Raw genomic sequence first — 56,790 nt, 5'->3', positions numbered from 1 at the left:
CGGGCAGGAGGGAGAGCACGTCGCGGTCGCCCGGGAAGTAGGCGGCGGCCAGGCCCAGGGAGGCCGCGACGGACACCGCCTCCGCCGTGCTCATCACCGTGGAGGGGCGCTCGACCTCCCAGCCCTCCACGGAGCGGCCCTCGCGCAGGTCCCGGAAGGCGGTGACGAGGGCTTCGAGGACCGCGTCGTCCACCTGGTAGGCGGCGCCCACGCGTTCGAGGGCCGCCCGCGACTGGCGCCGGACGAGCGCGGTCTCGGCGTCCACGTCCCCGATGGGGCCCACGGTCTCGAAGTTGAAGCGCCGCTTCAGCGCGGCGGACATCTCCGAGACGCCCTTGTCCCGCAGGTTGGCGGTGGCGATGAGGGTGAACCCGGGGGCCGCGTGCACCTGGGCGCCCTCACCGCCCGCGAGTTCGGGGATCGCGATCCGCCGCTCGGAGAGGAGTGACACGAGGGCGTCCTGGACCTCCGGCAGGCAGCGGGTGACCTCCTCGACGCGGGCGACTGCCCCACGGGTCATGGCGGCGAGTACCGGGGAGGGCACCAGGGCCTGCTCGGTGGGGCCCTGGGCGAGCAGCAGCGCGTAGTTCCAGCCGTACTTGAGCTGGTCCTCGGTGGTGCCCGCGGTGCCCTGGACGGTGAGCGCGCTGGTCCCGCAGACGGCGACGGACAGCAGCTCGGAGAGCATGGACTTGGCGGTGCCCGGTTCACCGACGAGCAGGAGTCCGCGTTCTCCGGCAAGGGTGACCACGCACCGTTCGACCAGGGCGCGCTCGCCGACGAACTTCTGCTCGATCACCAGGCGGCGCGGGACCCCGGCCCCGGACCGGGTGGCCTTCGGCAGGCCCAGTGCCTCGCCCGCGCTGCCCATCACGAAGGTGACGACGGCGCGCGGGGTGAGCAGCCAGCCGGGTGGGCGGGGCCCGGGGTCGTGTAGGGCGAGGAAGGCCAGCTCGGTGGCGTACCGGTCCTCGGGCGGAGTGACCTGGCGGTGCTCCCGGCCGGGCGCGGCCGCCTGGTCGGGGACGCCGTTGTTCGTGGTGCTGTCGGTGGTGGTCGTGGTGTCGTTCGTCATCGGCGGCGGCCCTTCCGGGTTGCGCGGGTGTCCAGCTCTTCGAAGGCGGGGGCGTCGCCGCCGCGGACCCGTGCCCAGGCGGCTGCGAACAGCGCGGGCACGGGGAGGTGGGGCAGGGTCCGGGTGGAACCTGTCACGGGGTACAGACCTTCCTTCCAGGTCTCCAACGGCACTCCGGGAGCGCCGCGTTCGAGCCAGCCGCAGGGGAGGAACAGGGTGCGGCCGGCCCGGGAGCGCTTCGCCTCGACGACGAGGTCGGTGGCGGCGAGTTCGGCCCGCGCCTTCTTGACCCGTGCCGGAGTCCACCCGGTCCAGCGGACGCAGTTGCGGTCCGTCGGGTCGGGCAGGGCGAGCAGCATCAGGTAGAGGGCGGCGCTGTCCGCGCCGAGACCGAGGGCGTCGACCACTTCGGCCACCAGGCCGGGTACCGCACGCGTCGGGTCCTGGGCCGGGTGGTGCGGGGAGCCGTCGGGGGCACCGGACGAGGCCAACGCCTCGGTCTCGTCGCCCAGCAGGGCGCGCAGGGCGCGCACATCGCCCGCGCCGTGACCGCCGACGGTGCCCTCGACGAGACCGAAGGCCGGGTCGTCCGGGCCCGCCAGGCCGGCCGGGCGGATCAGCACCTTCTCGCTGTCGCCGTGGCCGGGGGCGAGGAGCAGCGCCGTGCCCGCCCTGACCAGCCCGTCGGCTCCGGCGCCGCCGGACTCCGGGAGCCCGTGGGCGGCGCGGACCGCGGGGCCGATCGAGTGGCCCGAATCGGTCCAGTGCAGACCGAGGTCCAGCACCAGGTCCGGTTCGGCGAGACGGCCGCGCAGGGCCGCGAGCCCGACGGGCAGGTGCGCCCGCAGCGGGTGCCCGTACGGCAGCGTGTAGGCGAGGGTGCGCAGGGCGGTCAGGGCCACCGGGACAGCGCCGCGTGCGCCCACCAGGCGCAGGCCCGCACGGCCGGTGCCGTCCTGGACATCGGTGCCGTGGGCGAGCCAGGTCCGGTGGCCCGCGTTGAGGATCAGGTCGACGGCGTCCGAGGTGGTGCCCGACAGGTCGAGGTCCAGTTCCTCGGGGACGCGGACGAGGGAGGCCAGGCGTTCCTGCCAGACCTCTGCGGCGGTCCGGACGTCCGGGCCCGTGGACCACAGCTCGGCCGGGTCCGCGGGCAGCAGCGCCTGGAGCAGGGCGTGCCGGTCGTCGCGGGGCAGTGCGTCCAGCCTGGACCGCGCCGCCTCGAAGGTACGTGCCTTCGCCCCGAGCAGCGTGAGCGCCTCGGCGCCGGGCTCCTGGACGGCTGCCGACAGCAGGGCGACGGACTGGAGGGGGCCGATTCCGGTGGCCGTGTGGAACGCCTCTGCGGCCTCCGGACGCCAGGGTGCCGGGCCCTTCTCCCGTACCAGGGTGGTGAGCCGGGTGAGCCGGTCGCGGGCGATGCCCTGCCGGTGGACGTGCTCGCGGTCGAGGGTGAAGCCGGGGACGGGGCCGAAGGCGCCGGTCGGGTCGTGGTCGAGGGCGAGCCAGCGTGCCGCGTCGTTGCGGGAGTTCCGGCCTCGGTCGGCAACGATCACCACGGTGCGGTCGCCCTTGCGCAGCACCTGGCCGAGGCGGTGCACGACCTCGGGGCGTACGTGCCCGGATGCCGGTGTCCCTCCGGCGAACGGCTCGACGAGTTCCATCTGCCGGACCGTGCCCGCCGGGTCGGCAAGCGGGCCCGCGGCGAGGGTCTCCAGCAGCACGAGGAGCCCGGTGCGGTGCTCGGGGGAGGTGGCCTCCGAGGCTGCCCGGTAGGCCAGTTCGGGCAGCTTGTCGAGGAGGGAGGTCCAGCCCAGGGAGTCGCCGGGCACGGTGAACTCGTCACGCTGCCAGCCGTCCGCGGGGGTGAACGGGACCTTGGACGGCGTGGGCGGGCCGAACGCCGGTTCGCCGCCGAGGACATGGTTGACGGCGAGGATCTGCCGGATCACGGTCCACCGGCTCCCCGCTCCCCACCAGCTGCCGTGCATCCGCGCGGAGCCCCATGCGGAGGCTTCCCGCAGGGTCGTGTCGTCTCCGTGCTCGGGCTCGTGATCGAAGAACATGCCCTGGGTGCGCGCGGTGTTCCGGGGAGTGGAGGGCTGCGCGGGCTCGGGCGGTTCGACGTACAGGGCGGCTGCGACAGCCCGGTCCACCGCGTTCATGATGATCCCGGTGACGCCTGCGAGGAGCCTCGCGTCGGACACCTCGGGCAGCTCCCGGGCGACGGCCTCCTCGCTCAGCTCCCGCGACGAGGGCCCGGTGTACTCCTCGACGGCCCGGAGCGCCTCCAGGTGCCGGGTGACCGCGGCGGCGACCTCGTTGAACAGGTCCTCGGCCCGGGAGTCCGTCAGGTTCCGCAGTGCGGTGGAGCCCCGCTCGTCCCTCGGGCGCAGGGCGTGCCAGTAGCCGGCGGGAGGCACGTAGGGCGTGCCCGCCGCGTCGTCCCCGCCGGAGGAGTCGGGGGTGACGGACCACAGGCTGCCACCGGTGCCGTCCGTGTCCGCCGGGTGCGCTTCGACGGAGCGGTGGCGCAGGGCCATGACCGGCCGTGACCCGCCGGGCAGGGTGAGGGCGCCGAGCGGCACCGGGGAGCCGCCGTCGGGCAGTGGGTGCGGCAGGGTGACCGTGTGGCCGTCGGGGGTGCCTGCGACGATCCGGTGCCCGTCCGCGGGTGCGGCCGTGCCGGGCTCGGCGACCGTACGGCGGACCCAGCGGCCGAGGACCGTGCCGTCCGTGCCGAACGGGGTGCCCTCCAGACCGGGCTGGAGGGGCAGCACCTGGCAGTGCTCGGTGAGCAGCCGGGTGCCGTCCCGTACGCCGGAGCGGAGGAAGGCGGGGAGGGATGCCCGGCCGTGCGTGCCTCCGGCCGGGTCGTACTCGAGCCACACCTGCTGGGTGCCCTGGTGGCCTTCCCGCCAGTGACCGGTTCCGTCGGAGATGACGGCGCGCTGGGGCGGGAGGGAGGTGTCGCCCGCGTGCAGGGCCTTGCCGCCGGTGGCGCGGCCGCCGCCGGGCAGCGGCAGGCTGACCTCGTCCGAGAGGCCGGAGCCGCCCCATCGGGGGATCTGCTCACCTCCGACGGTGAACACCTCGGCGGGGCGGTGCGACCAGTAACCGCGCTGCTTGCCGTCCTCCCACCACATGACCAGCAACTCGCCGTCGACGTAACGGAAGGCGGGTGTCCGCCAGGGGTCGACGGCGGTGGGAAGCCGCAGGGTGTGCCGCAGCAGCACGTCTTCCGGGCCGACGACGACGGCGCGTTCGAGGGTGTTCAGGATCAGCGCGGGCCAGGCGCCGGTGACACCGACCGTCTCCGGCCTATGGCGCCGCTGAGGCGCGGCGGCGGCCTCAGCGGCCAGTTCGGCGTAGGTCGCGTCGAGCGCGGGCCAGCCGAGTTCGTCGAGGACGCCGGTACGCAAGGTGGAGGCGAGCAGCGGCACGACATCGTGGTGCTCGATGAGTCGCAGGGCTTCCGGGGCGACGTCCGCGACCACGGCGCGGAACGCCGAGAGCCTGGTGAAGGACCTCTGCAGCCCGGGGAGCCCTCGCGCGGCGGTGTACTCCTCGGCGCAGGAGGTCAGCCACTCCCGCAGGATCGCGGACAGCACCGGGTGCGCCGCCAGCTTCGCCATGCCGGCGTCGCCCAGCCGCTGACCACGTCCGCCGCCGAGGCCGCCGACGGTCCGGCTCAGCAGAGCGCGGAAGGCCGGCTGTTCGGCGACTGCGGTGAGATCCCGCGCGCCGGGCGCGGTGTCGGTGAGCCAGGAGCCGAGCGGGACACCGGGGCCCCGTGAGGTGCCCGCGTCCTGGTCGTCCGGCTCGGCGACGGGGACTCCGGAGGCCAGGCAGAGGTCGAGGAGGTCCAGATCGGCGGTGGGCTGCCAGCGGCCCTGGAACAGCTCGACGGGGCGCCCGTCGGCGCGCAGCCGGTCGGCCATCCGGGCGGCCAGGCCAAGCGTCTCGCTGCTGCGGCCCGACGTGGCCCGGTTGTGCCGGCGGTGTGCCTCCCAGCGGGCGAGCCAGTCCGCCGGCGAGACGGACGGGTCGCGGGGGGCGGCGGGATCGGAGCTGTCGGGAAGGGCTGTCAGCAGCTGTTCGGCGCCGGACTCGGCCAACAGCGCGAGCCAGCCGCGTTCGCTGTCGGTGTCCCTGCCGCTCTCGCTGAAGGTCTCCGGGAAGAAGCCGAGGAGCCTGGCGCGTACGGCCGCCTCCCGTTGGGCGAGCGCGACGAGCGCGGAGCGGTAGGCCGTCCAGAACGACGCGGGGGCGCGGACGACTCCCGGGGAGCCGATCAGGTCGGCCACCAGCTCACGTTCGACGGCCTCGCGGTCCAGCCCGGCGGCCTTGACCAGCGCGCGCACGTCCTGCGGCAACGCCGCGTACGGCGGCATGCCGGCCGCGCAGCGCTCGACGAGCAGGCGGCGGAACTGCGCCCAGGCGTCCGCCGGTGCGAGCCGTGCCACCAGGTCCCGCACGTACTGCCGCAGCGCCTTGACGGTCAGCGCGCCGGCGAGGGCGAACTCCAGGAAGACGGCCCGCTGCCGGTCCTCGTCCACGACGAGCCCGTGCACCCGCTCGGCCTCGCGGGCCTTGCCGAAGAAGGAGGCGGCGTAGGTGGTGTTCTCGGCCTGGAGGAAGAGGCGTGCCACCTGCTCGTAGTAGGTGGGGAGGAAGTGGGGCACGGCCCGGCCGAGCCGGGTGCCGAGGGCGTCGAAGCCCTCCTTGGCCGCTCCGGCGCGGGTCCTGGCCTGCCGGCCCAGCCGCTCGATGTCCTTGACCAGGGCAAGGGCGTGGTGCCCGTTGGCCGGGTCGTTGACCAGCGCCCAGGCCGGGAAGCCCAGCGTCTCGCGGCGCACCTGGCCCACGACGGGGGCCTCGGCGGTCCGGGACAGCCCGAGGAACTCCAGGGCCAGGTCCTCGGCTTCGCCGAGGGTGGCGGGCACCAGGCGGATCACGGGGCGGTCGCCGAGGGCGGTGTGCGTGTAGGTGCGGGCGGTCAGCGCGTCGGCGTCGTCCCGGTCGGTGGTACCGGCCGGGAGGATCGAGCCGGCGTCCAGCAGGGCCGACGCACGGGCCTCGGTGGCGGAGGCGCTCTCGCCCCGGGCCTGGGCGGGCAGGAAGGCCGCCCCTGCTGCTGTCGTGTTCTCGTTGGTGTTGGTGTTGGTCGTCGTGGTGCTCATGCCGCCCGCTCCTCGTCCGCCACGTCGCGGCCGGCGTAGAGCGCCGCCGCCATGCGCATGCCCTCGGACCACGCGACGGGGCCGACCTCGGCGGCCGTCAGCGCGCGCCCCGCGGGTTCGGTCCAGCCCAGGGGGCCCGTCTCGGTGCCGTACTCGTCGTATCCGTCGTGCTCGCCGATCCAGATGCGCGCCTCGGCCGTGGCGCCGTCCTCGACGACCGGGCAGACCGCGTATCCGCCACGCGACCGGTAGCCGAGTTGGGTGACGCGGCCGTGCAGGAAGCGCAGTTCCTTGAACACTCCGCCGGCGTAGGTGTCCACCGAGGTCGTGTCGGGGGCGAGGCCCGGTGGGCGGTGCCACACCTCGCGGAACAGCTGTTCCACGTTCTGGCGCACCCCCAGCTCGACCGCGAACTCACGCAGTTCTTCGAGGTCGTCGAGGAGGACGGGGTGGGGCACGCTGACGACGTCGGGGGTGATGCGGACGGTGTCGCCGTCCAGGTCGACGAGGCCGAGACCACGGTCGGGATCGACGTCGCGCAGGAACCCGGCGACCCCGCCGTCCGCGCCGGTGACCACCACGTCCCGCAGGGCCGCCTGCCAGGCCGGGTCAGGCCAGACCTGGGCGAGCACGGCGGTGGGGACGGGCAGCGAACGCACCATCCACTGCTCGACATCGGCCAGGCACCGGCGCTCGTGCCGCTCCAGCCACTCGGTCAACTGCCGGAGCCCGACGACCGCCGGGTCCTCCTTCAACTTGGCCGGAACGGACTTCAGCCGTCGGCCCTTGCCGTTGCGGCAGACCACCTTGCCCGCCTCCAGGGCGACTTCGTAGTCGCCCGCCGGAACCCACCCCATGCGCTTTTCTCCCCGTTGTTCCGGACGGCCGCCGACCCGGCGGCAGCCTGATGGAACCCGTCGACGGCAACGCACCGTGACGAGTGGGAGAGACTCTAGGCGGCACCAGTGACAACGAGTCCTGGCCCCTCCGCTTCGCCGTACGGACCGGCCCCCGGGAAGCACCGCACGGCCGTGCCCGAAGGACCCGGGACCGGGGCGTACCGGCCCGGTGTGGGCAGGCCCCCGCCGGTGCCCGGTTGCAGGCATGACATGAAGCGCACACCGGGGACAAGCGGCGGAAACCGCACCGCGTTCAGGAAACGTTAAGTAAATCATGTTGTCGATTAGCAACGAGAGACAGCAGGAACCATTGACGAGCACCGGAAAAGCAGCCACCTTCATGGCGTCAGGCATCTCCGTTCCTCTGCGAAAGCCGGGACAACCATGAGAAGAACCCGACGTCTCGTCACATCCGCGTTGACCGCAGCAACCGTCTTCACGGCGGCATTCGGCTTACCTGGGGCAGAATCCGCCCAGGCATTTCCCGCGACTCCCAAGCAGACCGTGGTGGACTATCTTCGCTCGATCTCCGGGAACCACATCGTCTCAGGGCAGCACAACAAGGAGCCGGCTTCCGCTCCCGGGCAGTACACCCAACAGGTCAAGGACGTCACCGGGCAGTACCCCGGCCTGTGGGGCGGCGACCTGATGTTCGGCGCAACGGACGTGGCGAACCGCCAACGCGTGGTGGACCAGGCGAAGACCGAGTGGGCGAACGGGTCTCTGGTATCGCTGACCTGGCACGTCTGTCCGCCGACCGGAGGAAGCACCTGCGCCTTCGAGGGCGGCGTGAAGTCGAACGTGTCGAACGCCCAGTTCTCACAGGTCATCACCGACGGCAGCACCCTGAACAACGCGTGGAAGCGGCGTCTCGACGAGGCCGTCCCCTACCTGCAACAGCTGAAGAACGCGGGAGTGCCCGTGCTCTTCCGCCCGTTGCACGAGATGAACGAATCGTGGAACTGGTGGGGGAACCGGCCAGGGGCCAACGGGAGCGCACGGCTCTTCCAGATCACACGTGACTACCTCGCGGGAAGCAAGGGGCTGGACAACCTGATCTGGGTCTGGAACGTGCAGGACAACCCGGCGGGCGGCTGGAGCAATTACTATCCCGGAAACCAGTACGCCGACGTCGTCTCCCTTGACGTCTGGTACAAGAACCACCCGAGTTCCGCCGATTACCAGCAGATGCGGAGCATCGCCGGGACGAAGCCCATGGCAATCGGGGAAATGGGCAAGATGCCGACCGGCGCACTCCTGGATGCCCAACCCCAATGGGCGTGGTTCATGATGTGGTCCGAACATCTGCGGGGGAACAACAGCAACGCCGAGATTCAGTCGGCGTACTTCCATTCCCGCGTGCTGAACCAGGGCGAGCTCGTTCTCCCCTGAGCGCGACCGGTGCCGACTCACGACTCCCGGTCCGGGACCGTGCCGGTGGGGTCCGGCCGTCGCGGACGTCCTGACCCCACCGGTTCCGGCCCTGTCGGTCGGAGCCGTCCCCGCACCCGGGAGGGCCCGGTCACGGGTCGCTCACGGGCGCGGCCCAGGAAGGCGGCGCGGTGCTGCCGCGAGGCAGCAGTACGGGAGGAGCCGCCGGACCTGACGACGGGTTGCGGCGCTGGACCACGTCGAAGAGCCGGCGGGTCACCTCGGCACCGAAGCCGAACACGTCATGGCTCATGGCGGACAGGGTCGGGTGCGTGAGCTGGCACAACTGCGAGTCGTCCCAGGCGATCAGGCTGATGTCCCTCGGTACGCTCAGGCCCATCTCCGCTGCCACCGACAGACCCGCGACCGCCATGATGTCGTTGTCGTAGACGATGGCCGTGGGTCGTCGGGGGGACGTGAGCAGCGAGCGGGTGGCCCGGGCGCCCTGCTCCCCTGAGTAGTCGGTGGTGACGCTGCGGGCCGGTTCCAGCCCGAGCTCCGTCACGATCGAGTGCATCGCGGCGGTTCGGATCATGGTGTGGCCGAGCGCAGCCTGGCCGCCCACGCGTGCGATGCGGGTGTGCCCGAGGGCGGCGAGATAGCGCACCGCCTCGTGGACGGCGGCCTCGTCGTCGGTCCACACCGAGGTGAAGCCGCCGGTCAGGGAGGGGTGACCGACCGCGACGGCCGGCAGCCCGATCGTCGCCAGTTCGGTGACCCGGGGGTCGTCGTGCTGGATGTCGACGAGGATGGAACCGGCGATGCGGCGGGCCTGCCACCACTCGCGGTGGACGGCGATCTCCTGGGCGGTGTCCCGTGCCAGGTGCAGGAGCAACGAGCACCGGTTCTCCTCCAGGACGGACTCGACCCCGGAGACGAACTCCATGTAGAAGGGCTCGAGTCCGAGCTGTCGTGCGGGGCGGGAGATGACCAGGCCGACGGTGTCGGCCGCGCCGGTCACCGACCCGGACAGCTTGATCGCGGTCTGGCTCGGCACCCACCCCAGCTCGGCGACCGCCGCCATGATGCGCGTCCGTGTGGCTTCCGAGACCCCGGGACGGTTGTTGAACGCCAGGGACACCGCGCCCCGGGACACCCCGGCCAGGGCCGCGACGTCGTTGATCGTGACGCGCCCCGGCCGGCGTGCGTGGGCCTCACTCACGTTCGGCACCGCTGTCGACGCAGAACAGTGCCGCTCGGGCCGCCTCCTCGTCTGGCCGCGGCCAGCCGGTGACCCTCCAGGTGGCGCGTTCGCCGGGCAGCAGCGTCACCCTTCCGCCGTCGGCGCGGGCGTCGGCGGCCAGCCGGTCGGCCTGGAGCAGCAGATCACGTACGAGACCGGCTGCGGTCACCGTGACGACCGCCGTGCCGTCCCGGGCGTCCTCGGTCACGGAGACGTCGTAGGAGGCGGCCGGGTAGGCGAACTCACGGTCCGGACAGGCGAAGTGCACCGCGCGCAGGCCGTCGGCGTCAGCCACCAGGAACTCCCGGCGTGGGTCGCCGAAGGCCGTGACCGGGTCGGGGAGCCCTTCCAGCGCCACGCTGCGGCCCTCCGCCTCGAGCGGGACCTCGACACTCGCCAGGACGGTCCCGTCGGCGGCCACCCGGCGGACGGTGGCGTGGGTGTCCCAGGTCGCCGCGGCCTGGTTGCACCCGGCGACCACGAGTTCGCCGTCGCGGTCCTGGATCGTCAGCAGCCGGTCGGCGTAGAGGCGGCGCATCTCGAAGTAGAGGGGCTTGAGGCGGGCGTCACCGTCGATCGCCGCCCAGGAGGTGACCGGCCAGCAGTCGTTGAGCTGCCACAGCACGGTGCCGGCGCATCGGGGCCAGTGCGAGCGCCAGTGCTCGACGCCGGCGGCCACCGCACGCGCCTGGTTCAGCTGGGTCAGATAGTGCCAGGTGTCGAAGTCGGAGGGGGCGGCGAAGTACGGGGCGAGGCCCCGGTTCAGCTTTCCGTTGCCGTCCTCCGCCTTCTGGTGGTGCAGCATCCCGGGCGATTCGGCGGTCAGCGGGCGTTCGGACAGGGCGCGTTCGAGGGTCGCGTACGCCGGCGGGGCCTGCCAGCCGAACTCCGCGACGAAGCGGGGCACCGTGGTGAGGTAGTCGCTGTAGTCGCGCCGGTTCCACACCTCCCAGGAGTGCGCGGTGCCGTGGTCGGGGTCGTTCGGCGTGTGGTCCCACGAGCCCGACCAGGGGCTGCCGGCCCAGTACGGGCGTGTCGGGTCCGTCTGCGCGACCACGCGGGGCAGCAGGCCGAGGTAGTAGCCCTCCCCCCAGGAGTCGCCGGTGAGGGCCTGTTCCCACTCCCAGTCGGCGAAGCCCCACAGGTTCTCGTTGTTGCCGTTCCACAGGACGAGCGACGGGTGGGGCATCAGCCGGGCCACGTTCTCCCGCGCTTCGGCCTCGATCTCCGAACGCAGTGGCTGCTCCTCCGGGTACGCGGCGCAGGCGAAGAGGAAGTCCTGCCAGACCATCAGGCCCAGTTCGTCGCAGACGTCGTAGAAGGCCCGGTCCTCGTAGATCCCTCCGCCCCACACGCGCACCAGGTCGACGCCCGCCTCGGCCGCCTGGGTGAGACGGGCGCGGTAGCGGCCGGCCGTGACCCGGGAGGGGAGGACGTCGTCGGGAATCCAGTTCACCCCCCGGGCGAAGAGCGGGGTGCCGTTGACGACCAGGGTGAAGGCGCTTCCGTGCGCGTCCGCCGAGGTGTCGAGCTCGACCGTGCGGAAACCAAGGCGGCGTTCCCAGCTGTCCAGGGCCTGTCCGCCGCCGTCGCACAGTGCCACCGTGCACCCGTGGAGCGTCTGATCCCCGTAGCCGCGGGGCCACCACAGCGCGGCGTCCGGCACCCGCACGGTCACCGTGGCGGTGTCAGCCCCGGGGTCGACGGCGATCTCCCGGGAGGTGTCACCGACGGTGGCGACCAGCCGCAGGGCGCGGTCCCGTCCGGTGGCGGTCCGGTCGAGTTCGACGACGATCTCGACGACGCCCGTCCCGTCGGGTTCGACGCTGACCTGCGGCCGGACGGCCGCGAGCCGGGCCGTGGACCATTGCTCGATCCGCGCCTCACGCCACACCCCGGCCGTCACGAGCGTGGGGCCCCAGTCCCATCCGAACGAGCAGGCCATCTTCCGGATGTAGTTGAAGGGCTCGGGGTAGGAGTTGGGCCGCTCCCCCAGCGTGGCCCGGACACCCTCGGCCTCGGTGTACGCGGAGGTGAAGGCGATCTCCAGCGGCGCCGGACCGTCCGCCACCAGGTCGGTGACGTCGAACCGGTAGGAGCGGTGCATGTTCCGGGTGCGGCCCAGCAGCCGGCCCCCGACGCGGACGGCGGCGACCGTGTCCAGCCCGTCGAAGACCAGGTCGGCCCGCTCGAAGGTGCCTGTTCGCCGGGGCAGTTCGGCGGCGTACGTCCAGTCGGCGAGCCCCACCCACGCGGCCGCGGTCTCGTTGCGGTCGAGGAAGGGGTCGGCCAGCAGTCCCGCCGCCATCAGGTCGGTGTGGACGCAGCCGGGCACCTGCGCCGGCACGTCCGTCCCGGCCAGCCCCGGCGGTGCCTCGCCCGGGGTGACACGGTCGGTGTTCAGGCGCAGCGTCCAGCCCTGGGACAGCGGCGTACGGACCTTCATGCGGACTCCTCGTGAGATGTGGCGCGGGGGCGCGGGGCGCGGGCGGGTCACTTGGTGGAACCGGCCGCGAATCCGCTGTAGATGAAGCGCTGCAGCGTCAGGAAGACGATCAGGGTGGGCACGATCACCAGGACGGTGCCGGCGGAGATGGTCTCCCAGTGGGCACCGAACGGGCCCTTGAACCGGAACAGGGCGGTGGAGACGGTGCCGAGTTCGGGATCGGGCATGTAGAGGAAGGGCACGTAGAAGTCGTTGTAGATCGCGATGCTCTTGACGATGACCACGGTGGCGACGGCCGGCCGCAGCATCGGAAGAATGATCCGCCAGTAGATCGTCCAGGAGTTGGCGCCGTCGATGCGTGCCGCCTCGTCCAGGGAGACGGGGATGGACCGGATGAACTGCAGGAAGATGTAGATCGAGACGATGTCCGTGCCGGTGTAGAGCAGGATCGGCGCCCAGCGGCTGTTGAAGGCACCCAGGTCGTCGATCACCTGGAAGGTGGCGACCTGGGTGGTGACGCCTGGTACCAGCGTGGCCAGCAGGAAGAGCGCCATCACCGGCTTCTTGAGGCGGAACCTGAAGCGGTCGACGGCGTAGGCGGTCATCGAGCCGATGAGGACGGTCCCGGCGGTGGAGACCACGAGGATCAGCACCGTGTTGCCGAACGCCCTCGGCATCGCGCCCTGTTCGAAGGCCGTCGCGTAGTTCGTGAGGTTGAACCAGTCGCCGGGCATCGACAGCGGCCCGCTGCCGGCCACCTCCGCCTCGGTCTTGAGCGAGGTCAGCAGGATGACGACGAGGGGGACGAGCACCACCGCCGAAGCCAGCAGCAGCGAGAGGTACTTAAGGACCACGGGCGTCCGGAGCGGTGCGCCGCGACCGGCACGGGCCGTGCGTCGGGAGGCGGTCGGGGTGTCGGTGGTCACGAGAGCTCCACTCTCTCCTCCGGGAGCAGCCGGCGATGGATCCAGGTGATCAGCAGGATCAGGACGAGCAGGACGACGGCCGAAGCGGAGGCCAGACCGACCTTGTCGAACTGGAAGGCGAGTTTGACGGTCTGGATGACGAACGTCTCCGTGCCGTTGGCGCCGCCGGTCATGATGTACGGGATCTCGAAGACGGCCAGCGCCCCCGACACGGCCAGGACGAAGCTGAGGCTGATGATCGGCTTGATACCGGGGGCGATGATGTGCCGGAACTGCTGCCAGCGGTTCGCGCCGTCCAGCTGCGCCGCCTCGTACAGGTGCGGGGGTATCGACTGGATCGCGCCCAGGAACAGCACCATGTTCAGGCCCATGAAGCGCCATACCGACACACCCGCGAGCGAGGGGTTGGCCAGGTCCGGGTCCCCCAGCCACAGGTGCTCGCCCCCGGCCCCCACCAGGCGCAGCAGTGTGTCGAGAGTGCCGTCGGGCTGGAAGAAGTACAGGAAGACGAACCCGACGGCCACTCCGTTGATGAGGTAGGGGAAGAAGAGCAGGCCCTTGAACAGGTTGCGGAACCGGGTGTCGAAGCTGAGGACCGTCGCGAAGTACAGGGCGAGCGCGATCTGGACGAACGAGGCAGCCAGGTAGAAGCCGCTGACGAGGAACACCTCGAACCGCGCGGGCCGTCTCACCAGGTCGCTGTAGTTCTCACCGCCCACGAAGGAGCGTGCGGGGCTGGTGCCGTCCCAGTCGGTGAAGCTGTAGCCGATCATGTCGGCGACCGGGACGAGCGTGAACACCAGCAGCAGTGTCAGGGGGGCGGCGAGGAAGAGCCAGGGAGTGAGGGCCGCGGTACGGGGCCGCCTTGCGAGGGGCGGCCTGCCGGGGGCGGACCCCGGCGGCGGTGCGCTTCGCCGGCCGTTGGCGGGCTCCCCGGCACGGGCCTTGTGGGCAACGGTCATCTCATGCTTCCTCGTGGTGGGTTCCCGGTCGGGCGGAGTTCGGGGCGGTGGCACACACGTCCGGCGCGGAGCACTGCGCGGGTGAGTGGGCGAGCGCGGGCTGTCCCGTGATCCCCGGTGGATCAGCGGGCGGCGCCGGATGCGGGGCGCCACTCGGCGGACGGACCTCTCGTCCCGGAACGCGGCCGGGCGTTCGGACGGTGCGGCGAGCAGCCGTGGCCGAGGAGCTGGGGCTGTCGTCGATCACGGAAGGGCCCATGGGGGCAGGCCGGTCCTGACAGGGGGTGTCACCGTGCCGCGGCACGGTCAGCCGCCGAGGGTCTGCCGGGCCTCGGCCCACTTGGCGTTCAGCTCGCCGAAGTAGCTGTCCATGTCCCCGTCGGCCGCGCCCCGGGCGACGTCGACCAGCTTCTGCCGGTAGTCCTGCGCGGTGATGCCGATTTCGGACGCCTTGTCGATCTTGTTGACCTCGGCGATGTTCTCCTGGTCCTGCGGAATCAGCTTGACATCGTTGTCGGAGAACGCCTTGAGGGTGTCCGGGAGCGGAGCGCCCTTCACCGAGGAGATGGACCCCTCACTGGCGGCCTGGCCCGACTCGGTGATGTACCAGTCGAGCCACGCCCGGGCCGCGCCCTTGTTCTCGGAGTGCGCGTTGACCGCGTACTGGTAGTCAGGACTCAGTACGGAGCAGTACGTCCCGTCGCGCCGCACGGGGAACGGCATGAACGCGATGTCGTCGGGGTTCTTGCCCGCGGCTTCCGCCGCGGCCCGCATCTGCGAGATGGCCCAGGAGCCCAGCCACATCGCTCCGACCTTGCCCGCGCCGATCCGCGACTTGGAGTCTTCCCAGTTGGTCGTGGTGGGATCGGGTTCGGCCAGCCCCTTGTCGACGATCGTGTAGAGGAGCTCGTCGATCGCGTGCAGGTCCTCTCCGCCACCCCAGGGTTCCTCGGTCTTCGCCAGGGCGTCGTAGGCTCCGGAGTCGCAGGAGGGCGAGCCGATGGCGTTCGTCCAGTTGGTGAGCGGCCAGCCGTCCTTGTAGTTCGTGTAGTAAGGCACCGCGTCCGTCTTCGACTTGACCGCCTCCAGGTCCGCGACGAACTCCTGCGGCGTGGCGGGCCAGCCCTTGACTCCCGCCTTCGCCCAGACCGACTTGTTGTAGACGAAGCCGTTCGCCACACCGATGTTGGCCAGGCCGTAGACCCTGCCGTCCACGGTGGCGTGGTCGGTGTAGTCGAACTTCGCCGACAGCGCGCCGGAACCGCCGAGCGGGGCGAAGAAGTCGGGATACCGCTCGACGGAGAGGGAGTTGGGGATCAGCAGGACGTCACCGTAGTTCTCGGTGTTCATCCGGATCTTGGTCTCGCCCTCGTAGTCGGTCAGGCCCTCGAACTTGACCTTCACGCCCGGGTAGGTCTTGTTGAACTCGGCCGCGTACTTCTTCAACGTGCCGTCCGCTATCTGGTCCGTCCTGTTGGTCAGAACCGTGATGCCACCCGACACCTTCGCGGGATCGCCCGGTGGAGCCGCGGTCTCACCGCTCGCCGCACCCCCCTGCCCGCTACAGGCTGTGACAGCGACCAGTGTGGCGGCCGCCAGGACCGCATACGCTCTGCTCATTTCCGGCACCCCTCAGTGCATAACGTCCGGCGCCACGCCCAGGGGGATGCCGCATCGACTCCCGCTGTCCCGGCCTGATGAGCGCTCAACGTAGACGTAACGCGGCAGCAATGTCCATAGACCGGTCAACCTTGATTCGACGCCCCCACACCGCCCTGAACAGCGACTTTACTAAACACTGACTAAATCGATCGGGACTTGGACGCACCGGCCGGGGGCCTTCTCCGGAGTTCTCCACGACGTTGTCGGGCGGCGGTCGGACGTGGTGTCCCCCAGCCGGACAGCGCACGTCGTTCCGGCCCGAGGTTGATCACCATGAGTAGTCAGCGATCGGCGTGCCACCTCGGACGACGACGTGCACGACTTGAACGCCGTCCCCGGTATCGGCGGGCGAGGGTTCGGTGGGCGCACCACTCGCAGTTCCCGGTGGCGCGCGGGTACGGCCGCTCGGGTGCGGCTCTCGGCCCGCGCCCTACCGGGGGGCGGTTCCGTAGGTCGGCGATGACGGCGGGCATGGCGTTCGGGAGCACGCACCGTCGCCGGGGCCGGCGTTCCGACGAGAGCGCACGGTTGCCAGGGCCGGCCCTGGCCGGGGCCGCGAGCCCGGGTCAGGGCCGTCGGCACCAGGGGCTCAGCGCGTGCGTCCTCGGCGGGACAGCGTCGAACGCTGCGTCAACCGCCTCAGGAGCGGCGCGGACCGGCCCCGGAACCGACGAACTCGCAATCGACCACCAGGCCGCACTCCGCCTCACCGCCATCCTCGTCCGGGCACGCCGACGACCAAGGAACACGAGCTAGACCCGTTCCAGCGGGCGGTGAGGGGGTGGTGGGGGCTCGACCTGGATGGAGTCGTCGGGGCGGACGGTCCCTCCACAGCGGACCACAGCCATGACGCCACACTTGAACGTGAACTCGCCGGACAAGGGGTCCATGGCGAACACCTCACCGAGCAGCCCCTCGCGGAAGTCGTTGATCTTCGAGCACGGGTTGCGCAGTCCGGTCACCTCAAGCACCGCCTGCTCCCCGAGATGGAGCAGGGCGCCGGTGGGCAGGCCCAACAGGTCCACCCCGCGGGTGGTGATGTTCTCACCGAGCCGGCCCGCAGAGACGTCGAAGCCCTTGAGCGCGAGTTCGTCGAAGAGTTCCTCGTGCATCAGGTGGACCTGGCGCAGGTTGGGCAGGTTCGGCTCGTAGGTCATGCGGAACTGGTGGCGGATCGTCTCACCTGCGTGAACGTCTCCTTCCACCCCGAGCCCCGTGATCAGCCTGATGGAATCGCGATTGGGCTTGCCGAACGAGTACCCCTCGCTACGGCTCACTGCGGTCACCTGACCAGGCATCACGCCCTCCGCCCGTCGTCGTTCCACGGCCGGTCGATCACAGAGGCGGTGAAAGCCGCCTCGTGAGAGAGGCATGCGGTGACCGGACCTCGTCGGGCGCAGGCGTCAGGTCCGGCTCCCCGCCGGGCGGCCCCGTCACCGAACACCGAGGAGACAGCCCTTAGGTGTCGGCCCCGTAGGTCCCGAACTCCGGGCGTCCCGCCGATTCGAACACGTGCACCGACAGGCCACCCGGCGTCGTCCGACGGCTGACGGGCCGCAGGCCGGCCGGTGCCCCGCCGTCCGGGAACAGTCGTCGCCCCTGCCCGACCACCACCGGCGCGATCACGAGCCGCAGGGTGTCGATCAGCCCGGCGGCCAGCAGGGACTGTGCCAGCCGGGCGCTGCCGTGGATCTGGAGCTCCCGGCCTGGCCGCCGCTTCAGTTCGGCGACCTGGGCGGGGACGTCACCGGACAGGACCGTGGTCGGGTTCCACTCGGCCCGGGTCAGGCTGTGCGAGGCCACGTACTTCGGCAGGCCGTTCAGGATGGCGGCGGCGGGGTGGTCGGTCATGGTCGGCCAGTCCCGCGCGAAGTTCTGGTACGTACGGCGGCCGAACAGGAACGCGTCCGCTTCGCCGAGCCAGGAGTCGACCACCCCTTCGAACTCCTGGTCCAGATACGGCACGAACCAGCCACCGCGTTCGAACCCGTCACTGGTGTCCTCGTCGGGGGAACCCGGCCCCTGGGAGACACCGTCGAGCGTCAGGAACTCCTGGACAACAAGCTTCATCGTGCGCCACTCCCTCTACGGCCCGGAAGGCCGGTTCAGCCCATCGGCGGGGAGACACGACCGTCTCCGCTCCTACGACCCCGCGAAGCACGGAAAATCATCGGCCGGAGTGCCGTCGGCCACGTCTGCCCGTGTCCGCACGCGTGGCTCGTCCGCACGATTCCGCACGATACGGCCCCTCCCGCCGCCATGCCCCAGGCGCCGCGCGCCGCCCGCCGGGCGGCGGATCCGGATACCGCGCGGCCTCTACACTGGGACCCTTCGGGCCCGCGGCGCGGCCCGGGCCGGACGGGAGAGTGATGGTGGCAGCAGGGGGCTCCGACGATCCGTCCGCCGAGGTGCTGGCGGACGCGGCTGCGGCGTTCGGGCTGCTGGCCTCGCCACCGCGGCTGCACATCGTGTGGGCCCTGGCGGAGGGTGAGAGCGATGTCAGCGGACTGGCCCAGCGCGTGGGCGGGGCTCTGCCCGCGGTGAGCCAGCATCTGACGAAGCTGAAACTCGCCGGCCTCGTACGCTCCCGGCGGGAGGGACGGCGGCAGGTCTACTTCGTCGACGACGCCGACGTGGTGACGGTGGTGCGGTTGATGATCGGCCAGCTCACCGACCGCGCCGCGCACGCTTCGGTCCCCCGCCTCCGTGACCTGGGTGCCTGAGGCGGCAGCGGCCGGCAGTACCGATCCTGCGGGTCCCGGGGAGCAGTGGCCGCGGCGGGCGGCGGGCACGGCCCTCCTCCCGGACGACGGATCGCAGGCTCGCACCTCCCTCCAGGTACTGCGGCACCTGGACAGCGGGCCCCGCGGGCTCGTCGAGTCGGAGGCGGGCGAGCGGCTCGCCCGGTTCGGCGGGAACACGGTGCCGTCACGGAGCACGGCCTCCTGGCCCCGCCGCCTCCTGGGAAGCCTCCGGGACCCGTTCACCGTGGTGCTGCTCTGTCTGGGCCTGGTGTCGGCCACCGTGACGGCCTGGGGCACCGCGAGCGTGATCCTCTCGCTGGTGGTCGTCAGCTGCGTCCTGCGCGCGGGCGGGGAGCGCCGGGCCGACAGGTCCGTGGCCGCGCTGCGGAAACTGGTCGCGACCACGGCGACCGTGCTGCGGCGCTCGGAACAGGACGCACCACCCCGGTCACGGGAGATCCCGGTCGACGAGCTGGTACCGGGCGATGTGATCCGCCTGGGCCCAGGTGACCTGGTCCCCGCCGACGTACGGCTCCTGCGCGCGAGCGGCCTCACGGTGCACCAGGCTCCGCTGACGGGCGAGTCGGCGCCGGTGGCCAAGTACCCGGTCGACGCGCCGGAGCCACGGGGCGGACTCTTCGACCAGCCGCAGTCGTGCTTCCAGGGCAGCAGCGTGGCCTCGGGAAGCGGTACGGCGGTCGTCGTGTCGACCGGGGCGCGGACCCGCTTCGCCGCCACCCGGAGCGGGCCGGGTCCGCGCGTGGCCAGTGCGTTCGACCGGTCGGTGCACGGGATCTCGTGGGTCCTGATCCGTTTCATGCTGCTGACCCCGCCGCTCGTGCTCATGGCCAACGCGGCGCTGCGCGGCCGCGGCCTCGAGACGCTGCCCTTCGCGGTCGCGGTCGCGGTCGGGCTGACCCCCGAGATGCTGCCGGTCATCGTCACCACCGCCCTGGCCCGTGGCGCGGCGCTCCTGGCCCGTGACCACCGGGTGATCGTGAAGCGGCTACCGGCGCTGCACGATCTCGGCGCCGTCGACGTGCTATGCCTCGACAAGACGGGCACGCTCACCCGGGACAAGCCGGTCCTGCACCACGCGCTGGACGTGCGGGGCCGTCCGGCTCCCGAGGTTCTGCACTGGGCCGGGGTCAACGCCTGGTGGACGCTCCAGCTCGCCGACCTGCCCGCACCGGACGCCCTGGACGAGGCGATCCTGGACGCCGTCGAGGAGGACGGGCTGCTGGCGTACGAGGGCGTGACCGCGCTGCCGTTCGATCCCGTACGGCGCCTCTCCACGGCGGTCGTACGCGGCCCTGGCCGCCTCGGCCTCGGCCTCCACACGATGGTCGTCAAGGGCGCGGCGGAGGACGTACTCGAGCGCTGCGCACTGACCGAGGACGAGCGGGGCCGGCTGCTGGCGCTCGCCGCGCGGGAGGCGCGCGGCGGGCTGCGGCTCCTCGCGGTCGCCACCGCCGAGCGGCACGCACGCACCCGCGACTACACCCCGGCCGACGAACGCGGCCTCGCCCTCGTCGGCTTCGTCGCCCTGCGCGACGCTCTGGCGCCGACCGCGGCGGACGCCCTGGAGGTGTTCGCGGACCGGGGCGTCGCCGTCAAGGTCCTCACGGGTGACCACCCCGGCACGGCGGCCCGCGCCTGTCGGGACCTCGGGCTCGATCCCGGGTCCGTCGTCACCGCCGACACCGTCGACGGCCTCACGGACGGCGAGCTCGCGGAAGTCGCCCTCCGCACCACCGTCTTCGCGCGCTGCGCCCCCGAGCACAAGGCCCGGATCATCTCCGTACTGCGAGCGGACGGCCGCACAACGGGGTTCCTGGGCGACGGCGTCAACGATCTGCCCGCACTCCGGGCGGCCGACGTCGGCATCTGTCCGCGCGACGCCGTGGACGTCGCGCGCGAGAGCGCCGACGTGGTCCTGGCGGACAAGGACCTCACGGCCATCGCCCACGCGATCACGTCCGGCCGGCACAGCAGTGTGAACATCGCCACCTATCTGCGCATCACGCTCTCCTCCAACCTCGGCAACGTGATCGCGATGCTCGCGACCGGCCTGATGCTGCCCTTCCTGCCGATGCTGCCGGTGCAGATCCTGGTACAGAACCTGTGCTTCGACGCCGCACAGCTCGCCTTCGCCTTCGACCGGCTGCACCCGGCCGCCCTCCGCCGGCCGACGGTGCTGCAGCCCCGCCGCTTCCTCCGCTTCATCACGGGCTTCGGGCTGCTGGGAGCCGCCGCCGACCTGGCGACCTTCGGAGTACTCGCGCTCGCCCTGCACGACGCGGGGGGCTCGGCTGAGGCGGCAGAGGCGGCCTTCCACTCCGGCTGGTTCACCGAGAACCTCCTCACCCAGGCGCTCGTGATGCTGCTCCTGCGCACCGGCCGCCGCAGGGCCGAGGGCCGGACCGCCGGCCCGGTCCGCAGGGCCGCCTCCGCCTTGGCCGTCATCGGCGTGCTGCTGCCGGTCTCCCCGCTCGGACCGCTGCTGGGCCTGACCGCGCTGCCGCCCGTGTACTACCCGCTGCTCGCAACCGTGCTCGCGCTGTACACGGCGGCGCTGGCAGTCGCCCGGTCACGTCACGACAGGGCCGGCCCCGAGCGGTAGGGCGCACCGTACGGGCCGGGGGCACCGCGGGACCCCCGCAGACGGGAGCCTCGGTCGTCCGGTCCGCGTACGTGCGGCGACACCGCCGTGGCCGAGGGCGATCCGTGTCCGGGTGCGCCCTGTGCGCGGGCCCGGGACTCGGGCCGTTCGCGCCCCGTTGGGCGGTCGTCGCCACCCGGTGACTGCCTGTGTCCTGTGCGCCCTCGTTCGTCCGGCTCCGGCGGAGGGGGCGACTGACCGGCCCCCGGCTTGTACAGTTGCGCAATCTAGCAACTTTTGAAGTGTGAGCCGTGGAACCGGCGCCGCACCGACAAGAGAAAGGACGGGGTGGCAATGCTCCGCAACGGACTGGAACCCTGGCACCTGCTGATCCTGGCGATCGTGGTCATCACGCTGTTCGGATCGAAGAAACTGCCGGACTCCGCACGGGCGCTCGGGCAGTCCCTCAGGATCCTCAAGAGCGAGACGAAGGCCATGAGGGAGGAGAACGCGACGCCGGAACCCACCCCCACCGACGCCGCACCCCGGGCCGCACACGCCGCCCCCGTGACCCCGCCCCCGGCGGGCGGCGCCGGGGCCCGCTGAAAACGCGCCCCGACGCGTGCGTCAGGGGCTGGCCGCGTCGAAGCCGTAACGCAACGGCTCGCCCCGCATCGGCGGTTCACGGCGATAGAGGTACAGGGCGTCCACCCGCATCCGGGGTGGCGGCGCGTCCAGCTCGCAGGGACAGGTCACCTGGACCACCCCTGGCCGGTCGGCGACCCTGATCCGCAGCCCGTGGGCAGGCCCTCCCTCGAGCACCGCGACCTCCCACACCGTCGTGACGTCTCCACTCATGCGAAACATTTTAATAGTTGCGCATATTCTAAACTATAGTGAGGCCGGTCACGCCGAGCCCGACCAGTCCGGACCCGGCCGCGCCAATAGTTTCAAAGTTGCGCAATCGATGGAACCATCGTGGCCGCTCCGACGTTGAACCGGATGACGACGCAGTCCAGAGCAACGGAGGAACACTCGTGGGAGTCAGCCTGTCCAAGGGCGGAAACGTCTCGCTCAGCAAGGAGGCCCCCGGCCTCACCGCCGTGACGGTCGGACTCGGCTGGGACGTGCGCACCACCACCGGTGCCGATCACGACCTCGACGCCAGCGGCCTGATGTGCACCGAAGCCGGCAAGGTCGTCTCCGACCAGCACTTCGTCTTCTACAACAACCTGACCAGCCCGGACGGTTCGGTTCAGCACACCGGCGACAATCTGACCGGGGAGGGCGAGGGCGACGACGAGTCCATCCATGTGAATCTGGCGTCCGTACCCACCGAGGTCGCGAAGATCGTCTTCCCGGTCTCCATCCATGACGCGTCCGCGCGGGGGCAGAGCTTCGGCCAGGTCCGCAACGCCTTCATCCGGGTGATCAACAGGTCCGACGACGTCGAACTGGCCCGCTACGACCTGAGCGAGGACGCCTCGACCGAGACGGCGATGGTCTTCGGCGAGCTCTACCGCCACGGCAGCGAGTGGAAGTTCCGCGCCGTGGGCCAGGGATACGCCTCCGGCCTGGCCGGCATCGCCGCCGACTTCGGCGTCAACATCTGACGCCGGCGACAGACGACCGTACGACGCGGGGCGGGCCGGGGATGCGATCTACCCGGCCCGCCCCGCGTCCGTGCGGAGCGCGGAACACGGAACGCCTTACGTGCCATGAGCGGTCGGCTCCGCGCGTCCTTCGGGGGCTGGCCGTGGAGCCCGTGCCGCATGTCGTGCGGGGGTGGACGCCGGGGCGCCGGTGAGGCAGCGGCCGCAGGCGCGGTCGAGGGCGTGGTCCAGGGCCTCTTCGGTTCGCGGGTTCCGGCGATCGAGACGTGGACAGTGGACCCAGCGGTTCAGGCTTCCTTGCCGGCGGACTGGTCACTCTTCGGCCCGACGCCTTCGATCCCGGTCGGAGCTCCCTCCGGGCCGAACGCTTCCTGGAAGGTGAAGGCGTGCGGCGCGGAGCCGTGGTCGTGGAGGTGTTCCAGCCTGGAAACCCCGTCCTGCCAGGTGGGTGTCACACCGTCGGAGACCCACCAGAACACGTATGCCGGGCGTCCTGTCCGCTCGAACCAGTCGTAACGCCTGTTCAACGCCTCTCGGTGCAGACCGGTGTAGACGGCGTCGAAGGCGGAGCGCAGGTCGGTCCAGAGTGAGAGGGTCGTGGCCAGGGCGGTGGTTTCCACCGTGAGTCCTTTGCCGTACCAGGTCGGTACGGCGAACTCTCCCCAGGCGCCCCAGTCCGCCTCGAAGAGCATGCCCCGGTCACCGCCTGCCGCTTCGGCACGACCGAGGTACCCGGGGTGCCGGCCGATCTCCCGGTAGACGGCCTCACCGATGTCGTAGAACTCGCGTGTGAGAGGTGCGGGATCGGCGAGAGGTGACTTCAGGACGCCGAATGTGTACAGCGCAAGAGGGGGCATGCGTCTCTCCCTGGTCGGTGCTGCCTGGTGTGGACCGGTTCGGTGGCTGACGCACGGGCGAGGATGCCTGCGGTGCGACCCGCTCATCCCTCATCCCTGCGCCGGTGGCTCAGCCTGAGGGAACTCCCGGTGCGACCGTGGGCGATCGCCGGGGGCCAGGTGAAGCTAGCTGCCTCTGCGGGCCGTGTCGAAGTTGCGTTTTCCTTGCCCACGTGTCCCCCCGCACCGGTCGTCACGGGGCGGGGCGGTGACGGGCGGGTGGCGGGCCGCGGGTGCGCCGGGAGGGCGACTCCCCCGGTTGCCGAACAGATCGCCCTTGTTGCCCTAGGCTGTCCATGTTCCCTGCACCGCAAGAGAGTTCGACGGCTTTCGCGATCTCCTACCTCTGCGGACCTCGCTTCGACGACTCGTCGCGCGGCGCGGAAACCGGCACACACCGTCACTCACCCACCCTTCGGTCTGGAGCCCTGTTGAACACGTCACCGGAGAACTCCGCAACCGGCCTGCCCCACCGCCTGGACCCGGCCGGCGGCTGCCCGCACGCCGCCAATGCCCAGCTGCTGTCCCAGGGCGCCGTGGCGCCGGTGCTCCTGCCGGGCGAGGTGGAGGGCATGGCTGTGCTCGGCCACGACGCGCTCAGGGAGTTCCTCGCGCACCCGGACGTCGCCAAGAACGCGGAGCACTTCACAGCACTGCGGTCCGGGGCGATTCCGGACGGATGGCCGCTCAAGACCTTCGCCACCGTGCAGGGGATGACCACCGCGGACGGCGCGGACCACCGGCGGCTGCGGTCGCTGATGAGCAAGGCGTTCACCGCGCGCCGTGTCGAAGAACTGCGCCCGCGCGTGGAGGCGCTGACGGCGTCGCTCCTGGACGGCCTCGGCCGCGAGGCCGCCGCGAACGACGGTGTCGCGGACCTGCGCGGGCACTTCGCCCTGCCCCTGCCGATGGGAGTCATCTGCGAGCTGCTGGGCGTGGACGCGGAGCACCAGGACCGGTTGCACCACCTGTCCAACCAGATCGTCGCCACGGACATCGGCCCCGCGGAGTCCATGGCCGCCAACCGGGAGATGGTCGAGGTCCTCGGCGCGGTGGCCGCCGCGCGGGCGGAGAATCCGGGGGACGACCTCATCAGTGCGCTGATCGCCGCCCGGGAGGCGGACGGCGACCGGCTCGGACCGCACGAGCTGATCGGCACCCTGATGCTCACGATCATCGCGGGGCACGAGACGACGCTCAACCTGATCACCAACGCCGTAAGGGCCCTGTGCACCCACCGTGAGCAGCTCGCCCTGGTCCTGGCGGGCGAGGCGAGCTGGGCGGACGTGGTCGAGGAGACACTGCGCTGGGACAGCCCCGTCAGCTACTTCCCGTTCCGCTACCCCACCCGCGACCTGACCATCGACGGTACGGTGATCCCCAAGGGGACCCCGGTACTGGCCGGTTACTCCGCGGCGGGCCGCGACACGAAGGCGCACGGCCCCGATGCCGGACGCTTCGACATCACCCGCGACGGTGAGGCCCGGCACCTCTCGCTCGGTCACGGCGCGCACTACTGCATGGGGGCCCCGCTGGCCCGGATGGAAGGCACGACGGCTCTCCAGCAGTTGTTCGCGCGCTTCCCCGACCTCGATCTCGCCGTCCCCGAGCCGCGGTTGCGCCGTCACGCCTCCTTCGTGGGGAACAGCGTGCGGGAGCTGCCGGTACGCCTGTCCGGCTGAGCCCGGCCTCCCGGTTCGCGCAAGTCGTGGACACGGATCCGCTCCCCGTCTGAACGCACTGCCGTGCGCATCCGTATCCACCGGCGACGTCGCGTGTTCCGGACCCGACGTCGCGTACTCCGACGAAGGGAATGCCGGCATGAGCGCATCGCAGGAGCGTCAGGTCCACTTCGGGCGCCGAACCGTGGTGGCGGCGGTGGGCGCGGCGGGGGTGGCCGCCGCTATCACCGCGTGCGGCGGCTCGAAGGACGACAAAGGAGCGGAGGCGGCCGAGCCGGCCGGGAAGGGCGGAGGGGAGACCCTCGCCAGGACGGCGGACATACCCGAGGGCGGAGGAGTGGTCTTCGCCGACCAGGGTGTCGTGGTCACCCAGCCGACGGCCGGCGCGTTCAAGGCGTTCTCCTCGAAGTGCACCCATCAGGGCTGCGCGGTGAAAGGCGTCACCGAAGGGGCGATCACCTGCCCCTGCCACGGCAGCACGTTCGACGCGGCCACCGGAGAGGTGACGGCGGGCCCCGCGGCGCAGCCGCTGCCGGAGATGCGGATCCAGGTGACGGGCGACTCGATCGCGCTGGCGTAGCGGGCGCGTCCACCGGGGCTTCCGCCGGGTGGCCCGCACGTCGGGCGCACGACCCGGGGCGGCGCGTTCGAGCGCGGGGCCTCGAAGCCGGCCCCCTCCCCGGCGCCCGGGGCGGACCGCCCCATTGCCCAGGTCCGGCGCAGGCCCCATGATTTCGGGCACCCGGCCGAACCATGGCCGAACAGCGGGAGGACCACACCCATGTCGGCAACCCAGCGTCGCGGCCGCCGGATCATGATGTCCGACACCGAGCGGGACGCCTACCTCACCGGACAGCGCACCTGCAGGGTCGCCACGGTCTCCGCCGAGGGCCGGCCGCACGTCGGCGCGCTGTGGTTCGTGTGGGACGGCACGTCGCTGTGGCTGTACTCACTCACGCGCAGCCTGCGCCGGGCGCAGTTGCTGCGGAACCCGGGCATCGCCGTCGTGGTCGACGACGGGGTGGAGTACGGCGAGCTGCGGGGCGTGGAGCTCTCCGGCGAGGCGGAGTTCATCGGCGAGGTGCCGCGCACCGGTGAGATCTGCGCCGAACTGGAGCTTCCGGAGCGGATGTTCGCAACGAAGTACTTCGGCCTGGACACCTTGCCGCACGATTCCCGGCACGCCTGGATCCGACTCACCCCGCAGACCGTGACCTCATGGGACTTCCGCAAGGCCGTCGGCCCTTAGGTCGCCTTGTCCCGGTCCTGCGGGGCTCGTCCCGCCGCGCGCAGTGCGTCGACCGCCGCCCTGATGGACGGTCTCCGGTCCGCGTCGGTACGCCACACGGCGTGTACGTGGCGCCGCATTGTCTGCCGCACGGGCACCAGCCGTACCCCTTCCGGTACGGGACCACGCCCGAGGCGGGGTGCCACGCAGACTCCGAACCCTGCTGCGATCAGGGCGAGTTGCGTGTGATGCTCGCCCGCGAGGTGTGCGATTCGGGGTTCGATCCCCTTGGACCGCAGGGTGAACATCAGCCAGTCGTAGCAGAATTCGCCCTCCGGCCAGGACACCCACTCGTCATCGGCGAAGTCCTCGAGGTCGACCTCCGCACGGTCGGCCAGAGGGTGTCCGGACGGCATGGCGATGTCCGGTGCGTCGTCCAGGAGTTCCGCCTTGGCCAGGCCGCCGGGTACCGGCAGACGCTTGTTGCTCCAGTCGAGGACGACGGCGAGGTCGGCGTCTCCGCGGAGCACCGCGCGGACTCCGTCCTCGGGCTCCATCTCCGTTGTCCTGACCTTCAGTTCGGGGTGTTCGGCGCGGAGCGTGTTGAGGGCCGCGGGGAACAGTCCGCGAGCGGCGGTCGGGAAGGCCGCGAGCCGGACCTCGCCGACCACCTGACCACGCTGCGCCTCGATGTCGGACTGCGCGATCTCCACCTGGGAGAGGATCCTCGCGGCGTGGTCCGCGAGCAGCCGGCCGGCGTCCGTGAGCCGGACCCCCCGGCCGTTCCTGGCCAGCAGTTGCTGGCCCACCTCACGCTCCAGCTTGGCCATCTGCTGCGAGACGGCCGAGGTCGTGACGTGGAGGCCGTCCGCGGCCCCGCCCACCGAGCCGTGCCGGGCCAGGGCGTCCAGGGTGCGCAGCCGCTCCAGATTCAACATGTAAGCGATGCTACGCGAAGAGCGCAACTTATTATCACTTGTCCTACGCGATCACTCGCGTCATCGTTGCCCCATGAGCGCTCCCTCCGCACCGGGCACCCGGCGGACCCCCGACAGACCCACCCTGTCCTTCACCCAGCGCCTCCGGGCGCCTCGGCGCGTGCTGGACTGGCGCATCCGCTTCACCGCGCTGTCGCTCGTCTGGGGCTTCAGCTTCCTCCTCATCAAGGTCGGCACCCACGGGTACGCTCCCTTCCAAGTGGCCTTCGGGCGACTGCTGTTCGGCACAGCGGTACTCGCGGTCGCGATGGCCGTACGCCGCGAGAGGCCGCCGCGCCCCGGGCGGACCTGGGCCCACCTCTTCGTCGCGGCGTTCTTCCTCAACGCACTGCCGTTCTCGCTCTTCGCGTATGCCGAACTGACCATCCCGTCCACGCTCGCCGGGGTCTGCAACGCGACCTCGCCCCTGTGGGGCATGGCCCTCTCCGTCGTGGCCCTGTCCGAGGACCGCCCGACCCGCCGCCGGGTCGCAGGCCTCGGCCTGGGTTTCATCGGCGTACTGACCGTGCTGGGAGCCTGGCAGGGATTCACCGGCCTGGACCTCACCGGCACCGCCATGGCCCTGCTCGCCTCGCTCAGCTATCCGATCGGATGGATCTACGTCCGCCGCACGCTGGCGGGGACCGGGACGTCGGTGCTGACGCTCACCGGAAGCCAGCTGTTCGTCGCCACCGCGCAACTCGCTCTCGTGACAGCCTTGTTCACCTCGGTGCCCGCACGATTCCCACTCCTGCCGACGCTCGCGGTCATCGCACTCGGCGCCCTCGGGACCGGGCTCGCCGTCCTCCTCCAGTACGGGCTCGTCGAGGAGGTGGGCCCGACGACGGCGCAGATGGTCACCTACTTCATCCCCGTCATCGCCACCGCCGCGGGAGTGGCACTGCTGGGCGAGAAGCTGAGCTGGAACACCCCGGTGGGCGCCCTGGTGGTCTTCGCTGGCGCCGCACTCACCCAGAGCCGGGCCCGCGGCCCCGCCGCCTCCCGCCGGATCGCGGGCGCCAGGCCCCTCAGCCGTAACTGACCGGTCGGGCGGGCCGGGCCGCCGCCGCGACCGCGTCCGCCAGCGGCTCGACGTCGGCGGCGGACAGCGGGGACACGGTCAGGCGCACCCCCTGCGGCGACGTCATCCGGAAGCGAGCCCCCGGCGCCACCGCCCAGCCCGCGCGCAGCATCCTGGCCACCGCGCCCGTCTCGTCGCTCACGGGCACCCACACGTTCATCCCGGTCCGCCCGTAGGCCGTGACCCCCCGCTCGCCGAGCGCACGGACGAGTGCGTCCCTCCGCAGCCCGTAGGACCTGGCCACCTCCACCGGATCGACGGCACCGGACGCCCACAGATGCAGCACGGTCCGCTGCAGGAGTCCGCTGACCCAGCCGGGCCCGAGGTGCTGACGGCCCGTCACCCGGTCGACGGTCAGCGCGTCCCCGGTCAGCACGGCGAGCCGCAGATCGGGGCCGTACGCCTTGGAGACGGACCGGACGAACGCCCAGCGCTCCGTGACACCCGCGAGGGGATGGACCGGCAGATCGACGATGGCGTGGCCGTGGTCGTCCTCGATCAGGAGCACCCCGGGATGCCCGGCGAGGACGGACCGCAGCTCAGCCGCACGCGCGTCCCCCACCGCGGCACCGGTCGGGTTCTGCGCCCGGTCGGTGACCACCAGAGCCCTGGCCCCCGCCCCCAGCGCCCGCTCCACATCCCCCGGCAGCGGGCCCTCGTCGTCCAGCGCGACCGGCACGGCGTGCATGCCGAGCGCGGGAATCAGGTCGAGCAGGGCGCCCCACCCCGGATCCTCGACGGCGACGGCGTCGCCCGGCCTGAGATGCGCAGACAGCACCCGTTCGATCGCGTCGAGCGATCCGGACGCGAGCACCACGGGCCCGGCCGGCACCCCGTCGGAGTCGAGACCGGCGCGCACGAGTTCCGCCAGCTCGGGGAGCACCGGGGGGTCCCCGTACATCCCGGGCCGGCGGGCGTACGCCTCCGAGGCGGCGGCCAGCGCCGGTCCGAGGGGCGGCAGGAGTGCGGGGTCCGGGTTGCCGTCGCCGAGGTCGCGCACCCCCGGCGGAGCCTCGACCCGGAGCGATCCGCGCGCCGTACTGGCAGGGCGCGGGCGCACCCTGCTCCCCCGCCTGCCCGCCGTCTCGATGACTCCGCGCTCACGCAGCGTCCGGTAGGCGGCGGCCACCGTGTTCGGGTTGACACCGAGCTGGAGCGCCAACTCCCGCATGGGCGGCAGCACATGACCTGGCGTCAGATCCCCCGACGCGACCCCGCGCTCCACGCTCCCGGCAATGTCCGATGCACGCCGCCCACTGATCCGATACTCTCCTAGCACAAACGTTATTATGCACTAGCGCAATGGAGTACGCAATGCGGGACACCACCACACCCGACAGCACCGGCACCGCGTACGAGCCGACGGAACGTACGGTCCCGAGCCGCGCCAGGCAGCGCGCCTCGTACGACAGGCGGACCGTCCACTCGATACTCGACGCCGCCTACCTGTGCCACCTGGGCTTCGTACGCGACGGCGCACCCGTCGTACTGCCCACACTGTTCGGCAGGATCGGCGACCGGCTTTACGTCCACGGCTCGACCGGATCGCGACCGCTTCGCGAGACGAATGCGGCGGACCCCGGTCTCGCCGTCTGCCTGACCGTGACCCACGTCGACGGACTGGTGCTGGCCCGCTCCGCCTTCCACCACTCGATGAACTACCGCTCCGTGGTGGTCCACGGCACCGCCCGCACGGTGACCGACCCGGAGGAGCGGCGCGTCGCGCTCGACGCCATCGTCGACCAGGTCGTTCCGGGCCGGTCGAAGGACTCGCGCCCGGCGGACGCGAAGGAGCTCGCCGCCACCGCGGTGATCCGGCTCGATCTCGACGAGGTCTCCGCCAAGATCCGTACGGGTGGCCCGAACGACGACCCGGCGGACCTCTCGCTGCCCCACTGGGCGGGCGTGGTCCCGGTGACCCGGGGATACGGGGCTCCGGTACCGTCCGGCGACCTGGACCCCGCCGTCCAGGTACCGGACTACCTGGCGGAGCTCTGACCCGTCGGCCGCTGGGCCTGCGCCACCTCGGCGCTCAGCACTCCCGGCCCCGACGCGACCGGTCCCGACGGGGGCCTGGGCGCCGACGACTGGGCGATGAAGGCGCCCACCAGCACCAGCGTGCCGCCCAACAGTTGTGGCGCGGAGAGGTGCTCCCCCAGCAGCACCCAGGCGAGCACGGTCGCGATGACCGCCTCCAGGCAGGCGACGACGCCCGCCACCTGCGGCGAGAGCAGACGCACCGACACCACACCGGTGAGGTAGGCCAGCACGGTCGCGAGCAGGACGATCCAGCCGAGCAGGACCCATGCCGGGACGGCGCGGCCGTCCATGACCGCGTCGCCGCCGAGCAGCGCCCAGTCCATGCCCCACGGCCGGGCGACGACGGTGAGCACCGCGGCGCCCACCAGAAGTCCGTACGCGATCACGCCGACGGGATGCGGAGGCTCGGCATCCGCCCTGCCCCCGGGCCCGGCGCCCTGGTCCGACAGGACGAAGTAACCCACCTGGCAGCACGCCGCCGCCAGCGCGAGCGACAGCCCGATCGCGTCGAAGCCGAGGCCGGCCCACACCTCGACGACACAGGCGAGCCCGCCGACCGCCAGCACGACACCGGCGGCGGCGGCGCGGGTCACGGGCCGGCGCTGCACGAATCGCACCCAGCCGAGGACGAGGGCGGGCGCGAGGTACTCGACGAGCAGGGCCACTCCGACGGGGATGCGGGAGATCGCCGCGAAGTAACAGGCCTGCACACCGGCGACGGCGAACAGCCCGAACCCCGCGAGCAGGGCCGGCCGCTCCCGCACCAGAGCCCGGTGCCGCCAGGCGACGGGCAGCATGACGAGCGCGGCACCCGCGACCCTGAGCCACACCACGTGCAGCGGGTCGAGCCCGGCCTCGATCAGCGGCTTGGCCGCCACCCCTGAACCACCGAACGCGAAGGCCGAGACAAGGGCCAGGCCCAGACCGGTACTTCTCCCCTGAGACGCGTGCATCGGCACATCATGGCAGCAGGAGTAAGCAGCGTCACCCCTGATACCCCTGACCTCCACGTGTCCATGATCACCATGGCGGGTCACCGGCGGCCGGCCTGTCGTCCGTACGGGCGGCCAGCCATTCGGCGCCGACCCCGGCCCGCTCCAGCACCTCGACAGCGCGGCACCGGGGATCGGCGACCAGAGCGGCCAGCAGATCCGGACCACCCGCATGGGACCGCCCGCGCAGGGCCGCACCCCGGCCCGCACGGTCCAGCGCCGCCGTCGCCGATGGGGACCACCCCTCACCACCGGGCTCCCGCACGACCGACTGCGCGCCCGGACCCTCCTGCCTCCCCTGCCACCGCAGGCCGTACCCGATACTGCGCTGCACGAGATAGCCCAGGACCCTGGCCAGCCTGGCCTCTCCGTCGAAGACCTCCCTGACCTCGGGATCGGACTCGACGAGGGAGTGAAGGAGATGGGCCGTGTCGACATGGTGGTCGCCGTCGCGCAGCGCCCGGCGCCGCGCACCACTCACCACCGCGGCCATGGCGGGGCTCAGCGGGGCACCGGCCCACGACCGGTCGGGCGGGGCCTGCTCGGGGATTCCTGATGTCCGGAACTGCACCTTCACACCTCATCAGCCCCGAGCGGCGAAAACATCCCCGGTGGGGCCCATCCGGCGTCCCGCGGAAGGCGGGGGTCATCCGGGGGTCCCTCATCCCTGCGGATGAGATCAGGCCGGCACGGGGAGCACACGACGGACGAAGGGCCCCGCGAACGGGGCCCTTCACCGGTGTTGCACGAGCCTCACGGCTCAGTCCTCGTCGGCGAGGATCAGGTACAGCTTCTTGCGGGCGTCACCGATCACCGTCAGAGCCTTCTGCCGCTGATCGGCCGAACCGGTCTTCCAGACCTGGCCGAACGCCTCCATCAGACCGAAGCCGGCCTGCCGGATCTCGTTCACGCCCTCCCAGTCGACACCGCGCCCGGCCTCCTCCCAGGGGGCCTCGGGACCGGACTCGGACTCGGTACGCCCCAGGTCGGTCAGGGTGAACAGCTTCTTGCCACCCTCACTCGCACTGACGATCAGCCCCTCGTCCTCCAGCAGCTGGAGGGTGGGGTACACCGAGCCGGGACTGGGCCGCCAGGCCCCTCCACTGCGCTCGCCGATCTCCTGGATCATCTCGTATCCGTGCATCGAGCGGTCCTTGAGCAGAGCCAGGATCGACGCGCGTACGTCACCGCGCCTGGCCCTCCCCCTGCCGCCGCCCCGGCCTCGCCCGCCGCCACCGCCGAAGGGTCCGCCCCCGAAGGGCGGTCCGAACGGCCCGAAGGCCGGGCGGCGTCCGTCGAAGTCTCCCCTGCCGGCACCGCGGCGACCGGGGCCGCACTCGTGGTCGTGTCCGTGTGAACGCATGGTTGCGCTCCTCTCGTCATCGTCGTCACGCGACTTTTCGTTGACCCGTCGCGATGGCTCAACGATATATCGGAAGCTATCGCCTGGCAAGCCGCTCGTGTCCCGCGCGACTCTCTCCGTGTTCTCCGCCGTACGCTCGGCGCGCACCGCCTCGGGGGGTGGCGATGACGCCGCGCCGAGTGAGCCGGCGCAGCCCAGTCCCTGCACGTGGAAGGCACCCCAGGCCAACGCATCGGCGTATACACCGCCGACCCCGGAACCCCCGACCACGACGCCCTGCTCCTGCTCCTGCTCCTGCTCCTGCTCGACCTGACCGCGCCGCAACCAGCTCCCCGCCACGGCCCCTCCCCAGAAGCCGCCGGTCAACAGCCTTGAGACGGCGCTTCCTTCACGACGGGGACCTCCGAGGCGCCGGCGTCCCGGGTGGCGGCCCAGGACGCGAGGAGGCGCAGTCCCTCTTCGGAGGGTGAGCCGGGTTCGGCGGTGTAGACGGTGAGCGTGAGGCCGGGCTCGGCGGCCATCTCAAGTCCCTCGTAGGCGAGGGTCAGCGCGCCGACCGCCTGGTGGTGGAAGCGTTTGGTGCCGGTGCCGTGGTGGCGGACGTTGTGCGCACCCCAGCGGGTCCTGAAGTCGTCGCTGCGGGTGGAGAGTTCGCCGACGAGGTCGTGCAGACCCTTGTCGTGGGGGTTGCGGCCCGCCTCGGTGCGCAGGATCGACACGGCGACGTCGGCCGCCTGCTCCCAGTCGGGGTAGAAGCGCCGCGAAGAGGGGTCCAGGAAGTTGAACCGGGCCAGGTTCGCCTGGTTGTGGGGGACCGCGTAGACGTCGTCGTAGAAGGCGCGGGCGAGCTGATTCGTGGCGAGAAGGTCCATACGGCCGTTGCGCACGAAGGCCGGGCCGGCGGTCACCGCGTCCAGGACCCACTGCAGGCTGCGGTGCGCCTTCCACTGCGGGCTACGCCGCCGAGGGCGGGTGAGGGCGTCGGAGCCGTCTGCCGCGTGCGCGAGGTTCAGCAGGTGGGCACGTTCGGCGTCATCGAGCCTCAGGGCACGCGCGAGGGCCTCGATGACGGTCGGGGACGCGCCCGCGAGGTTCCCGCGCTCCAGCTTCGAGTAGTACTCCACGCTCATGTCGGCCAGTGCGGCGACCTCACTCCTGCGCAGGCCGGGCACCCGGCGCCGACTCCCGGAGGGCAGACCCGCCTGCTCGGGGGTGATCCTGGCTCGCCGCGAGGTCAGGAACTCGCGGACCTCTGCTCGGTTGTCCACGCCTTCGACGGTACGTCCCGCACGCGCACACAGCGATGTACTGGCAGTACACCTCTTGACCGTGCCTCGCTCCGCGCACCGGGAGCGGGTTATCTGGATGACGTGGTGCTTTCCGCCCGGCCGGGAGCCGGCCGGACGGGAAGCCGGAGCACAGCACTCGGCGACGGCCACTCCCCCGGTACGTCGCCCCGGCAAGTAAAGGAACTCCCCTCATGCGCGGCGCAATGATCTACGCTCCCGGCGACATCCGCTTCGAGACACTCGACGACCCCGAGATCCTCAATCCGACCGACGCGATCATCCGCACCGCCGTGACCTGCGTGTGCGGCTCGGACCTGTGGCCGTACCGCGGCCTGGAGCAGGCGGACGAGCCGCACCCGATGGGCCACGAGTACGTCGGCTTCGTCGAGGAGGTCGGCTCCGAGGTCACCTCGGTCAAGCAGGGCCAGTTCGTGATCGGTTCGTTCGCCACCTCGGACAACACCTGCGCGAACTGTCTGAACGGCTTCCAGTCCAGCTGCCTGCACCGCGAATTCATGACCACCTGCCAGGCGGACCGCATCCGCATCCCCAACGCCCAGGGCACCCTGGTCGCCACCGAACACGTCCCGGGTAAGGAGCTGTGGCCGAGTCTGCTGGCCGTCTCCGACGTCATGGGCACCGGCTGGTGGGCCGCGGACGCGGCCGAGGTGAAGCCCGGCTCGACCGCCGTCGTCGTCGGGGACGGCGCGGTCGGCCTGTGTGCGGTGATCGCCGCCAGGGAGATGGGCGCGGAGCGGATCATCGCCATGTCCCGCCACGCCTCCCGGCAGAAGCTGGCCCGCGAGTTCGGTGCCACCGACATCGTCGCCGAGCGCGGCGAGGAGGGCGTCGAGCGGATCAGGGAGCTGACCGGCGGGATCGGCGCGGACAGCGTCCTGGAGTGCGTCGGCACGAACGAGGCCATGCAGCAGGCCCTCCACTCCGCCCGCCCGGGCGGCAACGTCGGCTTCGTCGGCGTCCCCCACGACGTCGGCGTGGACGGCCAGGAACTGTTCTTCTCCCACGTCGGCCTGCGTGGCGGACCCGCCCCCGTACGCCGCTACCTGCCCGACCTCGTCGGCCGCGTGCTGACCGGCGCGATCGAGCCGGGCAGGGTCTTCGACCTCACCCTGCCGCTCGACGAGGTCGCCGAGGGCTACCGCGCGATGGACGAGCGCCGTGCCATCAAGACGCTGCTGAAGCCCTGACCAGTGCACCCGAGCGACGCGAACGCCCCGCCCCGCGTCCTGATCATCCGGAGGAACCCTTCATGACGACTTTCGCCCTAGTCGGCGCCGGACCCGGCCTGGGCCTGGCCTGCGCCCGCCGCTTCGGTGCCGCCGGCCACGGCGTCGCCCTCCTGGCGCGCAACGCCGACCACCTCGCCCCTCTCGTGGCCGACCTGGGCCGGGACGGCATCCAGGCCCGTGGCTACACCGCCGACGTCCTGGACCCCGACTCCCTCACCACATCCCTGCGACGGGCCGGTCAGGAGCTCGGGACGGTGGAGATCCTCCAGTTCAGTCCGGTGCCCCGCGCCGACTTCATGAAGCCGGTCCTGGAGACCGGCCCGGCCGACCTGGACGATCCGCTCGCCTTCTCCATCAAGGCTCCACTGACCTGCGTGAACGCGGTCCTGCCCGGGATGCGGGCGCTGGGGCGCGGCACGCTGCTCTTCGTCAACGGCGGCAGCGCGGTCCGCCCGCACCCTGACCGTGCGGGTACCTCGATCGCGTTCGCAGGTGAGAGCGCGTACGTGGCGATGCTGCACGACGCGCTCGCGGGCGAGAACGTCCACGCCGCCCAGCTCATCGTGCCCGGTGCCATCAGCCCGGAGTCCGAGCACTCGAGCCCGAGCGTGCTGGCTGAGCGGCTGTACGGCCTGCACACCGCTCGGGACGGCTTCCGGCACTACGCCGAACCCATGCCCGGCTGAGCCGGAGGCCTTCCGCCGTGCCGCGCCCCGCGCACCTGTGCTCACGCGGTCCCGGGCCCTTCTCCCTCCCCCGAACGGAGCAGGGCGCCCGTTCTTTCTCCGTACGGGACGAAGTCCGGGCGCCGCGGCAGGGCCGACGGCGGACCGGCGGCGGCACACACGACCGCTGAAGCAACGTGGTCGCGAGGCTGAACCGGACCGGCCTACGCGCACCCCCTACCTGGAGCACCCCCATGAACCCCACCTACGACTTCACCGGGCAGGTCACCTTCATCACGGGTGCCGGTTCGGGCATGGGCCTCGCCGCCGCCCGGGCGTTCGCCGAAGCGGGCGCCGCCGTGGCGCTCGCCGACATCGACGAGGCGGCCGTCACGGCCGCCGCCAAGGAACTCACCGAAAACGGGCACCGGGCGCTCGCTCTGGCCTGCGACGTCACCGACGAGGGCGCGGTCGCCGCCGCGGTCGACCGCACCGTGGAGACTTTCGGACGGCTCGACATGGCCTACAACAACGCGGGCATCATGCCTGCGCCCACCGACGCCGCCGACGAGAGCGCCGACCAGTTCGACCGTGTCCAGGACATCAACCTGCGCGGCATCTGGGCGGCCATGAAGCACGAACTGCGCCACATGCGCACCCGGGGAAGCGGCACCATCGTCAACTGCTCCAGCCTCGGCGGCCTCGTCGGCAACCCCGGCCGCGCCGCCTACCACGCCTCCAAACACGGCGTCATCGGACTGACCAGGAGCGCCGCTCTCGAATACGGCGCCCGGGGCATCCGCGTCAACGCCGTGTGCCCCGGCACCATCAGCACCCCCATGGTCGACGCCATGGTCGACGGCGGAGAACTCGACCTTGCCGAGGCCGAAGCCGGCCAGGCCATCGACCGGCTCGGCACCGCCGACGAGATCGCCCAGGCCGTCCTGTGGCTGTCCAGCCCTGGCGCCGGCTACGTCACCGGCATCGCCCTGCCCGTCGACGGCGGCTACACCGCCCAGTGACCGCCCGGCCTCCGACGCTTCGTCGGACCGCACCAGAAGGGCAGGACCCGTCAGGCCCGAGCAGTCCGCCCCGACGAGCCGCGGGGCATCGCCGCCAGGCCCGCCGAGGTCACCCACCACCCGGACAACGGCCCGAGCGCGCGGGAGCTGTACGAGACCGTCACCCACCTCGCCTTCCGCCCGGGCCGGCCCAACACGATGACCGCGGCCGACCGGCTCGAGATCGCCGAACCGCGCCACCCCTCCTGAACCGGCCCCCACACCTCAGTAGTCCCCCACCTGACAAGGACGAAGACCATGGAGCACATCACCTCGACCCCGACGGCCAAGGCACCGGCCGAGCGATTCACCGGCGACGTCTACCTCAACATGATCGAGGCCCCGACCGAACCCGCTCGTCTGGCCACCGCCCTCGTCCGCTTCACCCCCGGCGCACGCACCAACTGGCACAGCCACGCAAACGGCCAGTGCCTCTACGTCACCGACGGCGTCGGCCTGGTCGGCACCCGCGACGGCAGCGTCGTGCGGGTCAGCGCCGGACAGATCGTCAAGTGCCCGGCCGGCGAGGAGCACTGGCACGGCGGCACCGACACCACGCTCATGGCACACATCGCCATGGTCGTCGGCGACGCCGACGGTGACGGAACCCGCTGGCTCGAACCCGTCACGGACGAGCAGTACGCCCGCGCCCTCAGCAGCACGACCGCCTGAACCGCACTCACACCGGACCGGTGGCCCTGTGAACGCGCGGCACCCCGCGGCCCGTACGTGGCACGAGCAGGCGCCGCCCCTCGGGGCCGCGCACCCGCGATTGGCCTTGGACCGCACCGCACGGTCCGCCTACCGTCGGCATCATGAAGATCCGCATCGTCGACGCGTTCACCGACCGCCCCTTCGCGGGCAACCCCGCCGGGGTCCTCCTCCTGGACACGGCCGCCTTCCCCGAGGCGGCCCGCCTCCAGCTGATCGCATCCGAGCTCAACCTCTCGGAGACCGCCTTCGCCCATCCGCTGCCTCCGGGCGGGGAGGCCGACTGGGCGCTGCGCTGGTTCACCCCGGCCACCGAGGTCGATCTCTGCGGGCACGCGACACTCGCCACCGCTCACGTCCTGCACACCACGGGAGCGGCGAGCGGCACGGTGCGCTTCTCCAGCCGTTCGGGCATCCTGCGCACCGTCGCCGACGCGGACGGCACACTCACGCTGGACTTCCCCACGGCTCCGCTGACGTCCGTGCCCACCCCGCCCGGACTGGCGGAGGCACTCGGCGTCACCCCCCTCTCGGTCCACGACACCGGGGAGCACGTCGGCGACCTCCTGGTGGAGCTGGCCGACGAGGCGGCCGTGCGTGCGCTGCGGCCGGACTTCGCCTCACTCGCCACCTGCTCACGCCGTGGCGTCATCGTCACCGCCGCGGCCGAGGACCCCTCGGGCGCGTACGACTTCGTGTCCCGCGGTTTCTTCCCGCGGGTCGGCATCGACGAGGACCCGGTGACGGGCAGCGCCCACACCGCTCTGGCGCCGTTCTGGTCGGCCAGAATCGGCCGTCCCGAACTCACCGGCCTCCAGGCGTCCGCCCGCTCGGGCCTGGTCCGCACCTCGCTGCGCGGCGGACGCACACTGCTGACCGGAAGCGCCGTCACGGTCGTCGACGGGGAACTGCTCACCGGGCTCTGAGGCCGCGGCCTTCGGTACGGGTGCTTCGCCCGGAGAGGGGCCTACAGAGGAACGCGCCCTCAGGGAGTGGGCAGCCAGCCCACCTTCCCGGCCAGCAGGGCGTATCCGACGAAGGCACCGATGTCGAGGAGCGCGTGCGCGACGACGAGCGGCCCGACCCTCCCCCAGCGCCTGTACAGCAGCACGAAGACCACGCCCATGACCAGGTTGCCGATGAAGCCGCCGATCCCCTGGTACAGGTGGTACGAGCCGCGGAGCACCGAGCTCGCCACCAGGGCGGCCATCGGAGTCCACCCCAACTGGCCCAGCCTGCGCAGGAGATAGCCGACGACGATGACCTCCTCGACGAGGGAGTTCTGCACCGCGGAGAGGATCAGCACGGGGAACTTCCACCACACCTCGGGCAGCGATTCCGGGACCACCGTCAGGTTGAACCCCCCGGCGCGCGCCAGCAGGTAGAACGCCAGCCCGGCACTGCCGATGCCGGCGGCGACCAGAGTGCCCCGGCCGAGATCCTGCCAGGGCCGGGTGCGGTCGAGGCCGAGGGTCCGCAGGCCTGCCCCCTCCCGCAGGAGGAGATGGGCCACCAGGGCGACCGGCACCAGTGCGGTGGTGATGCCGAAGAGCTGCCACGCCAGGTCCAGCCAGGGCCGTCCGGGAGCGTACGAGCCGTTCAGGGTCGCGGCCTGGTCCTTGAGGCCGCCCGGCTTCGTCAGCGACCCGACGAAACTGATGAGGGCGGATACGCCACTGGCCCCGAGCGAGAGGGCCAGCACGAGCAGGGTCTCCGACCGCAGGGTCCGCGGGGACACCCCCTCGTGAGGAATGGATTCAGCCACGCGACCCGCCTCACCTTCGAACCTGCCGTCAGTTGTGCGTCCTAGCTTGCCTGACGGCGCGGGTGAGGCGGGACACCGGGCGGACCACTCCTCAGGGGGCGGGGAAGCCGACCGGCCAGGTGTGCACCGGCTCGCCGGTCTGCATCAGCTCGCCGTAGCGCCGGGTGGTGGCCGCGAGCGCACCCTCCCGTTCCAGACCGGCCTCCAGTGCGCGGTGGTACGTGTCGACCTGCCAGGAGGCGCCGTTCACCCGGAGACGGCAGCGTTCCTCGATGACGCCCAGGTAGCGGTCGCGGTCGGAGGGCTCGATGTTCCATGCGTCCAGCCCCGCGGCCGCGAGCGGCAGGAGCTCGTCCCGTACGAGCTTGACCGCGGGCACCTTCGCGAAGCCGCCGGAGCGGCCTGGACGGGGCCACAGCAACTCGGCGTCGATGCCGTGGCGACAGGCGGCGCCGAAGTTCTCCGCGGCCGCCTCGAAGGGCAGTCTGGTCCACACGGGTCGGGACTCGTCGGCGAGGGCGCGCACCAGCCCGTAGTAGAAGGCGGCATTGGCGATCACGTCGGTGACCGTGGGGCCGGCGGGCAGTACCCGGTTCTCCACCCGCAGGTGCGGCACGCCGTCGGCCAGTCCGTACACCGGCCGGTTCCACCGGTAGACCGTGCCGTTGTGCAGGACGAGTTCGGCCAGGGCGGGTACGCCGCCCTCGTCGAGGACCCGCAGCGGATCCTCTTCGTCGCAGATCGGCAGCAGCGGCGTGTAGTAGCGCAGGTTCTCCTCGAAGAGCTCGTAGGCCGAGCCGATCCAGCGCTCCCCGAACCAGGTCCTGGGGCGTACGCCCTGGTTCCTGAGCTCGGGCGGGCGCACGTCCGTGGCCTGTTGGAACAGCGGCGGCCTCGACTCGCGCCACAGCTCCTTGCCGAACAGGAACGGAGAGTTCGCGCCGAGGGCGATCTGCACGGAGGCGACGGCCTGCGCGGCGTTCCAGACGTCCGAGAAGCGGTCCGGCGTCACCTGCAGGTGCAACTGCACGGAGGTGCAGGCCGACTCGGGGGCGATGGAGGGTGAGGTCGAGACCAATCGCTCGACGCCCTCGATATCGAGGTCGAAATCCTCTCCGCGCGCCGCCGCCATTTGGTCGTTGAGGAGGGTGTAGCGTTCCGCGTCCGACAGATTCGCCGGCACCACGTCGTCGCGCCCGAGTGTCGGCAGGATGCCGATCATCATGATCCCGGCGTCGACCTCCGCGGCCTTCCGATGGGCGTACGCGAGCCCGGTACGCAACTCCTCGGCGAGCTGATCGAATACCCGGCCGCTCAGCCGGTGCGGAAGAATATTCACTTCCAGATTGAACATCCCCAGTTCCGTCTGGAAATCCCGGCTGGCGATGCGCTGGAGCACCTCAGCATTCCGCATCCTCGGCATGCCGTCCGCACCCGCAAGATTCAGCTCGATCTCCAGTCCCATGAGATTCCTGGGCCGATCGAACCGCCGCTCCGACAGGAGCCTCTCCAGCGCGGTCAGGCACTGGGTGAGCTTCTCGCGGTACGCCTGCCGATCGGACGGGGCAAAGGCGCCCGCCACGATCTTCTCGCCCATCGAAGGGTCCCTCCTCGAGTGGGCGGCCCGCGGCACAGGCCGCTCGCATCACGATCGATAATGCCCCGCCCAGATGATCCGTAACGCCCACAGCGCCAACGGACTCGCAGTAGTGTGTCCACCGAAGCCGGAGGCACATTCCGTCGGCATGAGGCATATGCAGTTCGGGCCGCCGTGCGCCATGGCGCCAAAACCGACGGGTTTCAGCCTACCGCCGCAGCGGGAAAATACCTGGCGGCAGGAGCTCGGGGCAGCCCGAATCCACAGAAACTCCGCAATTCAAAGGCTCGAATCCCCCTTGTGCGCAATACCCGGGACAGCTAGCCGAAACACCGCGTGAACATTTGTCGTATAAACTCTGCGAACGAGGCAGAGAGTTGACGCACCGGCTCGGCCGCCTGTCACCGGCCGTCCTCTTGCCCCGTAGTACGCCGACAGCGCCGTCTGCACCCGCCCATGCACCACCGTGTCTCCAAGTGAGAGGCAACCCACTATGCCGCTGCATGTCTCACCGGCTCCCGCGCCCGCACTGCGCAGCGTTCTCGCAGCACTCGGTTCGCCCACCGCGGTCCGCGACGCCCATACGCCCGCTCTGCGGTCCGTCCAGGGATCACTGAGCCCCGAACTCCCGCTCCCGGTCCACGTACTGGACCGGATCGTGCCGAACCAGGCCGCGCCGCGCACCCGCCTCGCGGGCTGGCGGTTCCTCATCCGCGGCAAGGAGCGCGCCGTCGCCGCCGCGGACACCATGCTGACCGCCGACGGCTGGACCTTCTCGCACTTCTTCGAGGGGCCGTACATCGTCTCCACAGAACTCGCCGTACGGCAGGCGGAGTCGGCGACGACGCACTACCAGCCGCGCCTGCTCTCCATCCCCGAGCTGTACATGCTCACGCTGTGGCTGCACGCGGACACCCAGGACGACGCCGGCGGCGGTGTGCTCGCGCCGAACGACGTGCTGGTGCCCCTGGCCCCGGCACCTCCGGGCATCACGCCCCACCGTCCGCACCGGGTCGCCGACCTCCTCCCGGTCATGACACTGCGTGTCACCCCGGCGCCCCTCCCGGACCTTCCCGAACTCCCCGGGCTCCTCGGATCGCCCGCCTGAGCCCCGGCCGCGTGTGCCCCCGCCGGTCCGTCCGGCGGGGGCACACGCGTACCCGTGCGGACTAGTCCGGACAGGCCACCCCGAACCACCCGAACGGACAGTGCAGTTGGTTCGAGCCGTCCGGCCGGGTGATGCGTCCCGGGAGGAGAACAACAGCTGCCGCGAAATCCCTGCGGATCGACGCCCGTAGGGCAACACTGGGTACGGACCGACCTGATACGGGGGCCGGCCACGAACAGCTCGTCCAGCCGCAGGACATTCGACCCACCGCAGCGAAAGAACCCATCCATGTGCCAGCACCAGCCACCCTGCCCGACCGCCGACTCCAACGACCGGGAGGCCGCGCGACTGATGGCCCATCACCCCGAACAGGGCTGGAGCCTGCTGTGCAACGGCGTCCTGCTCTTCGAGGACACCGGCGAACTGCTCCCGGACGGCCAGATCATCGCACCGCACCGGCCGCTGAGGAGCGGCCGCGTGATGAAGGCCGCCTGACCCCGGTCGGGGAGACACGGGGGCCGGCCCGGAGACGTCTCCGAACCGGCCCTGACGCGCGTCCGCGTGCCTACTGGTCGTACTCTTCCAGCGGCGGGCAGGAGCAGACCAGGTTGCGGTCGCCGAAGGCGCCGTCGATCCGGCGCACCGGCGGCCAGTACTTGTCCGAGGGCGTCACACCGGACGGGAAGACCGCCTCTTCGCGGCTGTAGGCGTGCGTCCAGTCGCCGCCCAGCGCAGCCGCCGTGTGCGGGGCGTTGCGCAGCGGGTTGTCGTCACCGCTCCAGGTACCCGCCGCGACCTTCTCGATCTCGCCGCGGATGGCGATCATCGTGTCGCAGAACCGGTCGAGCTCCGCGAGGTCCTCGCTCTCGGTGGGCTCGATCATCAGCGTCCCGGCCACCGGGAACGACATGGTCGGCGAGTGGAAGCCGTAGTCGATGAGCCTCTTGGCCACGTCGTCGATGCTGACGCCGGTCGCCTTGGAGATCGGCCGCAGGTCGACGATGCACTCGTGCGCGACCAGACCCGCCGGGCCGTTGTACAGGATCGGGAAGTGCGGCTCCAGGCGCTTGGCGATGTAGTTGGCGGCGAGTACGGCGACCTGCGTCGCACGCTTCAGACCCTCGCCCCCCATCAGGCGTACGTACGCCCACGAGATGGGCAGGATGCCCGCCGAGCCCCACGGGGCGGCCGAGATGGGTCCGACGCCGGTCTCCGGACCCGCCGCGGGCTGAAGCGGGTGGTTGGGGAGGTACGGCGCGAGGTGGGCGCGTACGCCGACCGGACCGACGCCCGGGCCACCGCCGCCGTGCGGGATGCAGAAGGTCTTGTGCAGGTTGAGGTGGGAGACGTCGCCGCCGAAGTGCCCCGGCTTGGCCAGGCCGACCAGAGCATTGAGGTTGGCGCCGTCCACGTAGACCTGGCCGCCCGCGTCGTGCACCTCACCGCAGATGTCGGCGACGTGCTCCTCGAAGACTCCGTGTGTGGAGGGGTAGGTGATCATGAGCACGGCGAGTTCGTCGCGGTGCTTGGCGATCTTGTCCCGGAGGTCCGCGATGTCGACCTCGCCGTCGTCGGCGGTCTTCACGACGACGACCTTCATACCGGCCATCACGGCGCTCGCCGCGTTGGTGCCGTGCGCGGACGACGGGATCAGGCAGACCGTACGTCCGTGGTCCCCGTTGGCGCGGTGGTAGGCGCGCACGGCCAGGAGGCCGGCGAACTCGCCCTGGGAGCCCGCGTTGGGCTGGATGGAGACGGCGTCGTAGCCGGTGACCTCGGCGAGACGCTCCTCGAGCTCACGGATGAGGGTGAGGAAGCCCTGCGCCTGCTCGGCCGGCGCGAACGGGTGCAGCGCACCGAACTCGGGCCAGGTGATGGACTCCATCTCCGCGGTCGCGTTGAGCTTCATGGTGCAGGAGCCCAGCGGGATCATCCCCCGGTCCAGGGCGTAGTCCCGGTCGGCGAGCTTGCGCAGGTAGCGCAGCATCGCCGTCTCCGAGCGGTGCTGGTGGAAGACCGGGTGGGTGAGGACCGCGTCGGTGCGCAGCAGCGCCTCGGGAAGGGCGTCTTCGGCGGAGGCGTCCAGTGCCTCGACGTCCCCTTCGGCTCCGAAGGCCGCCCAGACCGCGGCGATCGTACTGCGGGTGGTGGTCTCGTCGCAGGCGAGGGAGACGTGGTCGCCGTCGACGAGGCGAAGGTTCACACCCCGGCCGCGCGCGGCGGCCACGACGTCGGCAGCCCCGCCGGGGACACGCACGGTGAGGGTGTCGAAGTACGCGTCGTGCACGACGTCGGTCCCGGACGCCCGCAGCCCGCCGGCCAGGATGGCGGCGAAACGGTGCGTGCGCCGCGCGATCGTCCGCAGGCCGTCGGGCCCGTGGTAGACGGCGTACATGCCCGCCATGACGGCGAGCAGCACCTGGGCGGTGCAGATGTTGCTGGTGGCCTTCTCCCGGCGGATGTGCTGCTCGCGGGTCTGCAGCGCCAGGCGGTAGGCCCGGTCGCCGTCGGCGTCGACGGAGACACCGACGAGACGGCCGGGCAGGCTCCGGGCGAACTTCTCGCGTACGGCCATGAAGCCGGCGTGCGGTCCGCCGAAGCCCATGGGCACGCCGAAGCGCTGTGTGGTGCCGACCGCGATGTCGGCGCCCAGTTCGCCGGGCGAGGTGAGCAGGGTCAGCGCCAGCAGGTCGGCGGCGACGGAGACGATCGCACCCAGTTCGTGCGCCTGCTCGATGACGGGCCGGATGTCGCGTACCGCACCGGACGCGCCGGGGTACTGGAGCAGGACACCGAACACGCCCCGCTCGGCGGCCTCCGCCGGGATCCCGGCGGAGAGGTCGGCCACGACGACCTCGACACCGGCCGGCTCGGCGCGGGTCTCGATCACCGCGACGGTCTGCGGCAGGGTGTCGGCGTCGACCAGGAAGACGCCGCCCTTCACCTTTCCGACACGCCGTGCCAGGGCCATCGCCTCGGCGGCGGCGGTTCCCTCGTCCAGGAGCGAGGCTCCGGAGGTCGGCAGGCCCGTGAGGTCGGCGACCATCGTCTGGAAGTTCAGGAGCGCTTCGAGGCGGCCCTGGGAGATCTCCGGCTGGTAGGGCGTGTACGCCGTGTACCAGGCGGGGTTCTCCATGACGTTGCGCAGGATCACCGGCGGGGTGAAGGTGCCGTAGTAGCCGAGCCCGATCATCGGGGTGAGCACCTGGTTGCGGTCCGCGAGGCTCCGCAGTTCCGCCAGTACCTCGGCCTCGGTGCGAGCCTCCGGGAGGTCGAGCGCCTCGGCACTCCTGATCACGTCGGGCACCGCGGCGGCGGTGAGCTCGTCGAGGGAGCCGTAGCCGACCTGGGCAAGCATCTTCGCCTGGGCCTCGGCATCGGGCCCGATGTGACGCTGCTCGAAGGGGATGCCCTGCTCGAGCTGGGAGAGCGGAGTGCGAGGGGGGGTCATGATGGAGGCCTCCTGGTCTGTAACGACCTGCGAGGGGCGCGCCACGGCGTGGCTGCCCGAACGGCCTCCCCCTCTGTCATCTCGACCTGAGAGCTTCACCGGCGGCCTTGCGGCACACCGGCTTTCACCGTCGGTGAGGGCGGTGCCCGTCGCGGCGTGTGCCGTACGGATTCCGCCCTGCTTTCCAGAGTGACCTCGTCCGTGCGGTACGGGGGCCTGAGAGATTCCGGGGAGGAGTTGCTCCTTCGGCGCCTCCGGATCGCTCCGAAGGACTCTCCCGCGCGGGGTCAGCAGCCGTGTTCAAGCCTACCAGCGGGCCGGACGGCGGCCGTCTCGAGTGGCCGATACCCCGGATCTGGCCTTTTGTAGTGGCTGTGGAGCAGTTGCGACCACCCTGACGCAGTCGCGAGCAGTGGGAGGCACCGTGCAGAGCGACATCGATCCGCGCAGCCTGATCGGCCGCAAGGCCTTCGACCGCCGAGGTGCCAGGATCGGAACCGTGGACGAGGTCTACCTGGACGACGCGACGGGCGTACCCGAGTGGGCCGCCGTGCGTACCGGCCTCTTCACCCGGGACGCGTTCGTCCCGTTGGAACCGAGCGAAGTGGTCGACGGCTCGCTGCGGATCCCGTTCGACCGGGCACTCATCAAGGACGCGCCCGACTTCGGTGTCGGCCGCCATCTCTCCCCCGAGCAGGAGTTGCAGCTCTACCGCCACTACGGGCTGGACTCCGCCCCGTCCGGCGGAACGGGCCCGGACAGGGACTTCGGCAGGCTGGCCGGCCAGGAGGAGTAGTCCACCGGCTCCCGGACCAGGGGAAGCGGTTCGGCCGGCTGGAGGCCGGGGTCGTCGATACGGAACGTGCGCACCCGCCCCGGCGGTGTCCACGGCTCCTCGAACCGCACGGTGACCCGGCCGATGCCGCTGCCCTGCACCCAGCCGTGCCCGTGGACGTCGTGCCGCACGTCGTGGCCGGCGGGCCAGCGCCGGGCGGCGAGCTGTACGGCGTCCTCGGCAGCCGCCTCCTCCTCGGTGACGACGGGTTCCGCCGGGGCGGCGTCGGAGGCCGCCGCCTGCTCGGCCTCGGCCGCCGTCTCCGCCTCGGCCGCCTGCGCGAAGAGGTCCTCCTGCGTGAAGTCCGCCAGCCCGGTCACTCCGACCCCGAGCAGCCGCACGCCGCCGGTGGTGTCCACGGCCTCCAGAAGCCTCGCGGCGGCCTCCTTGACCACCACCGGGTCGTCGGTGGGGCCCCGCAGCGTCTCGGACCTCGTGAGCGTCGAGAAGTCGTAGCGGCGCACCTTGAGGACCACCGTCCGCCCGGACCGCCCGGCATCCCGCAGTCGGCGCACGCACCGGTCCGCCAGCCGCTCGACCTCGGCCCTGACCCTCACGCGGTCGTGCAGGTCGACGTCGAAGGTGTCCTCGACCGATACGGACTTGGCGTCCCGCTCCGTCACGACGGGACGGTCGTCGAACCCCTGGGCCATGCGGTGCAGCGCGATGCCGTGCGCCTTTCCCAGCAGGCGCACGAGCTCCGCCTCCCCGGCGTCCGCCAGGTCCTGGACGACGGTCATGCCGGCGCGCCGGAGATGGTCCCCGGTGGCGGGCCCGACGCCGGGGAGGATGCGTACGGACCTGGGCGCCAGGAGTTCACGCTCGGTCCCCGGCTCGATCAGCATCAGCCCGTCGGGTTTCGCCTCCTCGGAGGCGATCTTGGCGAGCATCTTGGAGCCGGCCAGACCGACGGAACCGCTGAGGCCGGTCACCGCCCTGATCACCGTGCGCAGGCGGACACCGATCGCGCGGGCCGAGTCGGAGTCGTCGGCGACCCCGCCCGCCTCCAGGTCGACGAAGGCCTCGTCCAGGCTGAGCGGCTCCACCAGCGGGGACAGCCGCCCGAGCAGATCCATCACCTGGTCGCTGACGGCGCGGTAGAGCGGGAAGCGCGGCACCAGATAGGCCGCGTTGGGCGCGAGCCGTCTCGCCTGCGCCGTCGGCATGGCCGAGTGCACTCCCAGGCGCCGGGCCTCGTAGGACGCGGTGGCGACCACGCCGCGTGTCCCGAGTCCGCCCACCACCACAGGCTTGCCGCGCAGGCTGGGCTTCGCCGCCTGCTCCGCAGAGGCGTAGAAGGCATCCATGTCCAGATGCAGGATGGTGGGCGCGGCTCTCACATGGACCGATGGTGCCCTACGCCACTGACAACCGCCCCGCACGGCACGTGCGGGGCGGTTGTCAGTGGCGTGGATCAGACCGCGCGGTTGCGCCGCCGGGCCAGCTCATCCGCCGGGTTGTTGCCGATCAGCGTCTCGCCGGTGTCGACGCGCTCGCCGTGCAACTGCGAGAGCGCCGCGTCTACGTCCCGCCACACCACGCCGACGGCGATACCGAAGACCCCCTGGCCCCCTTGGAGGAGGCTGACCACCTCGTCGGGCGACGAGCACTCGTAGACCGTCGCCCCGTCGCTCATGAGGGTCATCCGCTCCAGGTCCGTGAACCCCCGTGCCCTCAGGTGCTGGACGGTGGTGCGAATGTTCTGGAGCGCCACACCCGTGTCCAGGAACCGCTTGACGATCTTGAGGAGCACGACGTCCCTGAAACTGTAGAGACGCTGCGTCCCCGAGCCGTACGCCGGACGGACACTGGGCTCCACGAGCCCGGTGCGTGCCCAGTAGTCGAGCTGCCTGTAGGTGATCCCGGCAGCCGCGCACGCTGTGGGCCCCCGATAGCCGATGTCCCCTGCCACTGCCACGCCGTCCGCTGCCACTGTCGCCGGCTGAGCCGGCTGCCTGATGGAGTGGTCGGTCGCCCTGCCGTGCTGCCGGTACCGACCACCCTCAGCCGTACCGTCGCCGCTGCTTCCCACGCCGACCTCCGTCCTTGACCTGCCATCTCGAAGGTAGGCAGTCACCAGGGGTGCGTCAACGATCGCCACACTCGGCACGCCGAGTGATAATCACCCTGAGGGTGGTTTCCCGTGACTGATTTCCGGGAACGGCTTCTCGGATGCGCTGACGGAGCCCCCGTAGGGACGGTCACTGGCTGTTGGTGCCGAAGTCCTCCGGGGAGATCTGGTCGAGGAACTCGCGGAACTTCTCCACCTCGTCCTCCTGCTCGTCGGGAATGGCGATGCCCGCGTCGTCCAGCACCCCGTCACTGCCGTAGATCGGCGTACCGGTGCGCAGGGCGAGCGCTATGGCGTCGGACGGCCGCGCACTCACCTCGACCCCACTGGCAAAGACCAGCTCCGCGTAGAAGACCCCTTCCCTGAGGTCCGTGATGCGGACCTCGGTGAGCTCCTGGCCGACGGCCTCGAGCACATCCTTGAAGAGATCATGGGTCAGCGGCCTGGCCGGAGCCATGCCCTGCTGGGCGAAGGCGATCGCGGTCGCTTCCCCAGGGCCGATCCAAATAGGGAGGTACCGGTCGCCTCCCACTTCACGCAGGAGCACGATCGGTTGGTTGGAGGGCATTTCCACCCGGACACCCACAACGTCGAGCTCGTTCACACAGCAACCCTAGGACGTGCTCGCCATGTTTGGATAGTCGGGCTCCCCCGCACTCAGTGGAAGACGGCCCTCAGGGCGGTCTGGACGAGCGCGGCGTGGAGCCGGACGGAGAGGTCGGCGAGCTCTTTGGCGGTGGCCTCCGCATGGACCCTGGTCTGCGGATTCCTGTGCCGTCGCAGGGGCGCGACGACCTGTTCGACCAGGCCTGCCTCACGTTCGGCCGCCGCCTTCACGGCCCGCAGGTGCCGCGGTTCCAGTCCGAACCGGCCGAGCTGGGCCACCAGCCGCGCCACGGTGACCGCCTCGGCGTCGTAGCTTCCGCCGGCCGCCGCCACCACGAGACCGTAGGACTCCCACTCGCCGAGCTGCTCCTCGGAGACCTCCGCCGCGGCAAGGAGCTCGGAGCGCCCGATGCGGACCGCGGTGGCCCGACCGTTGTCCTGGTCCCACGAAGTCCCCCCGGAGGCTCCCTGGCCGCCACCGGGCGGCAGGGAGGCCTTCTCGCCGCGTTCCAGGCCATCCAGGTGCTCACGGATGACCCTGAGCGGCAGGTAGTGGTCCCGCTGCATCCGCAGGACCTGGGCCAGCCGCTCGACGTCGGCAGGGCAGAACTTCCGGTAGCCCGAGGGAGTCCGCTCAGGCTCCACGAGCCCTTCGGACTCCAAGAAGCGGATCTTGGAGATGGTGACTTCGGGAAATTCGTCGCGCAGCCGGAGGAGCACCGTGCCGATGCTCATCGCGCGCTCGACCGTGGCGGCGGTGCCGTGACCGGCACCGCCTGTCGGTGTTCGCAGCATGGACCTTCCTGGGGGTCCCCCCGGACGACGTCCGGGGAAGGGTCACACGCCCCGCTGGCTCGCGTAGAAGACCAGTCGGTACTTCCCGATCTGGACTTCGTCGCCGTTGGACAGCGCGACGGAATCGATGCGCTCGCGGTTGACGTAGGTGCCGTTCAGACTGCCGACGTCGCCCACGGTGAAACTACCGTCCGGATTCCTGTGGAACTCCACATGACGCCGCGACACGGTCACGTCGTCGAGGAAGATGTCGCTCTGCGGGTGACGGCCGGCCGTCGTCAGGTCGCCGTCCAGCAGGAACCGGCTGCCCGAGTTGGGGCCGCGACGTACCACGAGGAGCGCCGAACCCGCGGGAAGGGCGTCGACCGCGGCCTGGGCTTCCGGTGACAGGGACGGGACTACCGCCTGGCCCGTCGCCTCGGCCTCGTACGCCTCGATGCCGGAGATCGAGATGGTCGAGGTCGTCTCCGAGGCGCGCTCGGGGATGCCGCCCCTCAGCGGCGCACCGCAGTTGGAGCAGAAACGGCTGGCTTCGGCATTGTCATGCCCGCACCTCGTACAAACCGGCATGGACGAGCCCTCCGGAGCGGGGGCGAACCCTCCACCCGTACTTGAGGTCGATGGTGACCCGAAACCTATGCGTCCTGCACCGGCGGGGTCAACAGACGACGCGCCGGACCCGCCGCCGGGCGTACCCGGCACCTCATCGCGGAAGAGCGGGCGCTCCGTGCCCTGCTCCTCGGCCTCCTGACCCTGGCGCGGAGCGCGGTGGCGAGCAGCGTTGCTGTCCTCGCGGGCGCTCTTTCCGAACAACTTCGCAAAAAACTTCACGGGCGTTTCCCCTTGACCGAAATAGACCCGCCCGTGGGGCAGGACGAACCCTGAACGAACACACCTGCCGACCCGGACATCTTCACAACGTCCGTATCCACCCGACAGTTTCCACCACGCGTAACCGATCCGTCGCGCCGACCCCCCGCAAGCGCGTACGCGTGTCCTTCGCCCCCTCCGCAGCACGTCCTCACCCGGACGACGACCGAGCGTAATCAGGCTGCTGCGCAGGCCGCAAGGCGTCGACGACGATGTCCTCGGCGCGTGCGACCTCCGCCGTGGCCTGCTCCTTCTCGAGCGTCTGCACCACCCCGCCGGGGATGTTCAGCGCCGGCTCGAGGTCCTGCGGCTTGCCGATCACCTTGAACTCGTAAGGTGCCTCGATCTTGCGCCCGTCGACCCGCAGCTCCCCGGCGTCGCCGGAGAAGTACGTGTCGGCGACCACGCGGACACCGTTGATCTCGATGGCCTCCGCACCCGCCGCACGCAGCTCCTGGATGGTGTCGAGGAGCATGTCCGGCTCGACCGCGCCGCTGGGGTCGTTGATCGTCAGCGTGATGCCGGGGCCGTGCGCGGCGACCGTACCGGCCAGGATACCGAGCTGGCGCTCCTTCTCGAGCGTCTGCTTACGGGCCTCCTCCGCCTGGTCGGAGCTGTTCTCCAGCTCCGTGCGCTGGTCGTCGAGGCGCTGCTTCTCGTCCTCGAGGCGCTGGGTGCGGTTGTCGAGTTCGTCGAGGATGCGCACCAGGTCCTCCTGGCGGGCACCCCGCAGCGCGCTGTTGTCGCTGTTAGACCTGACCTGGATCGCCAGGCCAAGCCCCAGGACGAACAGCAGGAGCGCGACGATGAGTTGGGCCCTGCTCACCCTGGGCGGCCAGAGCCCGGCCATCAGCCGCTGCCGGCCGGAGGTCTCCTCGGCGGGCGGCGACGGCGCGGTGTGCGGCGCGGGCGGGGGTGTCTCGGGCGGGAGCGCGCCGGACGGCTCCCCGCCGCGAGGGTTCGGGTTCTGTTCGCTGCTCATCGGCCTCAAGCCCGGAAGACGTGACGACGGATCGCCGCGGCGTTGGAGAAGATCCGGATGCCGAGCACGACCACCACTCCGGTGGAGAGCTGGGCTCCGACACCCAGTTTGTCCCCGAGGAAGACGATCAGTGCCGCCACCACGACGTTCGAGAGGAAGGACACCACGAAGACCTTGTCCACGAAGATCCCGTCAAGCATGGCCCGCAGGCCGCCGAAGACTGCGTCGAGTGCCGCCACGACGGCGATCGGCAGATACGGCTCGACCACCGCCGGCACTTCGGGCCGGACCAACAGTCCGACCACGACTCCGACGACGAGGCCCAGTACGGCGATCACGATGTGCCCTTCCCTGCGTCTGCCGCACCACTGCCCGTGTCTGCGGCCTGAGGCTCTGCTGTACGTACGATCAGGCTGGGCGCGGCAGGCAGACGCACCTTCTCCTGGGCGGAGATGCTGGTGCGGATGTCGAAGCTCTCCTGCAGCGCCTGGAGGTACTGGCCGTCCGCGCTGTCCTTGAAGGTACTGACGAGCTTCTTCCCGTCCCCCACCGCGAGCACCGTGTACGGCGGCACCAGCGGCCTGTTGTCGACCAGTATGGCGTCGCCCGCGGCACGGATCGCCGACAGGGCCGTCAGCCGCTGCCCGTTGATGGAGACGGCCTCGGCCCCGGACTGCCAGAGGCCGTTGACGACGCGTTGCATGTCCCGGTCGCGCACGCGGCCCGTATCGGCGAATCCGGTGGACTCGCGCGGACCGCCACCGCCTTGGTCGGTGTCCTCGGCGTCGTCGACGACCAGCTTGACACCGGGTCCTTCGACGGGAGTCGCCCCGGACAGCAGAGCCACCAGAGCGCCTTGGTCGCCACCGTGCTGTTCGAGGGCCTTGCGCTGCCGTTCGCCGACGTCCTTGCGCAGTTCGTCGACGTCCTTCTCGAGGGCGTCGGCCGTGGTCGTCTCGGCGTTGACGCGGTCGATGAGCTCCTCGCGCTCCTTGGCCACGACGGGAGCCGCGACCCGGGCCTCCGCGGCGCCGAGGGTCACCACGAGTGCGGCCAGCACGAGGCCGCCCGCGAGCCCGAGCTTCCCCCTGAGAGTGCGCGGCAGGCCCGCGCTGCCGTCGGCCCTGCGGCGCGCCGAGGCCTCGGCGTATCCCTCGTCGAGGCTGTGCTCCATCACCGTGGTCAGCAGCGACATGGAGGCGTCAGGACGCGGAAGCGGCGGTGTGCTGCTCCGATCGGGGGGCGGCTGCGACATGCCGCACATCGTCGCACGTCATGACCGCAGCCACCGAATGCCCCCACCATTGGCCCGGAAGCCGCAGCACACCGGCTCCCGGGCCGTGCCCCCTCTGCTAGTCGCCCGCGCTGTCCACGACCGCCGCCCACTCGTCGAGCAGCGCCTGGGCCGACGCGTCGTCGGGGCCTTCCGCCCACAGATGGGTGACCGCTTCCGACGGGTCGGGGAGGACCATCACCCAGCGGCCGTCGGTCTCCACCACCCTGACACCGTCGGTCGTGTCCACACTGCGCTCTCCCGCCGCCTCGACGACCCGGCGCATGACGAGGCCCTTGACCGCCCACGGCGTGGCCAGGTCGCGGCGCAGCACATGCGCGCGCGGGATGCGGGCGTCGATCTGGCTGAGCGTGAGCTGTGTCCGCGCCACGAGGCCGATGAGCCTGACGAAGGCGGCGGAACCGTCGAAGACGCTGCTGAACTCCGGGATGATGAAACCGCCGCGGCCGTCACCGCCGAAGATGGTGGTGTCCTCCCGGCCCACACGCGTCAGATCGTCGGGGGACGTGGTCGTCCACTCCACCTGCGTGCCGTGGTAAGCGGCGACCTGCTCCGCGACCCGCGTGGTCGTCACCGGCAACGCCACCCGCCCGCTACGCCGCTCTGCGGCCACGAGGTCGAGCATGACCAGCAGCGCCCGGTCGTCCTCGATGATGCGGCCGCGCTCGTCCACGAGGGAGAGTCGCTCACCGACGGGGTCGAAGCGGACGCCGAAGGCGGCCCGCGCGGACGAGACGATCTCGCCCAGGCGCACCAGACCCGCCCGGCGTGACTCGACGGACTCCGTGGGACGCGACTCGTCGAGCCCCGGGTTGATCGTCAGGGCGTCCACACCGAGGCGTCCCAACAGGCTGGGCAGGACAAGGCCGGCGCTGCCGTTGGAGGCGTCCACGACCACCTTGAGGCCCGCGTCGGCGATACCCGCGGTGTCGACGTTGCGAAGGAGCGACCCGGTGTAGGAGTCGAAGACGCTCGACGGGAAGTACAGGTCCCCGATCTCGCCGGGGAAGGCCCTGCGGTACTCCTGCCGGGCGTAGACCCGGTCCAGCTTGCGCTGCCGCGCCTGGGAGAGGTCGGCTCCCCGCTCGTCGAAGAACATGATGTCGACCGAGTCGGGCACGCCCGGAGAGGTACGGATCATGATCCCGCCGGCACTGCCCCGCGCGGTCTGCTGACGGGCGACCGGCAGCGGAACGTTCTCCAGGTCGCGTACGTCGATGGCGCTGGCCTGCAGTGCGGAGATGACCGCTCGCTTCAGCGCACGGGCACCACGGGAGTGGTCCCGCGCGGTGGTCACCGTCGAACCCTTCTTCAGGGTCGTCGCGTACGCGCCGGCGAGCCTGACCGCGAGCTCCGGCGTGATCTCGACGTTCAGGATCCCGGAGACGCCGCGGGCACCGAAGAGATTGGCCTGTCCGCGGGACTCCCAGATCACCGAGGTGTTGACGAAGGCGCCGGCCTCGATGGTCTTGAACGGATACACCCGGACGTTGCCCTGGATGATCGATTCCTCACCGACCAGGCACTCGTCGCCGATCACCGCACCGTCCTCGATGCGGGCTGCCCGCATGACGTCGGTGTTCTTGCCGATCACGCAGCCGCGCAGATTGCTGTGCTCACCGATGTAGACGTTGTCGTGCACGACGGCCCGGTGCAGGAACGCACCGGATTTCACGACGACGTTCGAACCGATCACACTGTGCTCGCGGATCTCGGCGCCTGCTTCGATCTTGGCGTAGTCACCGATGTAGAGCGGTCCGCGCAGGACCGCGTCCGGGTGGACCTCGGCGCCTTCCGCCACCCATACACCGGGCGAGATCTCGAAGCCGTCCAGTTCGACGTCGACCTTGCGCTCCAGCACGTCGGCCTGGGCCTTCACGTAGCTCTCGTGAGTACCCACGTCTTCCCAGTAGCCCTCTGCGATGTAGCCGCAGATCAGCTTGCCGTCCTTCATCAGCTGCGGGAACACGTCTCCGGACCAGTCCACCGAGGTGTCGGCCTGGACGTAGTCGAAGACCTCGGGCTCCATGACGTAGATGCCCGTGTTCACGGTGTCGGAGAAGACCTGGCCCCAGGTGGGCTTCTCCAGGAAGCGCTCCACCTTTCCCTCTTCGTCCACGATCGTGATCCCGAATTCCAGGGGATTCGGGACCCGGGTGAGGCACACCGTGACGAGTGCGCCCTTCTCCTTGTGGAAGGCGATGAGGTCGGTGAGGTCGAAGTCGGTGAGCGCGTCGCCGGAAATCACCAGGAAGGTGTCGTCCTTGAGGGCTTCCTCGGCGTTCTTCACACTGCCCGCGGTACCGAGTGGCTTCTCCTCGTTGGCATAGCTGAGCTCCATACCGAGCTCTTCACCGTCGCCGAAATAGTTCTTGACGAGAGAGGCGAGGAACTGGACGGTGACGACCGTCTCATTGAGCCCATGCCGCTTGAGCAGCCTGAGCACGTGCTCCATGATCGGCCGATTGGCCACGGGCAGGAGCGGCTTGGGCATGCTCGAAGTCATGGGGCGAAGGCGCGTGCCTTCGCCGCCTGCCATTACGACGGCCTTCATGTCGGTAACGTCCTCCTCGAAGAGACGACGGTCGAGCCGACTCCACCCATCGGGGCAACACCAGCGGGCGGTGCGGGCCGGCGACACTGCACGGCGCCACGACAACTAGCTAATCGGCTACTACGTCCGCCTTGACCAGACGGCGGACTTGGACCACGTATAGGATCCCTGCCCACCAATAGAGGGTTGTACCCCATCCGGCGAACGCCCATCCGAAAATGGTGCCCAGTGACGCCAGCCAACCACTTCCGTCACTGAGCAGCAACAAGGGGAAGGCGTACATCAGGTTGAATGTTGCAGCTTTGCCGAGGAAGTTCACCTGGGGCGGCGGGTAGCCGTGGCGGCGCAGGATTCCCACCATGACGAGGAGCATGAGCTCACGAGCCAGCAGCGCGGCGGTCAGCCAGAGCGGCAGGACCTCACGCCAGGTGAGCCCGACGATGGTGGACAGAATGTAGAGGCGGTCGGCAGCCGGGTCCAGGAGCCGGCCCAGCCTGCTGATCTGGTTCCACCGACGGGCCAGCTTGCCGTCGAGGTAGTCACTGACACCGCTCAGCATCAGGACGAGCAGGGCCCAGCCATCACTGTTGGGCCCGCCGAACACGGGGCGAAGAATCAGCCACAGGAAGAGCGGGACGCCGACGAGGCGGGCCATGCTGAGGATGTTGGGGATGGTGAGTACTCGGTCCGTCTGAACTCGAGTCTCCTGGACCTCCACCCGGGGGCCTCCTGTGAAGAACGTGCCAATGATGCCCCTGACCCTACCCGCAGTTCCCGAGCTCCGGCGCACAGGGGTGCGAGAAATGGGTCCGGAACGCAGAAAAGCCCCGTGCCACAAGGGCACGGGGCTTTCCCGGAATAATTGTTCGGCGGCGTCCTACTCTCCCACAGGGTCCCCCCT

General features: G+C 71.0%; 49 protein-coding genes, 1 pseudogene and 1 riboswitch (1 of these 51 only partly in view). Of the genes and pseudogenes, 19 read left to right on the top strand and 31 right to left on the bottom strand.

What is annotated here, in order from left to right; genetic code table 11:
* The 3 genes in view from AB0I83_RS16880 to AB0I83_RS16870 are tightly spaced (each overlapping or abutting the next) and all read right to left on the bottom strand, a layout consistent with a single transcriptional unit that may run on beyond the window.
* On the bottom strand, window positions 1-1,075 hold the 5' portion of the coding sequence (locus AB0I83_RS16880) for an AAA family ATPase (protein ID WP_363305077.1). It extends 149 nt beyond the left edge of the window; 1,075 of the gene's 1,224 nt are visible here — the first part of the coding sequence; it begins with the start codon at window positions 1,073-1,075; the stop codon falls past the left edge of the window.
* Window positions 1,072-6,258, bottom strand: a complete 5,187-nt coding sequence (locus AB0I83_RS16875) for a hypothetical protein (protein WP_363305076.1) — start codon at window positions 6,256-6,258, stop codon at window positions 1,072-1,074. Before AB0I83_RS16875 ends, AB0I83_RS16880 begins: the two co-directional genes overlap by 4 nt.
* Window positions 6,255-7,115: a DUF4132 domain-containing protein gene (locus AB0I83_RS16870; RefSeq protein ID WP_356532610.1), complete on the bottom strand. Its 861-nt coding sequence runs from the start codon at window positions 7,113-7,115 to the stop codon at window positions 6,255-6,257. Before AB0I83_RS16870 ends, AB0I83_RS16875 begins: the two co-directional genes overlap by 4 nt.
* 459 nt (window positions 7,116-7,574) lie before the next feature.
* Between AB0I83_RS16870 and AB0I83_RS16865 the strand changes: the two genes are divergently transcribed.
* Window positions 7,575-8,549: a glycosyl hydrolase gene (locus AB0I83_RS16865; RefSeq protein WP_363305075.1), complete on the top strand. Its 975-nt coding sequence runs from the start codon at window positions 7,575-7,577 to the stop codon at window positions 8,547-8,549.
* A gap of 130 nt (window positions 8,550-8,679) precedes the next feature.
* Here AB0I83_RS16865 and AB0I83_RS16860 read toward each other — a convergent pair whose 3' ends face one another.
* The 7 genes from AB0I83_RS16860 to AB0I83_RS16830 all read right to left on the bottom strand — a co-directional run bounded on the left by AB0I83_RS16860 (window position 8,680) and on the right by AB0I83_RS16830 (window position 17,837).
* Window positions 8,680-9,750: a LacI family DNA-binding transcriptional regulator gene (locus tag AB0I83_RS16860; protein ID WP_356840806.1), complete on the bottom strand. Its 1,071-nt coding sequence runs from the start codon at window positions 9,748-9,750 to the stop codon at window positions 8,680-8,682.
* The gene (locus AB0I83_RS16855) at window positions 9,743-12,217 is read right to left on the bottom strand and encodes a glycoside hydrolase family 2 protein (RefSeq protein ID WP_363305074.1); all 2,475 of its coding nucleotides are present in this window, start codon (window positions 12,215-12,217) and stop codon (window positions 9,743-9,745) included. Before AB0I83_RS16855 ends, AB0I83_RS16860 begins: the two co-directional genes overlap by 8 nt.
* Window positions 12,218-12,264: 47 nt before the next feature.
* Complete coding sequence (locus AB0I83_RS16850) at window positions 12,265-13,071, bottom strand: carbohydrate ABC transporter permease (RefSeq protein WP_356840852.1); 807 nt, start codon at window positions 13,069-13,071, stop codon at window positions 12,265-12,267.
* Window positions 13,072-13,139: 68 nt separating this feature from the next.
* Window positions 13,140-14,105 (bottom strand): sugar ABC transporter permease, encoded by a 966-nt coding sequence (locus tag AB0I83_RS16845; protein WP_363305073.1) that lies wholly within the window; start codon window positions 14,103-14,105, stop codon window positions 13,140-13,142.
* A gap of 306 nt (window positions 14,106-14,411) precedes the next feature.
* Window positions 14,412-15,725 carry an ABC transporter substrate-binding protein gene (locus AB0I83_RS16840; RefSeq protein ID WP_363305072.1) on the bottom strand — a complete coding sequence of 438 codons (1,314 nt, stop codon included), beginning with the start codon at window positions 15,723-15,725 and terminating at the stop codon, window positions 14,412-14,414.
* A gap of 794 nt (window positions 15,726-16,519) precedes the next feature.
* A complete protein-coding gene (locus AB0I83_RS16835) occupies window positions 16,520-17,065 on the bottom strand; it encodes an MOSC domain-containing protein (RefSeq protein ID WP_363305071.1) in 546 nt (181 codons plus the stop codon).
* Window positions 17,066-17,225: 160 nt separating this feature from the next.
* Entirely contained in the window at window positions 17,226-17,837 is a 612-nt protein-coding gene (locus AB0I83_RS16830; protein WP_363305070.1) for a dihydrofolate reductase family protein, read from the bottom strand.
* A gap of 299 nt (window positions 17,838-18,136) precedes the next feature.
* Here AB0I83_RS16830 and AB0I83_RS16825 point away from each other — a divergent pair, with 299 nt between their 5' ends.
* From AB0I83_RS16825 to tatA, 3 genes are all read left to right on the top strand, one after another.
* Window positions 18,137-18,490 carry a metalloregulator ArsR/SmtB family transcription factor gene (locus tag AB0I83_RS16825; protein WP_363305069.1) on the top strand — a complete coding sequence of 118 codons (354 nt, stop codon included), beginning with the start codon at window positions 18,137-18,139 and terminating at the stop codon, window positions 18,488-18,490.
* Entirely contained in the window at window positions 18,474-21,134 is a 2,661-nt protein-coding gene (gene mgtA / locus AB0I83_RS16820) for a magnesium-translocating P-type ATPase (protein ID WP_363305068.1), read from the top strand. The genes AB0I83_RS16825 and mgtA overlap by 17 nt, the downstream gene beginning before the upstream one ends.
* Before the next feature lie 333 nt (window positions 21,135-21,467).
* Window positions 21,468-21,719 carry a Sec-independent protein translocase subunit TatA gene (gene tatA / locus AB0I83_RS16815; RefSeq protein WP_363305067.1) on the top strand — a complete coding sequence of 84 codons (252 nt, stop codon included), beginning with the start codon at window positions 21,468-21,470 and terminating at the stop codon, window positions 21,717-21,719.
* Window positions 21,720-21,740: 21 nt separating this feature from the next.
* Here tatA and AB0I83_RS16810 read toward each other — a convergent pair whose 3' ends face one another.
* The gene (locus tag AB0I83_RS16810; RefSeq protein WP_363305066.1) at window positions 21,741-21,971 is read right to left on the bottom strand and encodes a hypothetical protein; all 231 of its coding nucleotides are present in this window, start codon (window positions 21,969-21,971) and stop codon (window positions 21,741-21,743) included.
* Window positions 21,972-22,150: 179 nt separating this feature from the next.
* Between AB0I83_RS16810 and AB0I83_RS16805 the strand changes: the two genes are divergently transcribed.
* A complete protein-coding gene (locus AB0I83_RS16805; protein ID WP_356532591.1) occupies window positions 22,151-22,726 on the top strand; it encodes a TerD family protein in 576 nt (191 codons plus the stop codon).
* 287 nt (window positions 22,727-23,013) lie between these two features.
* On the opposite strand, the gene AB0I83_RS16800 is transcribed toward AB0I83_RS16805, so the two are convergent.
* A complete protein-coding gene (locus AB0I83_RS16800) occupies window positions 23,014-23,583 on the bottom strand; it encodes a DUF3291 domain-containing protein (protein WP_363305065.1) in 570 nt (189 codons plus the stop codon).
* A 470-nt stretch (window positions 23,584-24,053) separates the two neighbouring features.
* Between AB0I83_RS16800 and AB0I83_RS16795 the strand changes: the two genes are divergently transcribed.
* The 3 genes from AB0I83_RS16795 (at window position 24,054) to AB0I83_RS16785 (ending at window position 26,553) form a co-directional block, all read left to right on the top strand.
* A complete protein-coding gene (locus AB0I83_RS16795) occupies window positions 24,054-25,304 on the top strand; it encodes a cytochrome P450 (RefSeq protein ID WP_363305064.1) in 1,251 nt (416 codons plus the stop codon).
* Between the two features lie 139 nt (window positions 25,305-25,443).
* Window positions 25,444-25,884: a Rieske (2Fe-2S) protein gene (locus AB0I83_RS16790; RefSeq protein WP_363305063.1), complete on the top strand. Its 441-nt coding sequence runs from the start codon at window positions 25,444-25,446 to the stop codon at window positions 25,882-25,884.
* 201 nt (window positions 25,885-26,085) lie between these two features.
* Window positions 26,086-26,553, top strand: coding sequence for a pyridoxamine 5'-phosphate oxidase family protein (locus AB0I83_RS16785; protein ID WP_356532584.1), 468 nt, complete (start codon window positions 26,086-26,088; stop codon window positions 26,551-26,553).
* On the opposite strand, the gene AB0I83_RS16780 is transcribed toward AB0I83_RS16785, so the two are convergent.
* Window positions 26,550-27,470, bottom strand: coding sequence for a LysR family transcriptional regulator (locus tag AB0I83_RS16780; RefSeq protein WP_363305062.1), 921 nt, complete (start codon window positions 27,468-27,470; stop codon window positions 26,550-26,552). The two genes, AB0I83_RS16785 and AB0I83_RS16780, sit on opposite strands and share 4 nt — an antisense overlap.
* Window positions 27,471-27,633: 163 nt before the next feature.
* Between AB0I83_RS16780 and AB0I83_RS16775 the strand changes: the two genes are divergently transcribed.
* The gene (locus AB0I83_RS16775) at window positions 27,634-28,551 is read left to right on the top strand and encodes a DMT family transporter (RefSeq protein WP_363305228.1); all 918 of its coding nucleotides are present in this window, start codon (window positions 27,634-27,636) and stop codon (window positions 28,549-28,551) included.
* On the opposite strand, the gene AB0I83_RS16770 is transcribed toward AB0I83_RS16775, so the two are convergent.
* Window positions 28,538-29,869, bottom strand: coding sequence for an aminotransferase class I/II-fold pyridoxal phosphate-dependent enzyme (locus AB0I83_RS16770; protein WP_363305061.1), 1,332 nt, complete (start codon window positions 29,867-29,869; stop codon window positions 28,538-28,540). The two genes, AB0I83_RS16775 and AB0I83_RS16770, sit on opposite strands and share 14 nt — an antisense overlap.
* 35 nt (window positions 29,870-29,904) lie before the next feature.
* Here AB0I83_RS16770 and AB0I83_RS16765 point away from each other — a divergent pair, with 35 nt between their 5' ends.
* Window positions 29,905-30,588 (top strand): pyridoxamine 5'-phosphate oxidase family protein, encoded by a 684-nt coding sequence (locus AB0I83_RS16765; RefSeq protein WP_363305060.1) that lies wholly within the window; start codon window positions 29,905-29,907, stop codon window positions 30,586-30,588.
* Here the strand turns inward: AB0I83_RS16765 and AB0I83_RS16760 are convergent.
* From AB0I83_RS16760 to AB0I83_RS16750, 3 genes are all read right to left on the bottom strand, one after another.
* Window positions 30,570-31,583 (bottom strand): EamA family transporter, encoded by a 1,014-nt coding sequence (locus AB0I83_RS16760; protein WP_363305059.1) that lies wholly within the window; start codon window positions 31,581-31,583, stop codon window positions 30,570-30,572. The two genes, AB0I83_RS16765 and AB0I83_RS16760, sit on opposite strands and share 19 nt — an antisense overlap.
* A gap of 67 nt (window positions 31,584-31,650) precedes the next feature.
* Window positions 31,651-32,193 (bottom strand): Clp protease N-terminal domain-containing protein, encoded by a 543-nt coding sequence (locus AB0I83_RS16755; RefSeq protein WP_363305058.1) that lies wholly within the window; start codon window positions 32,191-32,193, stop codon window positions 31,651-31,653.
* Between the two features lie 189 nt (window positions 32,194-32,382).
* Window positions 32,383-32,985: a PadR family transcriptional regulator gene (locus AB0I83_RS16750; protein ID WP_356532575.1), complete on the bottom strand. Its 603-nt coding sequence runs from the start codon at window positions 32,983-32,985 to the stop codon at window positions 32,383-32,385.
* A gap of 192 nt (window positions 32,986-33,177) precedes the next feature.
* Here AB0I83_RS16750 and AB0I83_RS16745 point away from each other — a divergent pair.
* Window positions 33,178-33,360 (top strand): annotated as a pseudogene (locus AB0I83_RS16745) (transcriptional regulator); the annotation flags it as partial.
* Here AB0I83_RS16745 and AB0I83_RS16740 read toward each other — a convergent pair.
* The gene (locus tag AB0I83_RS16740) at window positions 33,348-34,253 is read right to left on the bottom strand and encodes a helix-turn-helix transcriptional regulator (protein ID WP_363305057.1); all 906 of its coding nucleotides are present in this window, start codon (window positions 34,251-34,253) and stop codon (window positions 33,348-33,350) included. The pseudogene AB0I83_RS16745 and the gene AB0I83_RS16740 overlap by 13 nt on opposite strands.
* A 212-nt stretch (window positions 34,254-34,465) precedes the next feature.
* Between AB0I83_RS16740 and AB0I83_RS16735 the strand changes: the two genes are divergently transcribed.
* From AB0I83_RS16735 to AB0I83_RS16715, 5 genes are all read left to right on the top strand, one after another.
* Window positions 34,466-35,482, top strand: coding sequence for a zinc-dependent alcohol dehydrogenase family protein (locus AB0I83_RS16735; protein WP_363305056.1), 1,017 nt, complete (start codon window positions 34,466-34,468; stop codon window positions 35,480-35,482).
* 62 nt (window positions 35,483-35,544) lie between these two features.
* Window positions 35,545-36,210, top strand: coding sequence for an SDR family NAD(P)-dependent oxidoreductase (locus AB0I83_RS16730; RefSeq protein WP_363305055.1), 666 nt, complete (start codon window positions 35,545-35,547; stop codon window positions 36,208-36,210).
* Between the two features lie 233 nt (window positions 36,211-36,443).
* The gene (locus AB0I83_RS16725) at window positions 36,444-37,211 is read left to right on the top strand and encodes a glucose 1-dehydrogenase (RefSeq protein ID WP_363305054.1); all 768 of its coding nucleotides are present in this window, start codon (window positions 36,444-36,446) and stop codon (window positions 37,209-37,211) included.
* 297 nt (window positions 37,212-37,508) lie between these two features.
* On the top strand, window positions 37,509-37,922 hold the full coding sequence (locus AB0I83_RS16720) for a cupin domain-containing protein (protein ID WP_363305053.1): 414 nt from the start codon (window positions 37,509-37,511) through the stop codon (window positions 37,920-37,922).
* A 143-nt stretch (window positions 37,923-38,065) separates the two neighbouring features.
* Entirely contained in the window at window positions 38,066-38,887 is an 822-nt protein-coding gene (locus AB0I83_RS16715) for a PhzF family phenazine biosynthesis protein (RefSeq protein ID WP_356532564.1), read from the top strand.
* 59 nt (window positions 38,888-38,946) lie between these two features.
* Here AB0I83_RS16715 and AB0I83_RS16710 read toward each other — a convergent pair whose 3' ends face one another.
* A complete protein-coding gene (locus tag AB0I83_RS16710) occupies window positions 38,947-39,726 on the bottom strand; it encodes a CPBP family intramembrane glutamic endopeptidase (RefSeq protein WP_363305052.1) in 780 nt (259 codons plus the stop codon).
* A gap of 91 nt (window positions 39,727-39,817) precedes the next feature.
* Window positions 39,818-41,323 (bottom strand): glutamate-cysteine ligase family protein, encoded by a 1,506-nt coding sequence (locus AB0I83_RS16705; protein ID WP_363305051.1) that lies wholly within the window; start codon window positions 41,321-41,323, stop codon window positions 39,818-39,820.
* Window positions 41,324-41,816: 493 nt separating this feature from the next.
* On the opposite strand from AB0I83_RS16705, the gene AB0I83_RS16700 reads away from it, so the two are divergent.
* Both AB0I83_RS16700 and AB0I83_RS16695 read left to right on the top strand, forming a co-directional pair.
* Window positions 41,817-42,431 carry a hypothetical protein gene (locus AB0I83_RS16700; RefSeq protein ID WP_356532558.1) on the top strand — a complete coding sequence of 205 codons (615 nt, stop codon included), beginning with the start codon at window positions 41,817-41,819 and terminating at the stop codon, window positions 42,429-42,431.
* A gap of 288 nt (window positions 42,432-42,719) precedes the next feature.
* Window positions 42,720-42,926 (top strand): DUF5999 family protein, encoded by a 207-nt coding sequence (locus AB0I83_RS16695; RefSeq protein ID WP_356532557.1) that lies wholly within the window; start codon window positions 42,720-42,722, stop codon window positions 42,924-42,926.
* A 70-nt stretch (window positions 42,927-42,996) separates the two neighbouring features.
* Here the strand turns inward: AB0I83_RS16695 and gcvP are convergent, their stop codons facing one another.
* Window positions 42,997-45,882, bottom strand: coding sequence for an aminomethyl-transferring glycine dehydrogenase (gene gcvP / locus AB0I83_RS16690; RefSeq protein ID WP_363305050.1), 2,886 nt, complete (start codon window positions 45,880-45,882; stop codon window positions 42,997-42,999).
* A gap of 194 nt (window positions 45,883-46,076) precedes the next feature.
* Window positions 46,077-46,172, bottom strand: a riboswitch (glycine riboswitch).
* A 134-nt stretch (window positions 46,173-46,306) separates the two neighbouring features.
* Between gcvP and AB0I83_RS16685 the strand changes: the two genes are divergently transcribed.
* Window positions 46,307-46,678, top strand: a complete 372-nt coding sequence (locus tag AB0I83_RS16685; RefSeq protein ID WP_356532555.1) for a PRC-barrel domain-containing protein — start codon at window positions 46,307-46,309, stop codon at window positions 46,676-46,678.
* Here AB0I83_RS16685 and AB0I83_RS16680 read toward each other — a convergent pair.
* The 10 genes from AB0I83_RS16680 to AB0I83_RS16635 all read right to left on the bottom strand — a co-directional run bounded on the left by AB0I83_RS16680 (window position 46,600) and on the right by AB0I83_RS16635 (window position 56,607).
* Entirely contained in the window at window positions 46,600-48,057 is a 1,458-nt protein-coding gene (locus AB0I83_RS16680; RefSeq protein ID WP_363305049.1) for a DNA polymerase IV, read from the bottom strand. The two genes, AB0I83_RS16685 and AB0I83_RS16680, sit on opposite strands and share 79 nt — an antisense overlap.
* 74 nt (window positions 48,058-48,131) lie before the next feature.
* Entirely contained in the window at window positions 48,132-48,677 is a 546-nt protein-coding gene (locus tag AB0I83_RS16675) for a MerR family transcriptional regulator (protein ID WP_363305227.1), read from the bottom strand.
* A gap of 241 nt (window positions 48,678-48,918) precedes the next feature.
* Window positions 48,919-49,392, bottom strand: a complete 474-nt coding sequence (locus AB0I83_RS16670; protein ID WP_006123076.1) for a bifunctional nuclease family protein — start codon at window positions 49,390-49,392, stop codon at window positions 48,919-48,921.
* 53 nt (window positions 49,393-49,445) lie between these two features.
* Window positions 49,446-50,189 (bottom strand): MerR family transcriptional regulator, encoded by a 744-nt coding sequence (locus AB0I83_RS16665; protein ID WP_363305048.1) that lies wholly within the window; start codon window positions 50,187-50,189, stop codon window positions 49,446-49,448.
* Between the two features lie 42 nt (window positions 50,190-50,231).
* Window positions 50,232-51,020, bottom strand: coding sequence for an FHA domain-containing protein (locus AB0I83_RS16660; protein ID WP_356532549.1), 789 nt, complete (start codon window positions 51,018-51,020; stop codon window positions 50,232-50,234).
* A 190-nt stretch (window positions 51,021-51,210) separates the two neighbouring features.
* Window positions 51,211-52,041 carry a DUF881 domain-containing protein gene (locus AB0I83_RS16655; protein ID WP_363305047.1) on the bottom strand — a complete coding sequence of 277 codons (831 nt, stop codon included), beginning with the start codon at window positions 52,039-52,041 and terminating at the stop codon, window positions 51,211-51,213.
* 5 nt (window positions 52,042-52,046) lie between these two features.
* Window positions 52,047-52,379 (bottom strand): small basic family protein, encoded by a 333-nt coding sequence (locus tag AB0I83_RS16650; RefSeq protein ID WP_003970459.1) that lies wholly within the window; start codon window positions 52,377-52,379, stop codon window positions 52,047-52,049.
* Complete coding sequence (locus AB0I83_RS16645) at window positions 52,376-53,296, bottom strand: DUF881 domain-containing protein (RefSeq protein WP_363305046.1); 921 nt, start codon at window positions 53,294-53,296, stop codon at window positions 52,376-52,378. The genes AB0I83_RS16650 and AB0I83_RS16645 overlap by 4 nt, the downstream gene beginning before the upstream one ends.
* Window positions 53,297-53,393: 97 nt before the next feature.
* Window positions 53,394-55,889 carry a mannose-1-phosphate guanyltransferase gene (locus tag AB0I83_RS16640; RefSeq protein ID WP_356532544.1) on the bottom strand — a complete coding sequence of 832 codons (2,496 nt, stop codon included), beginning with the start codon at window positions 55,887-55,889 and terminating at the stop codon, window positions 53,394-53,396.
* Between the two features lie 109 nt (window positions 55,890-55,998).
* On the bottom strand, window positions 55,999-56,607 hold the full coding sequence (locus AB0I83_RS16635) for a CDP-alcohol phosphatidyltransferase family protein (protein WP_356532543.1): 609 nt from the start codon (window positions 56,605-56,607) through the stop codon (window positions 55,999-56,001).
* Between the last annotated feature and the right edge of the window lie 183 nt (window positions 56,608-56,790).

The organism is Streptomyces sp. NPDC049970, from assembly GCF_040660235.1.
Taxonomy (GTDB): domain Bacteria; phylum Actinomycetota; class Actinomycetes; order Streptomycetales; family Streptomycetaceae; genus Streptomyces.
Note: the sequence above shows the minus strand (reverse complement) of the source record. Positions and strands in the feature narration are given on the sequence as shown.

Coding starts and splice junctions, on each gene's coding strand:
- AB0I83_RS16855 (WP_363305074.1), bottom strand. CDS start 12,217: ATGAAGGTCCGTACGCCGCTGTCCCAGGGCTGGACGCTGCGCCTGAAC.
- AB0I83_RS16640 (WP_356532544.1), bottom strand. CDS start 55,889: ATGAAGGCCGTCGTAATGGCAGGCGGCGAAGGCACGCGCCTTCGCCCC.
- AB0I83_RS16735 (WP_363305056.1), top strand. CDS start 34,466: ATGCGCGGCGCAATGATCTACGCTCCCGGCGACATCCGCTTCGAGACA.
- AB0I83_RS16785 (WP_356532584.1), top strand. CDS start 26,086: ATGTCGGCAACCCAGCGTCGCGGCCGCCGGATCATGATGTCCGACACC.
- gcvP (WP_363305050.1), bottom strand. CDS start 45,882: ATGACCCCCCCTCGCACTCCGCTCTCCCAGCTCGAGCAGGGCATCCCC.
- AB0I83_RS16870 (WP_356532610.1), bottom strand. CDS start 7,115: ATGGGGTGGGTTCCGGCGGGCGACTACGAAGTCGCCCTGGAGGCGGGC.
- AB0I83_RS16760 (WP_363305059.1), bottom strand. CDS start 31,583: ATGCACGCGTCTCAGGGGAGAAGTACCGGTCTGGGCCTGGCCCTTGTC.
- AB0I83_RS16720 (WP_363305053.1), top strand. CDS start 37,509: ATGGAGCACATCACCTCGACCCCGACGGCCAAGGCACCGGCCGAGCGA.
- AB0I83_RS16645 (WP_363305046.1), bottom strand. CDS start 53,296: ATGTCGCAGCCGCCCCCCGATCGGAGCAGCACACCGCCGCTTCCGCGT.
- AB0I83_RS16700 (WP_356532558.1), top strand. CDS start 41,817: ATGCCGCTGCATGTCTCACCGGCTCCCGCGCCCGCACTGCGCAGCGTT.
- AB0I83_RS16665 (WP_363305048.1), bottom strand. CDS start 50,189: ATGCTGCGAACACCGACAGGCGGTGCCGGTCACGGCACCGCCGCCACG.
- AB0I83_RS16875 (WP_363305076.1), bottom strand. CDS start 6,258: ATGAGCACCACGACGACCAACACCAACACCAACGAGAACACGACAGCA.
- AB0I83_RS16765 (WP_363305060.1), top strand. CDS start 29,905: ATGCGGGACACCACCACACCCGACAGCACCGGCACCGCGTACGAGCCG.
- AB0I83_RS16780 (WP_363305062.1), bottom strand. CDS start 27,470: ATGTTGAATCTGGAGCGGCTGCGCACCCTGGACGCCCTGGCCCGGCAC.
- AB0I83_RS16840 (WP_363305072.1), bottom strand. CDS start 15,725: ATGAGCAGAGCGTATGCGGTCCTGGCGGCCGCCACACTGGTCGCTGTC.
- AB0I83_RS16810 (WP_363305066.1), bottom strand. CDS start 21,971: ATGAGTGGAGACGTCACGACGGTGTGGGAGGTCGCGGTGCTCGAGGGA.
- AB0I83_RS16715 (WP_356532564.1), top strand. CDS start 38,066: ATGAAGATCCGCATCGTCGACGCGTTCACCGACCGCCCCTTCGCGGGC.
- AB0I83_RS16835 (WP_363305071.1), bottom strand. CDS start 17,065: ATGCCTGGTCAGGTGACCGCAGTGAGCCGTAGCGAGGGGTACTCGTTC.
- AB0I83_RS16655 (WP_363305047.1), bottom strand. CDS start 52,041: ATGAGCAGCGAACAGAACCCGAACCCTCGCGGCGGGGAGCCGTCCGGC.
- AB0I83_RS16705 (WP_363305051.1), bottom strand. CDS start 41,323: ATGGGCGAGAAGATCGTGGCGGGCGCCTTTGCCCCGTCCGATCGGCAG.
- AB0I83_RS16730 (WP_363305055.1), top strand. CDS start 35,545: ATGACGACTTTCGCCCTAGTCGGCGCCGGACCCGGCCTGGGCCTGGCC.
- AB0I83_RS16800 (WP_363305065.1), bottom strand. CDS start 23,583: ATGCCCCCTCTTGCGCTGTACACATTCGGCGTCCTGAAGTCACCTCTC.
- AB0I83_RS16830 (WP_363305070.1), bottom strand. CDS start 17,837: ATGAAGCTTGTTGTCCAGGAGTTCCTGACGCTCGACGGTGTCTCCCAG.
- tatA (WP_363305067.1), top strand. CDS start 21,468: ATGCTCCGCAACGGACTGGAACCCTGGCACCTGCTGATCCTGGCGATC.
- AB0I83_RS16750 (WP_356532575.1), bottom strand. CDS start 32,985: ATGCGTTCACACGGACACGACCACGAGTGCGGCCCCGGTCGCCGCGGT.
- AB0I83_RS16825 (WP_363305069.1), top strand. CDS start 18,137: ATGGTGGCAGCAGGGGGCTCCGACGATCCGTCCGCCGAGGTGCTGGCG.
- AB0I83_RS16695 (WP_356532557.1), top strand. CDS start 42,720: ATGTGCCAGCACCAGCCACCCTGCCCGACCGCCGACTCCAACGACCGG.
- AB0I83_RS16790 (WP_363305063.1), top strand. CDS start 25,444: ATGAGCGCATCGCAGGAGCGTCAGGTCCACTTCGGGCGCCGAACCGTG.
- AB0I83_RS16725 (WP_363305054.1), top strand. CDS start 36,444: ATGAACCCCACCTACGACTTCACCGGGCAGGTCACCTTCATCACGGGT.
- AB0I83_RS16845 (WP_363305073.1), bottom strand. CDS start 14,105: ATGACCGTTGCCCACAAGGCCCGTGCCGGGGAGCCCGCCAACGGCCGG.